We start from the raw sequence: 41,291 nt of genomic DNA, 5'->3' as shown, positions 1-41,291 counted from the left end.
TCCCATCCCGAACTCAGTAGTGAAACGATGCATCGCCGATGGTAGTGTGGGGTTTCCCCATGTGAGAGTAGGTCATCGTCAAGATTCATTTCGCAAAACCCCTATCTGCGCGAGCAGGTAGGGGTTTTGTCTTTTGGGCTGGAAAAGATTTGTCGCCATGCCCGCCATAACCCCGGGCATGCCCCGTGATATGGTTCCGCATCACAACCCACCGCTTCCAGGGAATGCTCAATGGTCAACACCACCGCCCTCCATCCCGGCTTCATGATCGTACATGGCAACCGCCTCGACGATTTGCGCAGCTTGGTGGTGAGCTGGATGCGGCGTTACCCGTTAGCGCCACTGGAAAACGAAATCGCCCTGGTGCAGAGCAACGGCATCGCCCAGTGGCTAAAACTGGCGCTGGCTGAAGACCCTGAAGAAGGGGACCTAGGCGGCTGTGGTATTGCCGCCGCGATCGATGTGCAGCTACCTGGTAGCTTCATGTGGCAGCTTTACCGGCGAGTGCTGGGCCGCGATGAGATCCCCGAAGTTTCCCTGCTCGACAAAGCACCGTTGACCTGGCGCCTCATGCGCTTGCTTCCGGCGTTGATCGAGCGCCCGCATTTCGAGCCCCTGCGCCGTTTTCTCATCGACGATAGCGACCTGCGCAAGCGTTACCAGCTTGCCGAGCGCCTGGCCGACCTGTTCGACCAGTACCAAGTCTACCGAGCCGACTGGCTCAAGGACTGGGCTGCCGGCGAGCACATCCTTAATACCGCCCGTGGCGAGCGTAAACCTTTGCCCCCTGGCAATCGCTGGCAGGCCGAATTGTGGCGGGCGCTGCTGGACGATGTCGGCGAGCAGGGCATGGCGCAAAGCCGTGCAGGTGTGCATCAACGGTTCATCGAGCGTATCAACAGCCTGGAGCAGGCACCTGTCGGCCTGCCATCGCGCGTGATCGTGTTCGGTATCTCCTCCCTGCCAGCGCAAGCATTGGAGGCTTTGGCGGGGCTTGCCCGGTTCAGCCAGGTACTGCTTTGCGTTCACAACCCGTGTCGCCATCACTGGGCCGATATCGTCGCCGACAAAGACCTGCTGCGGCATCAGTACAAACGTCAACAACGCAAGCAAGGCATGCCGCTTCTGCTGGATGACCAATCGCTACACCAGCATGCCCATCCGCTGCTGGCCGCCTGGGGCAAGCAGGGTCGTGATTACATCAACCTGCTCGACAGCTATGACGACCCCGGCAGCTACCGCGGCGTGTTCAGCGAAGGGCGCATCGACCTGTTCAGCGAAGCTTCGCCGACCACGCTGCTCAACCAACTGCAGGATGACATCCTCGAACTGCGCCCACTGGCCGAAACCCGCGAACGCTGGCCGCAAGTCGACCTCGCGCAGGACCGTTCGATGCGCTTCCATGTCGCGCACAGCCCGCAACGCGAGGTGGAGATTCTCCACGACCAGTTACTGGCCCGCTTCAGCGCCGACCCTATGCTGCGCCCGCGCGATGTGATCGTGATGCTGCCGGCAATCGACACTTATGCACCCCATATCCGCGCCGTGTTCGGCCAATTGCAGCGCAACGACCCGCGCTACATCCCATTCACCCTAACCGACCAAGGCCAGCGCGGTCGCGAGCCCTTGCTGATTGCCCTGGAGCACCTGCTCAAGCTGCCAGACAGCCGTTTTGCGGTCAGTGAAGTGCTCGACCTGCTCGACGTGCCAGCAGTACGGGCCCGCTTCGGTATCCGTGAAAGCGATTTGCCCACGCTTCATCGCTGGATTGAAGGTGCCGGTATCCGCTGGGGCCTGAACGCCGAGCAACGGGCCAGCCTCGGCCTGCCTGAAGGCCTGGAACAGAACAGCTGGCGTTTCGGCCTGCGGCGCATGTTGTTGGGTTATGCCGTAGGTGTGGGGGAGGGGTGTGATGGCATTGAACCCTATGACGAAATCGGTGGCCTCGATGCGGCACTGATCGGCCCCTTGGTAGCCCTGCTGGACGCCCTTGAGGTGGCCTGCCAGGCACTGGCACAGCCGGCGACCGTCACCGAGTGGGGCGAGCGCTTGAATGCCTTGCTGCAGGTGTTTTTCCTGGCCGAAGGTGAGCACGACGAGTTTCTGCTGATGCAGTTGCAGGACCTGCGCGACGCCTGGCAGGAAGTGTGCGAAACCGTCGGCCTGCAAGATGCGCTACCGCTGACGGTGGTCCGAGAAGCGTGGTTGTCGGGGCTTGACCAAGGCAAGCTGTCACAGCGTTTTCTGGCGGGTTCGGTGAACTTCTGCACCCTCATGCCCATGCGCGCCATCCCGTTCCGCGTGGTCTGCCTGCTGGGCATGAACGATGGCGACTACCCCCGCGCCCAGCAGCCGCTGGACTTCGACCTGATGGCCAGCGACTACCGCCCCGGTGATCGCTCGCGCCGTGAAGATGACCGTTACCTGTTGCTTGAAGCGCTGCTGTCGGCACGGGATCAGCTTTATGTCAGTTGGGTCGGGCGCAGCATCCGCGACAACAGCGAGCGCCCCGCCTCGGTGCTGATCGGCCAGTTGCGTGATCATGTGGCTGCCGGCTGGCGTTTGGCCGGTGCAGATGACGCGCCAGGCCAAGGGCCGGATGAGCGCTTGCTGCACGCCTTGACCCAGGAGCACCCGCTGCAGCCGTTCAGCCCGCGCTACTTCCAGAAGGGCAGCCCGTTGTTCAGCTTCGCCCATGAATGGCAGCTGCTGCATCGGCAAGGGCAGGACGCCACGCAGGTCGAGCCGGCTTTGCCTCCTTACGTCGACGACGAAGCGTTGAACCTGACGCAGCTGAACGATTTTCTTCGCCACCCGGTGCGGCACTTCTTCAGCCAGCGCCTGAAGGTGTTCTTCGAGGCCCTGGAGGCGCCGACGCCGGATGAAGAGCCGTTCGTCCTCGACACCCTGCAACGCTACAGCGCCAGTGAAACCCTATTGAATGCCGCGCTGGCCGACCCGGCGAATGCCGAGCAGGCCTTGCAGGTGCAGGCGCGCCGCCTGCAAGCGTGTGGCGTGTTGCCGCTTGCCGGTTTTGGCGCACTGCTGCAGGCCGATCTGATTCAGCCGCTGCCAGACCTGCTGCAACGTCATCGTCAGTTGTTGCAGCGTTGGCCACACCTGGTCGAAGGCGCATTGCCTGTGCATTACGAACAGGGCACGCACCGGCTGGAAGGCTGGCTAGGCCGGGTGTACCAGGCTGATGATCAAAGCCTGCTAAGCATCACCACCGTCCCGAACACCATCAGTGCCGGGCGCAACAACTATAAATGGCACCGGTTGATCGCACCCTGGGTCATGCACCTGGCTGCCTGCGCTGCGGGTTATCCGCTGAACAGTGCGCTGGTGGCCAGTGACCTGACCTTGCTCCTCGCACCTTTACCGCAAGACCAGGCGGCGCAATTGCTCGGCGACCTGTTGGTTGCACGCCAGGCCGCCATGAATGCGCCGCTGCCGGTGGCCGCCAAAACGGCCTTCGCCTGGCTGGCCCAGGACGATGCCGACAAAGCGCTGGCCGCGGCTGCTCGCGCCTATGAAGGCGATGAGCGCAACAGTTTTGGCGAGCGCAGCGAGAGCATCGCCCTGGCGCGGCAGTTCCGTGACTTCGCCGCGCTCACCGCCGACGAAACCTTTGAAGGTTGGTGCGAAACCCTGTACCGCCCCTTGTTCAACGCACCCTGGCAGGCCCTGGGCAACCCGGAGAGTGGCGCATGACCCAGGACCGTCCCCTGGCACTGAGTTTCCCCTTGCACGGCAGCCAGCTGATTGAAGCAAGTGCCGGTACCGGCAAAACCTTTACCATCTCGGCGCTGTACCTGCGGCTCATCCTCGGGCATGGGGGCGAACAGGCCTTCGGCCGTGAACTGCTGCCCCCGCAGATTCTGGTGGTGACCTTTACCGACGCCGCCACCAAAGAGCTGCGCGAACGTATCCGCGCCCGCTTGGCCGAGGCGGCGCGGTTCTTCCGTGGCGAGCTTGACGCTGCCGACCCACTGCTGCACCAGTTGCGCGACGATTACCCGCAAGAGGCTTGGCCACGTTGTGCCAGCCGCCTGGAAATCGCCGTGCAATGGATGGACGAAGCCGCAGTGTCGACCATCCACGGTTGGTGCCAGCGCATGCTCCGCGAGCACGCGTTCGACAGCGGCAGCCTGTTCACCCAGACACTCGAGACCGATCACAGCGATTTGCTGGGCCAGGTCATGCGCGATTACTGGCGCCGGTTCTGCTATGGCATGCAAGGTGAGGCCCTGGCCTGGGTGCGTGGGCATTGGGGCAGCCCCGACGCGCTGTTGCCGCGGATTCGCCCGCTGTTCGGCCGGGTACGGGCACAGCAGGACGGGCAAGCGCCCGAAGCGTTGATTCAAAACGCGCTTGGGCAACGTACCGAGCAGTTGGCTGCGCTCAAGGCGCCCTGGGCACAATGGGCCGAGGAACTGCGGCAGATCTGCCGCGATGCCGTGGCCGCCAAGCAGGCCGACGGGCGCAAGATGCAGGCACGCTATTTTGAACCCTGGTTCGACAAGCTGTGCGTCTGGGCCGGCGACGAGCAGGCCGTGGAGCTCGATCTTGGCACCGGCTTCACCCGCCTGACGCCAGCGGGCATGGCCGAGGCCTGGAAGTCTGGCGAGCCACCCGATCACCCCGGGCTGCACGCCATGCAAACGCTGCAGCAACAGTTGCAGGCCCTCGCCAGCCCGGATGCGCAGTTGCTTGAACACGCTGCTGGCTGGGTGTCGGCGCGCTTCGAAGTGGAAAAGCGCCGGCGCGCCGAGATGGGCTTCGACGACATGCTGCTGCGGCTGCAACATGCCTTGGCCAGTGAGGCCGGCGAGCGCCTAGCCGGGTTGATTCGTGAGCAGTTCCCGGTAGCGCTGATCGACGAATTCCAGGACACCGACCCGGTCCAGTACGGGATTTTCGAGCGGATCTACCAGATCAGCGAGAACCGCCCTGAAACCGGGCTGTTCATGATTGGCGACCCCAAGCAGGCGATCTATGCCTTCCGCGGTGCCGACATCTATACCTACCTCGCTGCCCGGCGCGCCACCACCGGGCGTCTGCACAGCCTGGACACCAACTACCGTTCGAGCCAGGCCATGGTCGCGGCGGTCAACCAGGTGTTTCTCCAGGCCGAGGCCAGAGGCGAGGGGCGAGGGGCGTTTCTGTTCCGTGAAGCGCAAGACAACCCGTTGCCCTTCATCGAGGTCCGCGCCAAAGGCCGTAGCGAGCACCTGCTGGTGGACGGCCAGCCAAGCGCAGCCCTGCAATGCTGGCACCTGCAGAGCGAAGAGCCGGTATCGAGTAGCGTTTACCGCCAGCACCTGGCTGCCAGCTGCGCCAGCCATATTGTCGCCTTGCTCAACGGTGGGCAGCAGGGTACGGCGGGTTTCCGCAACGGCGAAGGTGAACTGCGCCCCTGCCTGCCTTCGGATATCGCCATTCTCGTGCGCGACGGCCACGAGGCACAGATGATCCGTGCCGAACTGGCCGCGCGTGATGTGCGCAGCGTGTACCTGTCCGACAAGGACTCGGTGTTCGCCGCCCAAGAGGCGCATGACCTGCTGGCCTGGCTCAAGGCCTGCGCCGAGCCGGATTCGGAGCGCCTGCTCAAGGCCGCGCTGGCCAGCCTTACCCTCGACCTGTCACTGGCGGCGCTGGACAAGCTGAACCAGGACGAACGGGTGTGGGAAGACTGGGTCATGCGTTTTCGGCGCTATCGCGATACCTGGCAGCGCCAAGGCGTGCTGCCGATGCTGCGCCACTTGCTGCACGACTTCCAGCTGCCGCGCACGCTCATCGCCCGCAGTGACGGCGAGCGTGTGCTGACCAACCTGCTACACCTGGCCGAGCTGCTGCAACAGGCGGCGGGCGAGCTCGATGGCGAGCAAGCGTTGATCCGTCATCTGGCCGAACACCTGGCCAGTTCCGGTCAGGCCGGTGAAGAACAGATCCTGCGGCTGGAGAGCGACGAGCAACTGGTCAAAGTGGTGACCATCCACAAGTCCAAGGGCCTCGAATACCCCTTGGTCTACTTGCCGTTCATCTGCACCAGCAAGCCCGTGGACGGTACCCGTCTGCCCTTGGCCTGGCATGACAGCCAAGGCAACGCGCACCTGACGTTAACCCCTGATCAGGAGCAGATCGCACGCGCCGACGACGAGCGCCTGGCCGAGGACCTGCGTCTGCTCTACGTGGCCCTGACCCGCGCCCAGCATGCGTGCTGGCTTGGCGTCGCCGACCTCAAGCGCGGCAACCAGAAGAGCTCGCAACTGCACCGCTCAGCCCTCGGTTACCTGCTTGGCGGTGGCCTTGCGTTGACGGGGTCCGGGCAATTGGCGGACTGGCTGCAGGCGTTGGCATCAAGCTGCCCGTACATTGAGTGCCCACCGCTGCCGCTGGCCGACGATCAGCTGTACCGCACGCCGCACGCCGAACGTGAGCTGCTGCCTGCGCGCAAGCCCCGGCGAGCGGCCGCCGAGCACTGGTGGATTGCGTCCTATAGTGCCTTGCGCGTCGGGGACCAGACCCTCGGTGCCGACAGCTCACAGGCTCAGCAGCTGCTGGATGACGAAGTCCTCGATGCGCAGCTGCTGCGTGAGGTGCCGGCTGAAGGGGGGGATATCCACCGCTTCCCACGCGGGCCAAACCCCGGCACCTTCCTGCATGGCCTGCTGGAATGGGCCGGCCGAGAAGGCTTCGCGGAGGTCAGCGGCAACCCCGAGCTGATCGAGCGCACGGTCGGCCAGCGCTGCAACCGCCGTGACTGGACCGGCTGGATCCCGACGCTGACGCCGTGGCTGCGCCAGTTGCTGAACGAACCGCTGCCTGTACTGGCCCACGACGTAAGCCTCACCCTGGCGGACCTGCGTCACTACCAGATCGAAATGGAGTTCTGGTTCGCCAGCCATCAGGTCGACGCCGAACAGCTCGATCAACTGGTGGCGCGTTATACGCACCCAGGCCAGGCGCGGCCGGCGGCACAGCCGACGCTGCTCAACGGCATGTTCAAGGGCTTCATCGACCTGGCCTTCGAGCTGGACGGGCGCTATTACGTGGCCGATTACAAATCCAACTGGCTGGGCCCGGACATCCAGTCCTACGACAGCCAGGCCATGGAAAAGGCCATCCTCGAGCATCGTTACGACCTGCAGTACGTGCTCTACCTGCTGGCCCTGCACCGCCAACTGCGCGCCCGCCTGCCTGACTACGATTACGACCGCCATGTCGGCGGCGCCCTGTTCATCTTCCTGCGCGGTGCCAACAGCAGCGGTCATGGCGTGTACTTCGTCAAGCCGCCGCGGGCACTGATCGAAGCCCTCGATGCGCTGTTCCGTGGCGAGCATGCACCCGCACAGCAGGACCTGTTTGCCGGAGCCGCACCATGAGCCGAACCCTCACCGACCTGCTGCCCACGCCGCTGCACGCCGAACACCTGCTGGCCCTGGCGCCGCAGCGTGTCAGCGCTGACCTGCTGCAACTGCTGGACCGTTGGGTCGAGCGTGGCTGGCTGCGAGCCCTCGACCGCGCGTTCGTGTCGTTTCTCGAAGAACGCGCCCCGGGCAGCGACCCCTTGCTGTTGCTGGCGGCTGCCCTGGCGAGCCATCAGCTGGGCCACGGCCATGTCTGCCTGGACTTGCAGCAAACCCTGGCCGAACCGGACTTTGCACTGTCGCTGCCGCCTGAAGGCGACGCCTTGATCGGCCCCTTGCTGCTGCCTTCGCAACTGCTTGCAGACCTGGACCTTCAGGCCTGGCGCCAGCGCATCGCTGCCAGCCCACTGGTGGCCGCCGGCGACACCCCAGGCCAGCAGGCACGGCCGCTGGTGCTCAGTGGCGAGCGCCTGTACCTGCGCCGCTATTGGAACTACGAACGGCGCATCGACCAGAACTTGCGCCAGCGCCTGAACCAGGATGAAGCCGCACCGGCTGACTTGCCGGCGCGCCTGGCGCAGCTGTTCGACGCGGGTGCCCTGGCCGGTCAGGTTGATTGGCAAAAGCTGGCGTGCGCCCTGGCGACCCGCGCTGGCTTCAGCATCATCACCGGCGGCCCTGGTACCGGCAAGACCACCACGGTGGTGCGCCTGCTGGCCTTGCTGCAGGCCCCAGCAGTGGAGCAGGGCAGGCCTCTGCGTATTCGCCTGGCCGCGCCGACCGGCAAGGCCGCTGCGCGCTTGACCGAATCCATTGGCCAGCAGGTCGAGCGCCTGCACGTCAGCGCAGCCGTGCGCGGGCACATTCCTACCGAGGTCAGCACCGTGCACCGGCTGCTGGGCAGCCGCCCCGGGTCGCGGCATTTCCGTCATCACGCGGGCAACCCGTTGCCATTGGACGTGCTGGTGGTCGACGAAGCCTCGATGATCGACCTGGAGATGATGGCCAACCTCCTCGACGCCCTGCCACCCCGCGCACGGCTGATCCTGCTGGGTGACAAAGACCAGTTGGCCTCGGTCGAGGCGGGGGCGGTATTGGGCGACCTGTGCCGGGATGCCGAAGAGGGCTGTTACTCACCCGCGACCCAGGCGTGGCTGGAGCAGATTGGTGGCCAGTCGCTGGAAGGCAGTGGTCTCAAACCCGGTGATGCGCAGCGCAATCCGCTGGCCCAGCAGGTAGTGATGCTGCGTTTCTCCCGGCGCTTCGGCGAAGGCAGCGGGATTGGCCAGTTGGCGCGGCTGGTCAACCGTCAGGAATCCCATGCGGCGCGCAATCTGCTCGCGATGCCACCGCCGGATGTCAACGGCCTGGCGCTGAAGAACGAACACGATCGCGCCTTCGACCGTCTACTGCTCGACGGCCTCAACCGCGGCGCAGAAGGGCCTCAAGGCTATCGCAGCTACCTGCGGACCCTGGGCCGCTATCGGCCGGCTCCGGCCACCGCGTTCGATGACCCGCTCTGGGAGCAATGGGCAAGCAAGGTGCTGCACAGTTTCGAGAACTTCCAGCTGCTCTGCGCGGTACGCAGGGGCGCATGGGGTGTCGAAGGCCTTAACGAACGGGTGGCGCGGGTGCTGCACAACGCCGGGCTGATCGACGCTCAGCAGCCTTGGTATGAGGGCCGTCCGGTGCTGGTGACCCGCAATGATTATGGCCTGGGCCTGATGAACGGCGACATCGGCATCGCCTTGCGCCTGCCCGATGAGCGGGGCGAGCCCCTGCTACGGGTTGCCTTCCCGCGTAACGACGGCAACGGTGGGGTACGTTTCGTCTTGCCAAGCCGGCTCAACGAAGTGGAAACCGTGTTCGCCATGACGGTGCACAAGTCCCAGGGCTCGGAGTTCAGCCATACCGCCCTGGTGCTGCCGGACGCCCTTAACCCGGTGCTGACCAAGGAGCTTGTGTACACCGGCATCACCCGCGCCAAGCATTGCTTCAGCCTGATCGAACCACGGCAGGGCATCTTCGAGGAGGCGGTGTCGCGCAAGGTGCGGCGCATTTCCGGCCTGATGCTCGAACAGGTCTGACACTGGCCGCCAGGTACGATTGGCGGCCATGTGCTATCGTTGCGCCAACATCTGAAAGGACTTCGAGAGATTTCCCACATGACCGTGGCCGGAAGGCGAGTGACGCGCTGTACGCTTTCGCTGTTGCTGGCGGTCCTGTTACTACTGGCAGGCCCTGCCTGGGCGGAAACCTCAGCAACCGCTGTGCAGGCACAGCAACGTGCCAAGGCTGTTACCCAGGTGGTGTTGGGGATCTTCAGTTACGCCCGCTGGCCCATCGAGCCTGTGCCCCTGCGCCTGTGCCTGATCGGCCCCACCGAATACGCAGACGACCTGATCAAGGGTCACGTGCAGGAGTCCGGGCGGCCGCTGCAGGTGCGTCGGCTGCTGGCTGACGATGCGCAGGTTGCCCAGGCCTGTGATGCCCTCTACATCGGTAAACTCGATCAGGGCCAGCGCGACCGCTTGTTCCAGCGTGTCAGCGGCCATCCAGTGCTGAGCATCAGCGAGGCCGACGACCCGTGTACGGTCGGCAGCCTGTTCTGCCTGCGGGTCAGCGACCAGCAGGTCGCCTTTGAAGTGAACCTCGATTCCGTGGCCCGTTCCGGCGTACGCATCCACCCCAGCGTGCTGCAATTGTCGCGGCGCCGAGGTGCGCAGCCATGAAAACGACCAACAGGCGTATTCGCCCGACCTTGCGTTCAGTGCTCGGCCGTGGCCACCTCAGTGTCGCCCTGCTCGCCGTGGGCCTGGTCGGTATTTCGCTGACCGTGCTGGGCGTGCTTGCCTTGCAGGTCTATGCCAACCACAACCTGCACCTGATCGCCCGCTCGATCACCTACACCGTCGAAGCCGCCGTGGTATTCGACGACAGCGTTGCGGCCAGTGAGGCGCTGGCACTGATTGCCAGTACCGAAGAGGTGGCCGACGCCAAGGTCTTCAACAATGAAGGCGAGCAACTGGCCCACTGGCAACGCAACGACAGCGGCATGCTTGCGCACCTGGAAACCCAGGTCGCCACCGCGCTGCTGGACGAGCCGGCCAACCTGCCGATCATTCACCAGCAGCAAAAGGTCGGGCATATCGAACTGATTGGCCAAGGCCGCAGCCTGTTGTTGTTCCTGCTCGGTGGCTTAGGCGGGATCCTGTTGTGCATGGTACTCAGCGCCGTCATCGCCCTGTACTTGTCGCGGCGCCTGCTCGGCAACATCGTTCGCCCATTGCGTGCCCTGGCCAGCGTTGCCCATGCTGCCCGCCGTGAACGTCGTTTCGACCGCCGTGTGCCAGAAGCCCCGATTGCCGAGCTTAACGAGCTGAGTAACGACTTCAACGCCTTGCTCGATGAACTGGAGGTGTGGCACAGCCACCTGCAGAGCGAAAACCAGACCCTTGCTCACCAGGCCAGCCACGACAGCCTGACCGGCCTGCCCAACCGCGCCTTTTTCGAAGGCCGCCTCAGCCGCAGCCTGCGCAACGCTGCGCGGCAGCAAGATCATCTGGCGCTGCTGTTCCTCGACAGTGACCACTTCAAGCAGATCAACGACAGCCTCGGCCATGCCGTGGGCGATGAAGTGCTGATCAGCGTGGCCGACCGCATTCGCGCCCAACTGCGTGAGCATGACCTGGTGGCGCGCCTGGGCGGCGACGAGTTCGCGGTGTTGCTGACGCCGCTGCAGTCGCGCTCAGACGCCGAACTCATCGCCGAGAAAATCGTCGCCAGCATGAAACTGCCGGTACAGCTGGACAGTGGCAGCAGCATTGCCACCTCGCTGAGTGTCGGCATCGCCTTTTACCCCCAGGATGGCACTGACCCTGCCAGCCTTCTGGACGCCGCCGATGCGGCAATGTACCAGGCCAAGCGTAAGCACCGTGGCCATTGGCAAGTGGCGCAGACGGAACGGTCCGCCACCGAAATCAAGAACAGGAGTTGAACCCGTGATTCATCGTTTGCGTTTTCCCCTTTGGGCGTTGCTGCTTGCCATGCTGGCGCTTACCGGTTGCCAGACCACACCCAAGGGGCTGACTGCCGAGCAAATCGCCGTGCTCAAGCGTGAAGGCTTTGCCCCGACTGATGAAGGTTGGGCCTTTGACCTGTCCGGCAAGGTACTGTTCGGCAGTGACCTGGACAGCCTCAATGGCCAGAGCCAGGCGATCGTCGAGCGAATTGGCAAAGCGTTGCTGGGCGTAGGTCTCCAACGTGTGCGGGTGGATGGCCACGCGGATGCGTCGGGCAGGGCCACCTATAACCAGCAATTGTCCGAGCGCCGCGCACAGAGTGTGGCCAGAACGCTGATCGGCGTCGGCATGCCCGCGCAGAACATCCAGACCCGCGGCCTGGGCAGCACCCAGCCGGTGGCGGACAACCGCAGCGCCGCCGGGCGCACCGAAAATCGACGCGTATCGATCATCGTGGCGTCCTACTGAACAGCCCCCCCTGTTAGGTTTTGTACGAAAAGTATGGTCATCCGTCGTTGTGGGAGTGGGCTTGCCCCGCGATCTGCCGCAACGCGGCAGCAAAGCCTGAATTCGCGGCGTCTTTGCACTATTTGATATCGGGTATAGGAGCGCTTCGCACTCCATCGCGGGGCAAGCCCGCTCCCACAAAACGTTCGTACAGAGCCTAATACTGGTTAGGATGGGGCACCCTGACGCCTTATCGATCTACCCCTGAGCAAACCGCATCTCGCGCGTCTCGCCCATCAACAACGGCGCATTCGCCTCGGTCACCTCGCGAATGTAATCCCACAACAGGGTTATCCGCTTCAGCTTCCTCAAGTCCTCCCGGCAATACATCCAGAACTGCCGCGTCACCTCGATCTCCGCCGGTAACACCGTCACCAGCCGCGGGTCCTGCGCCGCCAGAAAACACGGCAAGATTGCCAGCCCACGCCCCTGCAATGCCGCGGTGTACTGGGCAATCACACTGGTACTGCGCAAATGCGCGTTGGCATTGGGAATCAGGTTGGCCAGGTACAACAGCTCCGAACTGAACGCCAGGTCATCCACATAACTAATGAACGGGTGCTTCGCCAAGTCCCCGACCTGCCGAATCGGCGCGTGGTTATCCAGGTATGTCTGGGTGGCGTACAGCCGCAGCCGGTAGTCGCACAGCTTGCAGCACACATAGGGGCCGTGTTCAGGGCGTTCCAGGGCGATGACGATATCCGCCTCGCGCTTGGACAGGCTGATGAAGTGCGGCAACGGCAAGATATCCACCGAAATGGCCGGATACGCATCGACGAAGTGGCTGAGTTGCGGCGTGACAAAGAAGCTGCCAAAACCTTCGGTGCAGCCCATGCGCACATGCCCCGACAACGCCACGCCCGACCCCGAAACCTGCTCGCACGCCATGTGCAAAGTGCTTTCGATCGACTCGGCATAACCCAGCAGGCGCTGACCTTCGGCGGTCAGGACGAAGCCGTTGGTCCGGGATTTTTCGAACAACAACGTGCCCAGCGCACCCTCCAGCGAGGTGATGCGCCGTGACACCGTGGTGTAGTCGACGCTCAGGCGCTTGGCGGCGCTACTGGCTTTGCGGGTGCGGGCCACTTCGAGGAAGAACTTCAGGTCGTCCCAGTTGAGCGCGCTCAGGGATGTGAGGTCTTTTTGCATGATGATCCGGTTTTTTTGTGCGTTCTTGTTGGATGTTTGCACATCTATACTCGAAAAAAGCCCCAGGACGCCACCTCGCGTTTGCACGGCGCTGGCGATCTCGACCCGACAATAATTCCAAGGAGAACCCAGATGAACGCACCTCAATCCCCCGACCAGACCAAGGTCGCGCAGGTCAAGCTGCTGATCGATGGCCAATGGGTCGAATCCAAGACCACCGAATGGCGCGACATCGTCAACCCGGCCACCCAAGAGGTGTTGGCGCGGGTGCCGTTCGCCACCGTCGAGGAAGTCGACGCTGCCGTGGCCGCTGCCCATCGCGCCTTCAAGACCTGGCGTGACACCCCAATCGGCGCGCGCATGCGCATCATGCTCAAGCTGCAGGCGCTGATCCGCGAACACACCAAACGCATCGCCCAAACCCTCAGCGCCGAGCAGGGCAAAACCCTCGCCGATGCCGAAGGCGACATCTTCCGCGGCCTGGAAGTGGTCGAGCACGCCGCTTCGATCGGCACCCTGCAGATGGGCGAGTTCGCCGAGAACGTTGCCGGCGGCGTCGACACCTACACCCTGCGCCAGCCGATCGGCGTGTGCGCGGGCATCACCCCGTTCAACTTCCCGGCCATGATCCCGCTGTGGATGTTCCCCATGGCCATCGTCTGCGGCAACACCTTCGTGCTCAAGCCTTCCGAGCAGGACCCACTGTCGACCATGATGCTGGTGGAGCTGGCGCTGGAAGCCGGCGTGCCGGCCGGTGTGCTCAACGTGGTGCATGGCGGCAAGCAGGTAGTGGATGCGATCTGCACCCATCAAGACATCAAGGCGATCTCGTTCGTCGGCTCTACCGAAGTCGGCACCCACGTCTATAACCTGGGCAGCCAGCACGGCAAGCGCGTGCAGTCGATGATGGGCGCGAAGAACCACGCCGTGGTGCTGCCTGACGCTAACCGCACCCAAACCGTCAACGCCCTGGTCGGCGCGGCTTTTGGCGCGGCCGGCCAGCGCTGCATGGCAACCTCCGTGGCGGTGCTGGTGGGCAAGGCCCGCGAGTGGCTGCCGGACATCAAAGAGGCCGCCAGCAAGCTCAAGGTCAATGCCGGCTCTGAGCCTGGCACCGATGTCGGGCCGGTGGTGTCCAAGCGGGCCAAGGAGCGGGTACTGGGCTTGATCGAAAGCGGCATCAAGGAAGGCGCCAAGCTCGAACTCGATGGCCGCGGCGTCACGGTGCCGGGCTATGAGCAAGGCAACTTCGTTGGCCCGACCCTGTTCTCTGGGGTGAAAACCGACATGCAGGTCTACACCCAGGAAATCTTCGGCCCGGTGCTGGTGACCTTGGAAGTCGACACCCTCGATGAAGCCATCGCCCTGGTCAACAGCAACCCGTTCGGCAATGGCACCGGCCTGTTCACCCAGAGCGGCGCGGCTGCACGCAAGTTCCAGAGCGAGATCGACATCGGCCAGGTCGGCATCAACATCCCGATCCCGGTACCGGTACCGTTCTTCAGCTTCACCGGCTCGCGCGGCTCCAAGCTGGGTGATCTCGGCCCTTACGGCAAGCAAGTGGTGCAGTTCTACACTCAGACCAAGACCGTCACCGCCCGCTGGTTCGATGACGACAGCGTCAATGACGGTGTGAACACCACCATCAGCCTGCGCTAAGGAGTTCGCCATGCGTATTGCATTCATCGGCCTGGGCAACATGGGCGCGCCCATGGCCCGCAACCTGATCAAGGCCGGGCATCAGCTGAACCTGTTTGACCTGAACAAGACCGTGCTGGCCGAGCTCGCTGAACTGGGCGGGCAGGTCAGCCCGTCACCCAAGGAAGCGGCGGCCAACAGTGAGCTGGTGATCACCATGCTGCCGGCCGCAGCCCATGTGCGCAGCGTCTACCTGAACGATGATGGCGTGCTGGCGGGCATACGCCCCGGCACGCCGACCGTGGACTGCAGCACCATCGACCCGCAGACCGCCCGCGAGGTGTCCAAGGCCGCAGCGGCCAAGGGCGTCGACATGGGCGATGCGCCGGTGTCCGGTGGTACGGGCGGCGCGGCGGCCGGCACCCTGACTTTCATGGTCGGTGCCAGTGCCGAGCTGTTTGCCACGCTCAAACCGGTGCTGGAGCAGATGGGCCGCAACATCGTGCACTGTGGTGAGGTCGGCACAGGGCAGATTGCCAAGATCTGTAACAACCTGCTGCTGGGCATCTCGATGATCGGCGTGTCAGAGGCCATGGCCCTGGGTAACGCACTGGGCATCGACACCAAGGTGCTGGCCGGCATCATCAACAGCTCGACCGGGCGTTGCTGGAGTTCAGACACGTACAACCCGTGGCCGGGCATCATCGAGACCGCACCGGCTTCACGCGGTTACACCGGCGGCTTTGGCGCCGAATTGATGCTCAAGGACTTGGGGCTGGCTACCGAAGCTGCACGCCAGGCGCACCAGCCGGTGATTCTGGGTGCCGTGGCACAGCAGCTGTATCAGGCAATGAGCCTGCGCGGGGAGGGGGGCAAAGACTTCTCGGCCATCGTCGAGGGGTACCGCAAGCAGGATTGACGAGCGAGGTGTATTTCATCGCGGGCCAGGCGGCCTTCCCTCTGTAACTGCGCACCAGAGGGAAGGGCACCTGCTCCGCGATTTTTTTTGCCCGAACGTGCTGGTGAAGCCTCTTGTAGGAGCAGCCTTGTGCTGCGAAGAGGCCAGCCAAGGCAACACAATTGCTATGCCTGGTTTGGCCCTTTCGCAGCGCAAGGCTGCTCCTACAGGGGGATTTGCAGCCTAACGAATCAGGCGAACACGAAGTACTTACGCACCGTTTCGACCACTTCCCAGGTGCCTTTCATACCAGGTTCGATCACGAATACATCACCGGCTTTCAGGTGCTTCGGCTCTTCGCCTTCAGGGGTGATGATGCAGTAGCCGTCGAGGAAGTGGCAGAATTCCCACTTGTCATAGTTCACCTCGAACTTGCCCGGGGTGCAGATCCAGGTACCCATGATTTTGCTGCCGTCGGCCGACAGGTAGGCGTTCAGGTTGACGGTGTGCGGATCGCCGCCGATGCGCTTCCACTTGGTGGCGTCCACGACCGGCGTCGGGCAGGTTTCGCGCAGGACGGTGATGAAATCGGACATGGCACAACTCCTGGTGACTGGCTGAATGACTCGACACCATAGGGCCATTGGCCGCGCCGCAGTTGTCTGGGCTCGACGTCCAGGTGCCTGACTGCGCTATGTGGATCAGCGGCAGCTCTGACACTGGAGTCGGCCCTGGCGGAGCAGGGCGGGGGCAGCTTGATGTGGGCGGCGCACTACCTGAGTGGTATGGCCAAAGCATTGCTGGATGATGCGGCGCAGGGGTTAGAAGGCTGAGCTATGTGTCGGTTGGGCCGGCCTCTTCGCGGGTAAACCCGCTCCCACAGGGATTGGCGTTGCACCTGTGGGGGCAGGTTTACCTGCTAAGAGGCGCATCTTTCTCAAGCCCACCAATACCGCACAAAGTGGAAAAACACCGGCGCCGCAAAGCACACCGAGTCCATCCGGTCGAGCATGCCGCCGTGGCCTTCGATCATGTGCCCCCAGTCTTTCACCCCACGGTCACGCTTGATCGCCGACATGACCAGCCCGCCGAAGAAGCCCATGGCGTTCACGGTCAGGGCCATCAGTGCCGCCTGCCAGAAGTTGAACGGGGTAATCCAGCACAGCAGGGCGCCGATCAGTGTGGCCAGTGCCACGCCACCGACGAGGCCTTCGAGGGTTTTCGAGGGCGATAGGTTGGGCGCCACCTTGCGTTTGCCGAACAGCTTGCCGCACACGTATTGCAGCACGTCGCTGATTTGCACCACGAGGATCAGCCAGGCGATCAGCAGCAGGTTGCGGCCCTCGAACCCGGGGATGTCGAGGGTCATCAGCGCGGGCACCGAAGACACGCAATACACCGCGATCATCAGCCCCCATTGCACCTTTGATGCGCGCTCGAGAAAGCGCGTGGTGTCGCCGCCGAAACTGGCAAGGATCGGCAGCAGCAAAAACAGATAAACCGGGATGAAAATACTGAACAAGCCATACCAGTCCATGGCGATCAGCACGTACTGCACCGGCAGCGCCACATAGAACGCCGCCACCAACGCCGGGTAGTCGCTGCGCCGGGTGGGGGTGAGGGTCATGAACTCGCGCAGCGCATAGAACGACACGCCGTAGAACAGCACGATCACGCCGTACTTGCCGAACAGGAAGGCGATGCCGATCACCAGCACCATCACCCACCAGGCGTTGATGCGGGCGTTGAGGTTGTCGATCACCGCATGCGGCGCGGGGCCGGCACGCCACTTGAGCAGGCGGCCGATCACGCTGGCGAGCAGCAGCAGGGCGCCGATGCCGGCGAACAGCGAAAGGGTATTGTCGTCCATGTCAGGCATCCTTCGGCGCCAGGTTCAGCAGGGCCTGGCTGGCCCGCTCGAGAAAGGCCTGCTTGTTTTCATCAGCCAGCAGGTGGAGAGGTTCGCCAAAGCTCAGCGTGCACAGCAGCGGCAATGGCAGGGCGCGGCCCTTGGGCATGACCCGGTTGAGGTTGGCGATCCACACCGGCACCAGCTCGACGTCGGGGTTGGCCGCAGCCAAATGGTACAGGCCGCTTCTGAATGGCATGAGCGGCTCGTCGCCCAGGTTGCGGGTGCCTTCCGGGAAGAAGATTAACGAATCGCCCTGGGCCACGGCCTCAAGAATCGGCTGCAGGGGGCTGCCTTGGCCTTCTGCGCGCTGGCGGTCGATCAAGACGCCGTTGAACACCTTGCGGATGAGAAAGTCGCGAATACCGGGCTTCGCCCAGTAGTCGGCCCCGGCCACCGGACGGGTGCGCCTGCGCAAGGGTTCTGGCAGCGAGGCCCAGAGCAGCACGAAGTCGCCGTGGCTGCTGTGGTTGGCGAAGTACAGGCGTTGCACCGGCTGCGGTGTGCAGCCGAGCCATAACGCACGGGCGCCAGTGATCAGCCGGGCGGCCGAAGTGATGACGAAAGCAGTCAAGGTCGCAAGCATGGGGCGGTGGTCATCCGGTAAAGGGCAATGTCAGCAGGGTAGCCAAGGCCAGCAACAGTTGTAGGCCCAGGCACATGGCTTGGCGGCGCAGCAGGGCTAATGCGGCTTGGCTGCGAGCGGGCCAGTCGCGGCTATCCTTGGCGTGCGGTTTCAGGTTGAGGTCGAACAAGGCACGGTCCAGCGCTTGCGTGTCTGCAGGTAGGTCTTGGCTGGCGCCAAGGTGGGCGAACAGTTCGGCGTCCAGGGCCACGCGGATGGCCCAGTACTTGTGCAGCACGCCGAGCGCCAGCAGCAGCGCGCATAGCAGGCTGCCCAGTGGCGGCAGCGCGGCGCCCAGCAAGGGCGCCAGGCCAACGCCCAGGGCGAGCAGCGTGATGCCGTCCGACAGGCGCTCCAGCTGGGGGCCCCGGGCCAGTAGGCTGGCAGTCAGTTGCAGGTTCATCGCTGTGCGCCAAGTTGTTGCAGGGCCTGTCGATGGGCCGCGTGCAAGACCACGCCAGCGCGTGCGCTGCGTATCCGCTGTTCAGCGTGGTCAGCATCGGCGCAGCGCCCCGTGAGTACCAGCCAGGCCGCCACGGCGCTGGCGCTGCGCGAATATCCCAGAGCGCAACAGACCAGCAGAGGGCCTTGCTGGCGCAACTGCTCGATAGCATTTGCAGCTTCGTGCAACAGGTTGCTGTCGGGCACGATCAAGTCCAGGGTGGGAAGCGAGCGGTAGTTCTGAGCGGTGAGAGCGGCCTCAGTGCGGCACGGCAGCTCTGCGCAAAGGTCGACGATGGCAGCGAACTGCGCGCCCTCACCACGGCCAGGAATCCGCCCCAGGAATACCCCGTCACACACCTCATCCGCCTGCGGATGGCGCCGTGTCCAGACCCTGGAATTGATCCACGCCCCGATCAGATAGGGCAGCAGCAGCCAGGTCGCGGCGCTGGACAAGCGCCCATCGGCGCCCTTCTGAAAACCACCCGCGCCGAACAAACCGTAGTTCAGTGCCACCCACAACAGCGCCACGGCTGGCCAAGACAGCCACAACCCGGCACCTCCCACCGCGTAGGCCAGCCCCGCACACAGCAAGGCCCCAACGCCATAACACAGCGCCAGCCGCTGGCATTTGCCATCGTGCGCAAGGCGGGCCTGCTGCCATGGCAGGCGACCTTGCCACGGCCATAGCCATAAGCAGACAAACCCTGCCAATGCCCCGGTGGGCACGTCGATGAAGTGATGCTGCCAGGTGGTCAGCACCGACACGCCGATCAACGCCATCCAGCCATGCATCACCCAGCGCCAGGGCTGGCGGTGCACGTGCCGGGCGAACATCGTCCAGATGATCACCAGCAACGCGATGTGCAGCGAAGGCGCCTGGTTGTAAGGCTTGTCGAAGCCCATCAGCACATCGAACAGCCAGCCGAACAGCCCAGCCATTTCTGGCCGTTCGAAGGTGAACCGCAGCGGCCAGAGCAGGAAGCAACTGACGCTGATCACCTGTGCCGTGAGCAGCGCCAGGGCATGCCGGTCCATCTCTTGGCGCGTGCGTGGCAGCAGGAAGGACAACCCGTACAGCAGGTCGATCGACCAGTACGGGATGATCGTCCAGGGCCACAGCGGCATGCCGTGCTCCCAGCCGAACACCAGGCTGCCGACATCACTGCGGCTGGCAGTGTGAGTATTCACCAGCCCATAGCTGAGGAAGAAGAACGGCCCCAGCAGCAACAGCCAGAACACGCCCCGCCGAATCAGCCCGGGCTCACGCGTTGGGTTCATTCACGCACCCGTTGCGCCAGGCTGACGCTGAAGATGCCCCATTCGTCGATGCGCTGGGCCAGCTTGCGGAAGCCCGCTGCCTCGACCAGTTGGTCCATCTCTGCCTGGCTGCGCCGGCGCATCACCCACGCCTCGCCGCCACGATGGCTGGTCAGGGCACGCGCGATCATCTCCAGTTGAGGGTGCCAAGGTTGCCCTGTGTAGACCAGGTAACCGCCTGCTTCGACGGCATCGGCAAGGCCGGCCAGGGAATTGCTCACCAACGCGTTGCTGGGGAACAGTTCGTACAGGCCAGACACCACGGCCAGCGTAGGCCCTGGCTGCAGCGCCGCGAGGCTGGCGCGGTCGAAGGCATCGCCCTGGACGAAGCGAGCAACCTCGGCCAGGCCTTTTTCGGCGATCAATGCGCTGCCTTGTTGCACGTTCAGTTCGCTGTAGTCGCGCAGCAGGATGGAGTCCGGCCGTTGTTCGAGTTCCTCCAAGGCTTCGAGGATGTAACGGCCGTGGCCGGCGGCGATGTCGACGATATGCACTGGCCGCTGCTCGGCGCGCAGGCGGGCAATGGCCTCGCGCAGCAGTTCTTCGACGTGCAGTTTGCGCTGGCGAATGCCGCGCCAGCCGATGGCGTTGAGGTAGTTCTGGTCGACCATGCGGCCCAGCTTGCCTTTGCCCGTCGGTTGGTTGCGGTAGACGTAGTCGAGGGTGCTGCCAGAGTCGAAGCCGGTGTCGAACCCCAGCTTCACGCCCTCGGCCAGCCCTTTGCCCAGGCGCAGGCTGGCACGGGTGGCGCGCCAGTAGAGGTCGCGGGGCGAGTTGCGTGGCAAGGGCGCGGCCAGGCTTTCGGCTTCGGCGCAGCTGGCGCCGACCTTGTCGGCATCGAGCAGCGAAGGCGCGGTAACAGGGCTGTCGAAGCAATGTGCGACGAAGCGATCGATGCGCTTCAGCGCATGGGCGCGGTCGCGTTCACCGAGGGTGTCATGGAAAAAGCCCGGGAGGATGTGCATTTCTTTACGTGCACTGCCCAGGCGCTCGAAAAAGCGCTCCTGCGGTTTGCGCTCGACCACAAGGTCCGCGCCAGAGACCAGCAACTGCGTCGGTACCTGAATAGCCTGGGCGTCAGCCACCACACGGTCGGCGGCTTCGTACAGGCCCAGCAGCATGGTCACCGAAATCGGCCGGCTGATCAGCGGGTCGGCCACGTACGACATGACCCGCTCGGGGTCATGGGTAAGCAGGCGCGGCTTGACGTAACTGTTGACGAAGAAGTTGCCGCGCACGGCCTTGAGCAGCTTCAGGCCGGGCCGTGCGAAGGGCACGTACAGCTTGACCTTGAACGCCGGCGAGGCCAGCACCAGGCAGCGTACCTTGGGTGCGTAGTCGTGGGCCCAGGTGGCGATCAGCACGGCGCCGACGCTTTGCGCCAGCACCACCATGTCGTGCTCGGCGATGCCGTGCACGGTCTGCAGATGCTCGATGAAGGTCTGCACGTCGCGCACGCTGGTGGCAAACCCTGGGCTGTCGCCGCGGGCGCCCGGCGACTGGCCGTGGCCGCGGGCATCCCAGGCGAAGAAATCGTAGCCCGGCATGTCCAGTTCGTCGGCCAGGTGGGCCATGCGCCCGCCGTGTTCGTGGCCACGGTGGAACATCACCACGGCGCGGCGCGGCTGGTGTTCATTGCGTGTCGCGGGCCAATGACGGTAGTGCAACTCGACACCGTCATGGGTAGAGAAATGCAGCGATTGCGCTTGGCGCATGGCGAGAATCCTTGTCCGGCGGCGATGGGCTCAGCGGGCTTCGACCAGCCCTTGGCGAACCCGGTTGTAGAGGGTATAGAGCGAGAGCGCGAAGATGACCAGCAAGAGGCCGTTGAGCCAGGTGGCGTTGAGCAGGCCGAACGCAACGCCGGTGCCCAGCACGCCAAAGGCGAATGCCCGGTCGCTCTTGCCCATCGGCCCGTCGTAGCGGCGCGAGGCGCCTGCCAGCGGGCCCATGACGCCGGCGTATTCGCTGAAGGTCGCACTCAGCACCACCAGCACCACCAAGCTGGGCCAGACGCCAGCCAGCAGGGCGAAAGGCAGGTACAGCGCGGCGTCAGCGATCACGTCGCACAGTTCGTTGAGGTAGGCACCGAGCCTGGATTGCTGGCCGAATTCCCGCGCAAGCATGCCGTCCACGGCGTTGAGCGCCATGCGCAGCAACATCCACAGCGGGATCAGGATGAACAGCCAGGTGATGTGGCTGAACTCGGCCAGCAGCAGGCCCAGCAGGACCGAGACCAAGGCGGCGGCGACGGTGACCTGGTTGGCGGTGACGCCACGGTCGTAGAGGCGCTTGACGCCGGGCCGGAGCAAGGCCTGGAAGCGGGGTTTGAGCTGGTAGATCGAGGGCACTTGGAACTCCTTTTCGTGGTGCAGCGTGATTGTGGGCAAAGAGCCCCGGTGGCCGCAAGCGCCGGAGCAGATTTACGCCTATTCGTGTAGGAGCGGCCTTGCGTCGCGAACGGGGCGCGCAGCGGCCCCAGAATTCAGGGTCCTTGCAGATATTGCTGGGGCCGCTGCGCAGCCCTTTCGCGACGCAAGGCCGCTCCTACAAAAAACGTGCATTGAGCGAATGTAGCCTCAGCCTGCCAAGCGCTTGACCAAGTTCGCCGCATACCCTGGCAACGCTGCAAAGTCCCGCGCGCACACCATCAACTGGCGGTTGGCCCAGTCCTCGCGAAGCGCCACCCAGTGCAGCGGCAGCAGCCCTTGCCAGCGTTGCACCGAAGCCAAGGGCACAACGCCGACCCCGGCGCCCCCCGCGACCATGCGCAGCACCCCATCGAAGCCATCGGCTCGTACCCGTACGCGCATCCGCAAGCCTTCACGCAGGGCCTGTTCCTCCAGGTACAAGGCCAATGCGCTGTCTGCTCCCAGCCCGACATGACCATGGGCCAGGCTGTCGATGAAGCTCGGCGCAGGGTGTGTCGCCAGCGGATGCGCAAGGGGGGTCACCAACACCAGTGGGTCATCGCGAAAGGGCAGGGTCTGCAAATGCTCGCTGGGCGCCGCAGTCGAAATGATCCCCAGGTCGGCGATGCCTTGGGTAATCGACTGCACGATGCGCAAGCTTGGCAGCTCTTGGACATCGACACTGACGCCGGGGTTCTGTGCCAGATAACTGGCCAGCAATTCGGGCAGGTACTCGGTCAGCGCCGCGGTGTTGCACAACAGCCGCACCTGGCCTTGCAGCCCCTGGGCGTACTGGCTCAGGTCGAATTGCAGGCGCTCCACTTGCTGCGCGATCAGGCGGGCATGCTGCAACAGCGCCTGCCCGGCAGGCGTCGGTTGTACGCCGCGGCGATTGCGCGCTAGCAATTGCGTGCCCAGGGACGCTTCCATCGCGCGGATGCGCGCACTGGCAGCCGGCAGCGACAGATGGCTGCGCCGGGCGCCGGCAGTGATGTTGCCGCATTCCAGGGTGTGCCGGAAAAGCGCGAGGTCGATCAGGTCGAAATGCATGTGCCTCTGTCCTACCAATAGTCAGGCTGAGTATATGGCAGATTTTCAGCCAGCCTGGCGCACGCCATCATGGCCCTATGAATACCTTGATCGCGTTCTATCAACACATTGGCCCGGCACTGACACTGCTGGTGGTCATCACCTTTCTGCTGGCCGGCACCGTCAAAGGCGTCATCGGCCTCGGCTTGCCGACCATCGCCATGGGCCTGCTGGGCCTGGCTATGCCGCCTGCGCAGGCTGCCGCTTTACTCATCGTGCCGTCGACACTCACCAACCTCTGGCAGCTGGCTGCCGGTGGTCATCTGCGGGTGCTGCTGCGTCGCCTGGGGCCGATGCTGGTGATGATCTTTGTCGGCACCCTGCTTGGCAGCGCATGGCTGGGCATCAACAGTGGCGCGTGGGCCGCGCATGCGCTGGGCGCCGCGTTGCTGGTGTATGCGGTGTATGGGCTGATGGGCCCAGGGTTGCGCGTGGCGCAAGCGCGGGAAGGGTGGCTGGGGCCGCTGTGCGGCTTGGTGACGGGCGTAGTCACGGCCGCTACCGGCGTATTCGTGATGCCGGCAGTGCCGTACCTGCAAAGCCTTGGCCTGAACCGCGACGAGATGATCCAGGCTTTGGGCCTGTCGTTCACGGTCTCGACCCTGGCGCTGGCCCTGGGCCTGGCCGGGCAAGATGCCTTGGGCGGCCAGGCGCTAGGTGCTTCATTGCTGATGCTGGCGCCAGCACTGGTGGGCATGCTGGCGGGGCAGTGGTTGCGTCAGCGCATCAGTGCCGCGCTGTTCAAACGCTGCTTCTTCATTGGCTTGGCCGTGCTCGGCGGCCATCTGCTGATCAACGGTTAGCAGACGAGGCGCTGAGCATGTCGATCAACTGGATATCGAACTCGCGCTCCAGGTAGTCCATGCGCTTTTCGAAGAACGCGACCATGTGCGGCAGGGCCGAGTGCACATCCAGTGCAGCTTTGTCCGCCCACACTTCGTAGAACACGAACAGGCTCGGGTCGGCCTTGTCGCGCAGCATGTGGTACTCGATGCAGCCCGGTTCCTGGCGGCTGGGTTCAACATAGGCGCGGAACAGGGTTTCGAAGGCTTCGGCCATTTCCGGGCGGGTCTTGGCTTTGAGGATAAAAGCGTACTGCTCGCTCATGGATCGCTACTCGCTGGTGAATGATGAACCGATTCTAAGGCAATAATTAGCTGGCCATTCGTGATTTGAAAGCAATTGTATTTTGACTCATAGCCGCTGTTTCCCCTGCCGCTGAGTCTCTAATCTGCCGGTCATCCAATTTGACTCGACCGAGGCAGAACGCCCTCGGATCGACATCGCCAAATCGAGGCCAGCATGAAAAACATCCTTCAGCTCAACGGTGGTAAACAGTTCGCTCACTCCGATGGCCGCCTTAACGCGACCCTGCACGAAGCGGCCCTCGCGCACCTGGACCGTGCCGGTTTCGACGTGCGGCAGACCTTCATCGATGGCGGCTACGATGTGCGGGAAGAGGTCGAGAAGTTTCTCTGGGCCGACGTGGTGATCTACCAGATGCCCGGTTGGTGGATGGGCGCACCGTGGACGGTGAAGAAGTACATCGATGACGTCTTCACCGAAGGCCATGGCAGCCTGTACGCCAACGACGGCCGTACCCGTTCGGATGCCTCGCAGAAGTACGGCAGCGGTGGCCTGATTCAAGGCAAGCAGTACATGTTGTCACTGACCTGGAACGCCCCGCAGCAGGCGTTTGACGACCCCAGCGATTTCTTCGAGGGCAAGGGTGTGGACGCCGTGTATTTCCCGTTCCACAAGGCTAACCAGTTCCTTGGCATGACCGGCTTGCCGACCTTCCTGGCGGTGGATGTGATGAAGCGCCCGGATGTGCCAGCGGCGTTGGCAGCGTATGAAGCGCACTTGGACAAGGTGTTTGGCAAGGCTGTGTAAGTGCCTGTGACTGGGGCTGCTGCGCAGCCCAATCGCCGGCAAGCCGGCTCCCACAGTGGGTTCGACGACAACGCGAACCCTGTGGGAGCTGGCTTGCCAGCGATTGGGCCGCGCAGCGGCCCCCTTGCACAGACCCCACCGACCCGCTATGAATCACGGCACACTCCAGCCAAGGCCAAGCGCGTGAAAACCCGATCCGAAGAACTCCAGGTATTCGTCGCTGTGATCGACTGCGGTTCGATCTCTGCTGCTGCCGAGCAGGTGGGCCAGACCCCGTCAGCCGTCAGCCGCACCTTGTCGCGCCTGGAGGCCAAGCTTGGCACCACCCTGGTCAACCGCACCACCCGGCGCATGGACCTGACCGAAGAAGGCCGCTTCTTTCTTGAGCGCTCGCGGCTGATCCTGGAACAGATGGACGCGATGGAAGAGCGCCTGTCGATGAACCACCAGACCGCCACCGGGCGCCTGCGCATCAACGCCGCCGCGCCGTTCATGCTGCACGCCATCCTGCCCTGGATCGGCGAGTTCCGCCGCCAGTACCCCGGCATCGAGCTGGAGCTCAACACCGACGACCTGATCATCGACCTGCTCGAACAGAGCACCGATGTGGCGATCCGTATCGGCGAGCTGGCCGACTCCAGCCTGCACGCCCGCAACCTGGGGTGCAGCCCGGTGCAGGTGCTGGCCAGCCCCGCCTACCTGGAACGCCACGGCACCCCGCAGCGCGTCGAAGACTTGGCCAACCACTGCTTGCTCGGCTTCAGCCAGCCCGAGTCGCTCAACCACTGGCCCTTGCGCCATGCCCAGGGCGACCGCTGGGCGATCCGCCCCGCGCTGATCGCCTCCAGCGGCGAAACCCTGCGCCAGCTGGCGCTGGCCGGGGAGGGCATCGTCAGCCTGTCGCATTTCATGACCCACGAAGACATCCGCAGCGGCCGCCTGCAGGTGCTGTTGGGCGACGCCAACAACGGCTATCGCCAGCCGATCCATGCGGTGTACTACCGCAACACTCAGTTGGCGCTGCGCATCCAGTGCTTCCTCGATTTTATCCAGCGCAAGCTGGCGATGTACGCCTGCTGAGTTGCCTGAACGCGACACATCCTGCCCAAAGGCGGCGAAACTTCCTACGTTGGATTGCACAGTCGACACGCTTCGGCCTTACTGAGTGATCAACAAAAACAACACCAAGGAAGTGTCATGCGTATTGTCCTGTTCCCGACCATGGCCCTCGGAGCCGCGATCCTGACCTGTTCCTCGGCCTATGCAGCCGCCCTGGAAGGTGGCGCGGTGGCTGCGCCCGATCAATATGGTGCACAGGTTGCCGCCGATATCCTGAAAAAAGGCGGCAACGCCGTGGACGCCGCCGTGGCAACGGCATTCACCCTGGCGGTGACCTACCCAGAAGCCGGCAACATCGGCGGCGGTGGCTTCATGACCCTGTTCGTCGACGGCAAGCCCTACTTCCTCGACTACCGCGAAGTGGCGCCAAAGGCAGCCAGCCGCAACATGTACCTGGACGACAAAGGCGAGGTGATCGAGAACCTCAGCCTGGTCGGTGTGCGGGCAGCAGGTGTACCCGGCACGGTGATGGGCCTGTGGGAGGCGCACCAGAAGTTCGGCAAGTTGCCGTGGAGCGAGCTGCTGACGCCGGCCATCGGCTATGCCAAAAACGGTTTCAAGATTGCCGAAAAACAGTACCAGTACCGCAACGATGCCCAAGGCCTGTTCAAGACGGCGACCAACTTCAATGACTACTTCGGCAACATGAAGGTCGGCGAACTGTTCAAGCAGCCAGAAATGGCCCAGACCCTCGAGCGCATTGCCGACAAGGGCGTAAGCGAGTTCTACCAGGGCAAGACCGCCGACCTGCTGGTGGCGCAGATGCAGGCCGACAAAGGTCTGATCACCAAGCAAGACCTCAAGGACTACAAGGCGGTCTGGCGTGAGCCGATGGCCTTGAGCTGGCGCGGTAACGTGGTCTACACCGCGCCACCGCCAAGCTCCGGCGGCGTCGCCCTGGCCCAGTTGCTGGGCATCAAGGAAGACCGCGCGGCAGACTTCAAGGGCGTGGCGCACAACTCGGCGCAGTACATTCACCTGCTTGCCGAGATCGAGAAGCGCGTGTTTGCCGACCGTGCCGACTACCTGGGTGACCCGGCCTTCACCAAGGTGCCGGTCGATCAGTTGATTGCCAAGGAGTACCTGGCCAAGCGCGCCGCGCAGGTCAACCCCAAGGCCATTTCGGTCACCGATGACGTCAAGCCGGGGCTGGAGCCGCACCAGACCACGCACTTCTCCATCGTCGACAAACAGGGCAACGCGGTCAGCAACACCTACACCCTCAACCTCGACTACGGCAGTGGCGTGGTGGTCAAGGGCGCCGGCTTCCTGCTCAACGACGAGATGGACGACTTCAGCGCCAAGCCGGGTGCGGCCAATGCCTTTGGTGTGGTCGGCGGGGATGCCAACGCCATCGAGCCGGGCAAGCGCATGCTGTCATCCATGAGCCCGAGCCTGATGACCCGCGATGGCAAGGTCGAGCTGGTGATCGGCACGCCAGGTGGCTCGCGCATCTTCACCTCGATCTTCCAGGTGATGAACAACCTGTACGACTACGACATGCCGCTGGAAAAGGCGGTAGCGGCACAGCGTATGCACCATCAGTTGCTGCCTAAAGACACTATCTACTTCGACAGCTATGCACCGCTGACCGGGGCGGTGGCGGATGACCTGAAGAAAATGGGGTATGTGCTGGAGGACCAGGGCTGGGAGATGGGCGATATCCAGGCGATCCGGGTGAACGGGGACAAGCTGGAAACGGCGTCCGATCCGCGTGGGCGTGGGGTGGGGATGATCGTCAAGTAATTCGGTTGACTCAGTGCTGGCCTCTTCGCGGGGCAAGCCCGCTCCCACAGGATTGTGCAACGTTCAGTATTTGCACTGTCCCTGTGGGAGCGGGCTTGCCCCGCGAATGCTATCTGAAGGTCAGACGCGGAACTGGCTAACCAGCATCTGCAACTGCCCGCCCAACCGTGCCAGCTCAACGCTGGACGCCGCCGTCTCGTTATTGGCCGCTGCCGTCTGCTCGGACACATCCCGCACATTCAGAATGCTCCGGCTGATTTCTTCGGCCACCGCGCTCTGCTGTTCCGCCGCCGCCGCAATCTGCTGGTTCATCGACTGAATGCTCGACACCGTGCCGGTGATGCTTTCCAGTGAGGCGCCGGCCTTGCGCGCCAGTTCGACACTGCTGTCGGTCAGGGTCCGGCTACCCTGCATGGCCGTCGCCACTTGCTGGGTGCCGTGCTGCAGGCTGGCAATCAGCTCTTCGATCTCTTCGGTGGACTTCTGCGTGCGCTGGGCCAACCCACGTACCTCGTCAGCGACCACGGCAAAGCCACGGCCCGCCTCGCCGGCACGGGCCGCTTCGATCGCGGCGTTGAGTGCCAGCAGGTTGGTCTGGTCGGCTACCGACTTGATCACGTCCATCACGCTGCCGATCTTCTGGCTTTCCTGTTGCAGCAGGTTCATGGCCTCGGTGGAGCGGTGCATTTCTTCGGCCAGGCGTTCGATTTGGCTGATCGCCTCACCGACCACCTGATCACCCGCGCGGGCTTCGTCGTCGGCACCGGTGGCGGCATGCGAGGCCTGCTCGGCGTTGCGCGCGACTTCCTGAACCGTGGCCGCCATTTCGTGCATTGCAGTGGCGACTTGGTCGGTTTCGACTTTCTGGCTGTTGGCCCCTGCGCTGGTTTGCTCGGTGACCGCCGACAGCTCTTCGGCAGCGCTGGCGATCTGGGTGACGCCGTCGCGGATGCCGCTGATCAGCTCGCGCAGGGTGGTGCCCATGCGGGCGATGCCCTGTTGCAATACGCCCAGTTCATCACGGCGGGTGACGCGCAGGTCGTGCGTCAGGTCGCCGCCAGCGATGCGCTCCACCGCTTGCAAGGTTTCTTGCAGCGGGCGGGTGATCTGCCGGGTGATGAGCACCGCGGCCAGTACGCCGACAAGCAACGCCAGCAAGGTCGCGATGGCCTGCAGGCTACGGGCCTGCGTACTCTCGATGTCGCGGCGCTCCAGCTGGATTTTGTACAGCGCGTCGCTGGTCTTGACGATGTCGGCACCCTGCACAGTCATTTCAGCGCGCGCGCTGGTAATGCTGGCCAGCGCATCACGGAACTGGCGCACGGCGTCACGGTAGGCCAGCACTGACTGTTCGAACTGCTGCAGACGCGCGTCGGCGGCCGGCAGCCGGCGCTTGAGGTTGTCGGCCTCGGCCAGCGCCGCTTCGAGCTGGCGCAGGGCGGCCTGTTCATTGGTCGCGCTGTTATCGGCCATGTAGCCGCGCACGTCGATGCGTACCTGCAGCAGTTGCTGGCGGGCCTTGCTGATCAGCTGGTACTGGGCCAGGCGCACGCTGTCGGTTTCGGGGCGTGCCATGACTTCCTGGCTAAGGGCGTCCATGGCCTGGTCGGCCTTGGCGCCCGACGCATTCATGGCATCACGCGCGGCCCGGGTGGCGTTGTAGCCCGTGCGCATGGTGGCCAGCGAGACCTTGTACTGGCTGATGGTCTGCCCCAGTTCGTGCAGCAGCTTGACGTTGTCCGGGCTCTTGAACGTGCTGACCAGGCGTTGTTGCTGGTTACTGAAGGCATCGAGCTTGTTCAGCGTGTTGGCCGCCGCCGCATCATCGCCGTTGGCAATCATGTACTGCAGGCGGGCGATGCGCAGGTCAGTCAGGTCCTTGTTGAGCTGGCTGATATCGCTCATCCAGTTGCTGCGGTCGATCAGGCTGCCCAGGCTGGTCCAGCCGGTCAGGGCCAGCAGGCCGGTGAGGATCAGCACCAGGCCGAAGCCCAGGCCGAGTTTGAGGTTGACGCTGATGTTGGCAAACCAGCTGTTCATGCACGCACTCCAGAAGTTGTTTTCGCTCTCTTGATCGTCGATCGCAAGGCGTTGTTGTTCTGGATGCCTGCTGATTCGTGCAGGGGTTATCGGCAATGATCAGGGAAGCTGAAACGCTTTTTCAGCAGATTTGTAACTTGTCGTTAGGGTGAGGCTGGGGCTGCCAGGCAGCCCCAAGCGTGTCAGAGGTTACGGGCACTGAAGGTATCGCAGCTGTTCACTTCGCCCTCGGCAAACCCCGCCTTGAACCAGCGCACACGCTGCGCCGAGGTGCCGTGGGTGAAGGAGTCGGGCACCACGCGGCCCTGGCCTTTTTGCTGCAGGCGGTCATCACCGATGGCATTGGCCGCGTTCAGCGCTTCCTCGACGTCACCCGGCTCCAGCCAGTTCAAGCGTTTTTGCGCTTGGTAGGCCCACACCCCTGCCAGGCAGTCGGCCTGCAGCTCCTGGCGCACCAGCAAGCCGTTGTCGCCTTCCATGCGCTGGCCATTGCGGCGAGCGGCATCGATCTTGGCCGACACGCCGAGCAGGGTCTGCACGTGGTGGCCGATCTCGTGGGCGATGACATAGGCCTGGGCAAAGTCACCCGCGGCCGCGAAACGGGTTTCCATCTCGCGGAAGAACGACATGTCCAGGTACACCCGCTGGTCGGCCGGGCAATAGAACGGGCCGACGGCCGCCGAAGCGAAGCCGCAGGCCGAGTTGACCTGGCCGCTGAACAGCACCAGTTTGGGGTCGCGGTACTGCTTGCCCGCCTGGGAGAACAGCGCTTTCCAGGTGTCTTCCGTGTCACCCAGCACCGAGGCGACGAAGTCGGCCTGCTGGTCATTGGCCGGCGGCGCCTTGCCGTCTGCGCCACTGGGCGCCTGTTGCTGCTGCTGGGTCATCTGCCCGGTGAGCTGGCCAAGTATCTGCAGCGGGTCTTGCCCGGTCAGCCAGCCAATGCCCACGATCAGCAGGATCGCCCCCAGCCCGAGGCCCTTGCCGCCGCCGAAGCGCATGCCGCCACCACCGCCACCTTCGCCTCGGGCATCGACCACGTTGTCGCTGCGTCGGCCTTTTCGCCATTCCATGAATGCTCTCCGGAGCGTGAAACAAGAAGACAAAGATTAGTTCACCAACGGGGAGGGTGTCAGACAAAGGTGTTAAACCATAACCATATGGTTATGTATGTGAGGGCTGATTTCAGTATTCATCCCGCGCGGCTTATCTGAAACTGTAAGTCCGCCTGCCCTGCAAGGCGTCCAGATAATTCCAAGAGAGGAAAACGGCATGCCCGCCCAGGACACCAGCCGCTTCGTGATCCGTGATCGCAACTGGCACCCCAAAGCCCTGACCCCCGACTACAAGACCTCCATTGCCCGCTCGCCGCGCCAGGCATTGGTCAGCATCCCGCAGTCGATCAGCGAAACCACCGGCCCGGACTTCACCCACTTGGGTTTCGGCGCCCACGACCATGACCTGCTGCTGAACTTCAACAACGGTGGCCTGCCGATTGGTGAGCGCATCATCGTTGCCGGTCGCGTGGTCGACCAGTACGGCAAGCCCGTGCCCAATACCCTGGTAGAAATGTGGCAGGCCAACGCTGGCGGCCGCTACCGCCACAAGAACGACCGCTACCTGGCACCGCTGGACCCTAACTTTGGTGGCGTCGGCCGTTGCCTGACCGACCGCGACGGCTATTACAGCTTCCGCACCATCAAGCCGGGCCCCTACCCATGGCGCAACGGCCCGAACGACTGGCGCCCGGCGCACATCCACTTCGGCATCAGCGGCCCATCGATTGCGACCAAGCTGATCACCCAGCTGTACTTCGAGGGTGACCCGCTGATCCCGATGTGCCCGATCGTCAAGTCGATCGCCAACCCAGAAGCCGTGCAGCAGTTGATCGCCAAGCTCGACATGAGCAACGCCAACCCGATGGACTGCCTGGCGTACCGCTTTGATATCGTGCTGCGCGGCCAGCGCAAGACCCACTTCGAAAACTGCTGAGGACCCCGCCATGCCAATCGAACTGCTGCCGGAAACCCCTTCGCAGACTGCCGGCCCCTACGTGCATATCGGCCTGGCCCTGGAAGCGGCCGGTAACCCGACCCGCGACCAGGAAATCTGGAACCGCCTGGCCAAGCCTGAGGCGCCGGGTGAACACATCCTGTTGATCGGCCAGGTCTATGACGGTAACGGGCACTTGGTGCGCGATTCGTTCCTGGAGCTGTGGCAGGCCGATGCCGCCGGCCAGTACCAGGATGCATACAACCTGGAAAACGCCTTCAACAGCTTCGGCCGCACCGCTACCACTTTCGATGCCGGTGAGTGGACCGTGCAAACGGTGAAGCCGGGTGTGGTGAAGAACGCGGCCGGCGTGCCGATGGCGCCGCACATCAACATCAGCCTGTTTGCCCGTGGCATCAACATCCACCTGCACACGCGCCTGTATTTTGATGATGAAGCCGAAGCCAACGCCAAGTGCCCGGTGCTCAACCTGATCGAGCAGCCGCAGCGCCGTGAGACGCTGATTGCCAAGCGTTGCGAAGTGGATGGGAAGACGGCGTATCGTTTCGATATCCGAATTCAGGGGGAAGGGGAGACGGTGTTCTTCGACTTCTGACTTCTGATAGAAACGGGGGCCGCTTTGCGGCCCTTCGCGGCACAAGGCCGCTCCTACAAGGACCGCGTGATCCCTGTAGGAGCGGCCTTGTGCCGCGAAGGGCTGCAAAGCAGCCCCAATTTCTCACAATCAACGCCGAACCAGCAAAACCCCACTTTCCATGTGATGGGTATACGGGAACTGGTCAAACAACGCACAACGCTCGATGCGGTGTGTGTCCTGCAACTGCTCGATGTTCGCCGCCAGCGTTTCCGGATTGCACGAGATGTACAAAATCCGCTCGAAGCGCCGGGTCAGCTCGCAGGTATCCGGGTCCATCCCCGCACGCGGCGGGTCGACGAACACGGTACCGAACGCGTAACTTTTCAGGTCGATCCCTTCCAGCCGCCGGAACGGGCGCACGTCATTCAGCGCCTGGGTCAGCTCTTCAGCCGACAGCCGCACCAAGCGCACGTTATCCACACCGTTCTCATCAAGGTTGCTCAGCGCAGCGTTGACCGAGGTCTTGCTGATCTCGGTGGCCAGCACTTGGCGCGCACGGGTGGCCAGTGGCAGGGTGAAGTTGCCGTTGCCGCAATACAGCTCCAGCAGGTCATCCTCGCGCTCGCCCATGGCGTCGAACGCCCAGCTCAGCATCTTCTGGTTCACCGCGCCGTTAGGCTGGGTGAACGCGCCTTCCGGCTGGCGATAGCTGAACACACGGCCCGCCACGTCCAGTTTCTCTACCGCGTAATCACGGCCAATCACCAGGCGCTTGCCCTTGGAGCGGCCGATCAGGCTTACCCCCAGTTCGTCGGCCAGCTGCCGCGCGGCCACTTCCCAGGCCTCGTCCAGCGGGCGGTGGTAGCACATCGTGACCATCGCATCGCCGGCCAGGGTGGTGAGGAACTCCACCTGGAACAGGCGATTGCTCAGTGCCTCGCTGGCCTGCCAGGCCGCCTTCAGGCGCGGCATCAAGTCATTGATGCGCTCGCTGGCGATGGGGAAGTCGTCGATCAGGATCGCCTTGTGCTTCTCGCCCGGGGCGAACATCGCGTAGTGGCGCTGGCCGTCCTCGCGCCACAGGCGGAACTCGGCGCGCAGGCGATAGTGCTCGCGCGGCGAATCGAAAACAGCCGGTTCCGGCGCGCCGAACGGCGCCAGCAGCGCGCGCAGCCGGGCAACCTTGGCGTCCAGCTGGGTGGCGTAGGAGGAGGGGTCGAAAGCAGCACTCATGCGTTGAACCAGCCCAGCTTGATGACGAACAGGATGGAAAGGATCACCAGGGCCGGGTTCAGGTCGCGGTGGCGACCCGAGATCAGCTTGACGGCGGTCCAGGAAATGAAGCCGAAGGCGATGCCGTTAGCGATCGAGTAGGTCAGCGGCATGGCCAGGGCGGTCACCACCACAGGTGCGGCTTCGGTGACGTCGTCCCAGTTTATTTCCGCCAGGCCCGAGGCCATCAGCACGGCGACGAACAGCAGCGCTGGCGCCGTGGCGAAGGCCGGTACGCTACCGGCCAGCGGTGCGAAGAACAGCGCCAGCAGGAACAGCACGGCCACCACGATGGCGGTCAGGCCGGTGCGCCCGCCCGCGCTCACGCCGGCAGCCGATTCGATGTAGCTGGTGGTGGTCGAGGTGCCCAGCAGCGAGCCGGCCATGGCGGCGGTGCTGTCGGCAATCAGGGCGCGGCCCATCTTCGGCATGTGGCCGTCCTTGCCCATCAGGCCGGCGCGTTTGGCCACGCCGATCAGGGTGCCGGAGTTGTCGAACAGGTCGACGAACAGGAAGGCGAAGATGACGCTGACCAGGCCCACATCCAAGGCACCGGCGATGTCCAGCTGGAGGAAGGTCGGTGCCAGCGATGGCGGCATGGACACGACGCCGGCGAACGGCGTCACGCCCATCGCGATCGCGGCGATGGTCACGGCCAGAATGCCGATCAGCACCGCGCCGCGAACCTTCAGTGATTCGAGGCCGACGATCAGGAAGAAGCCCAGGGTGGCGAGGATCGGCGCCGGCTGCTTGAGGTCGCCCAGGCCTACCAGGGTGGCCGGGTTATCGACGACGATGCCGGCGTTATGCAGGGCAATCAGTGCCAGGAACAAGCCGATACCGGCAGCAATGGCCGAGCGCAGCGGCAGCGGGATGCTGTTCACGATCCATTCGCGGATGCGGAAGATCGACAGCAGGAAGAACATTACCGCCGACAGGAACACCGCGCCCAGCGCGACCTGCCAGGTGTGGCCCATGTGCAGGACCACGGTGTAGGTAAAGAAGGCGTTCAGGCCCATGCCCGGCGCCAGGGCGATCGGGTAGTTGGCGATCAGGCCCATGGTCGTCGAGCCGATGGCCGCGGCCAGGCAGGTGGCGACGAAGATCGCACCTTTGTCCATGCCGGTCTCGCCGAGGATGCTCGGGTTGACGAACAGGATGTAGGCCATGGCCAGGAAGGTGGTGACGCCCGCAAGAATCTCGGTGCGCACATTGGTGTTGTGTGCTTTTAGTTGAAACAGCCTTTCCAGCATGCCCGCTCCCCAAGGCGCCCCCGGCGCCGTGATTTGTATCGACCCCATCAGCAAAGCACAGACCGTACCGGTTGCCGTGGTTTTATCTGGGGCGGAAAAAAGCCGCGCATCATACCAGCATGCATGGCGGGGGCCTATGGCCATTGGGGAATGGGATTTTGCAAACCCACGCCACCCTCAAAGCCTGTGCTGAAAACCGTGTAGGAGCAGCCTTGTGCTGCGAAGAGGCCGGTCTGACAGAAGAATCTTTAATGACTGTAAGGGCCTCTTCGCAGCACAAGGCTGCTCCTACAAGGCTCCGCGCAGGGCCTGAGGCCGGTGATCAGCCGCTGTGCAACCGATCGCGTTTGGCCAACGTTGGGAACAGTTTTATCCACACCCCGGTCACCACCAGCGTGCCCACGCCACCGAGCACCACCGCCGGCACTGTGCCAAACCAGTGCGCCGTGACCCCCGATTCGAACTCGCCGAGCTGGTTCGAGGCACCGATGAACAAGCCGTTGACGGCGCTCACCCGCCCGCGCATTTCATCTGGCGTTTCCAGCTGCACGAACGAACTGCGTATGACCATGCTGATCATGTCCGCCGCCCCCAGCACCACCAGCACCGCCAGCGAGAACCAGAACGACGTCGACAGGCCAAACGCGATGGTCGCCACGCCAAATACGCCCACCGCTGTGAACATGGTACGCCCGACCTTGCGCTCGAACGGGAAGCGCGCCAGCCACAGCGACATCAGCAACGCGCCCACCGCGGGCGCAGAGCGCAGCAGGCCCAGGCCCCAGGGGCCGGTGAGCAGGATGTCCTTGGCGAACACCGGCAACAGCGCGGTGGCGCCGCCCAGCAGCACGGCGAACAGGTCGAGCGAAATGGCCCCGAGAATGTCTGGCCGGCTGCGGATAAAGCGGATGCCGGCCAACAGCGACTCCAGGCTGGCACGGCCGCGTTGGGCCACTTGCTGGCGCGCGTCCAGGCTCAAGGTCAGCACGCAGGCGATGGCGTACAGCCCTACGGTCGGCCCATACACCCAGATGCTGCCAAAGGCATACAGCAAGCCGCCCACTGCGGGGGCGACGATGGTGGCGGCCTGGGTCGCCGAGGCCGAGGCCGCCACCGCCCGAGGGAACAACCCCGGCGGCACGACGTTGGGCAGCAGGGCCTGGGTCGCCGGCATCTCGAATGAACGCGTCGCGCCCAGCAGGAAGGCCAGGGCGAAAATCAGCTCGCGGCTGACGTTGTCGGTGGCGCTGCCCACCGCCAGCGCCAGGGCAATCAACCCCTGCAGGCTCTGGCACAGGGCGGCGACCTTGCGCCGGTCATAGCGGTCGGCAACATGCCCGGTGTGCAGCATGAACAGCACGCGCGGGGCGAATTCGACCAGGCCGACCAGGCCCAGGTCGAGCACATTGCCGGTGAGCTGGTAGAGGTGCCAACCGATGGCCACGGTGAGCATCTGGAAGCCGCTGGCGGTAAACACACGCGCCAGCCAGAAGGCGATGAAGGGGCGATGATGACGCAACAACTGCGGTGCGGAATCGGACATCTGAAACCTGTGGCCTCGGCGCAGTAGAGGGGGCGGCAGATTATCATCTGTTTGTAACAAGCAGTTACTGTTTGCCGTAATCGGCACTTTTTCACGGTTTATGAAAGAGGGTGGGGCAACGGGTCACGCGGCAATCAACCACACGGCCCGCCTGGCCATTCAGGACTATGCTTCCAGTCAGTCGTTGACCTGGATCAATCGTTGTAAATGCAACGATCAGCCGACGATGTGGCCTTTGGGCCGGAATCCCTGCGATTGCACAGAACAATTCCAACTCGCCGCACTCGATACCGTGGGGGCAGTAGGCGCGAGGGCCACGAGCCCAAACGCCGGATTATCTGAAGAGGAAGCACTATGTTCGGTTTAGAGGCCCTAGATCTCGCCCGAATCCAGTTTGCATTTACCGTGTCCTTTCACATCCTGTTCCCGGCCATCACCATTGGCTTGGCGAGCTATCTGGCGGTCCTCGAAGGCCTTTGGCTGCGGACCCACAACCAGGTCTACCGTGACCTCTACCACTTCTGGTCGAAAATCTTCGCCGTCAACTTCGGCATGGGCGTGGTTTCTGGCCTGGTCATGGCCTATCAGTTCGGCACCAACTGGAGCCGCTTCTCCGATTTCGCCGGCGCCGTCACTGGCCCCTTGCTCACCTATGAGGTGCTGACGGCGTTCTTCCTCGAGGCAGGCTTCCTGGGCGTCATGCTGTTTGGCTGGAACCGTGTCGGCCGCGGCCTGCACTTCTTCGCCACAGTCATGGTGGCGCTCGGCACGCTGGTCTCGACCTTCTGGATCCTGGCCTCCAACAGCTGGATGCAGACCCCGCAAGGCCACGAGATCATCGATGGCCGCGTGGTACCGGTGGACTGGCTGGCGGTGATCTTCAACCCCTCGTTCCCCTACCGGTTGATGCACATGGCCACGGCCGCGTTCGTCGCCACTGCCTTCTTCGTCGGCGCCTCGGCGGCCTGGCACTTGCTGCGCGGGCGTGACAACCCGGCCGTGCGCAAGATGCTGTCGATGGCCATGTGGATGGCGCTGATCGTTGCGCCGATCCAAGCGGTGATCGGTGACTTCCACGGGCTCAACACGCTCAAGCACCAGCCGGTGAAAATCGCCGCCATCGAGGGCCATTGGGAGAACGTGCCGGGCGAACCGACCCCGTTGATCCTGTTCGGCATCCCTGACATGAAAGCCGAGACCACGCGCTTCAAGGTCGAGATCCCGGCCCTCGGCAGCCTGATCCTGACCCACAGTCTGGACAAGCAAGTGCCCGCGATGAAGGAATTCCCGGCAGCGGACCGGCCCAACTCGACCATCGTGTTCTGGTCGTTCCGGGTCATGGTCGGGCTTGGCTTCCTGATGATCTTCGTGGGCCTGTGGAGCCTGTGGCTGCGCAAGCGCGGCACGCTGTACAGCTCCAGGCCGTTCCTGTACCTGACCCTGTGGATGGGGCCTTCCGGCCTGATCGCCATCCTTGCCGGCTGGTTCACCACCGAAATCGGCCGCCAGCCGTGGGTGGTGTATGGCCTGATGCGCACCTCCGAAGGGGTCTCCAACCACAGCTACGTTCAGCTCGGCTTTACCTTGGTGGCGTTCGTGGTGGTGTACTTCGCCCTGTTCGGCACCGGCCTCGGCTACATGATGCGCCTGGTGCGCAAAGGGCCGAAGACGGGCGAGGGTGATGAACCCAACCCAGGTGGCCCAGGCCAGAAACGCACGCCGGCGCGGCCGCTGTCCGCCGCCGATGATGGCCATGAGGCCAACACCGTCAGCCTGAGCAAGGGGAACTGAGCCATGGGTATCGACCTTCCGCTGATCTGGGCCGTGATCATCATCTTCGGCGTCATGATGTACGTGGTGATGGATGGTTTCGACCTGGGCATCGGCATGCTCTTCCCCTTCGTCAAGGGCGAGCGTGACCGTGATGTGATGATGAACACCGTCGCCCCCGTGTGGGACGGCAACGAGACCTGGCTGGTGCTGGGCGGCGCCGGGCTGTTCGGGGCCTTCCCGATGGCCTATTCGGTGGTGCTCGAAGCCTTGTACCTGCCGCTGATTCTCATGCTGATTGGCCTGATCTTCCGCGGCGTGGCCTTCGAGTTCCGTTTCAAGGCCAAGGATGACAAGCGGCACATCTGGGACAAGGCGTTCATTTGGGGTTCGTTGATCGCGACCTTCTTCCAGGGCGTTGCACTGGGCGCGTTCATCGAGGGCTTCAAGGTGGTCGACCGCCACTATGCTGGTGGCACCCTCGACTGGCTGACCCCGTTCAGCGTGTTCAGCGGGTTGGGCCTGATCGTCGCCTACACCCTGCTGGGCTGCACCTGGCTGATCATGAAGACCGAAGGGCCGCTGCAATTGCAGATGCATGACCTGGCCAAGCCGCTGGCGCTGGTGCTGCTGGTGGTGATCGGTATCGTCAGCCTGTGGACGCCGATCGCCTACCCGCAAATCGCCGACCGCTGGTTCAGCATGCCTAACCTGATCTGGTTCATGCCGGTGCCGATCCTGGTGCTGGTGACCTTCTACGGGTTGCTCAAGGCGGTCGCGCGCAATGCCAACTACACGCCGTTCCTGCTGACTTTGGTGCTGATCTTCCTTGGCTACAGCGGCCTGGGCATCAGTGTGTGGCCAAACATCATCCCGCCGTCGATCTCGATCTGGGATGCCGCAGCGCCGCCGCAGAGCCAAGGGTTCATGCTGGTGGGTACGTTGTTCATCCTGCCGTTCATCCTGGGGTACACCTTCTGGAGCTACTACGTGTTCCGCGGCAAGGTGACCCATGAAGACGGCTATCACTAGGAGGCGCGCATGATGACCGGCAAGCATGGCTTGGAAGAGAAGAAGCCACTGTGGCAGCGCCTGGGTTGGCTGGTGCTGATCTGGGCAATGAGTGTGGCGGCCCTGGGTGTGGCGGCCTATGTGATGCGCCTGTTCATGGGGGCAGCTGGCCTCACCACCCATTGATCAAAAGGGTTTAGCCCTTCCTTGGAGCAGCCTTGTGCTGCGAAGAGGCCAGTGGCAGCACGTAGATATTCGCTGCTGTCACCGGCCTCTTCGCAGCACAAGGCTGCTCCTACCTGGGTTGCGCAGGCCTGGATTTAAGCAGCCGCAGCGTGTTACTTGCGGGCTTTGAGAATCACGAACTTCGGCGTCGCTGCCACTTGTTCAACCCCGCGGAACAGCCGCGCCAGCTTGCTGTGGTAACCCAGGTGGCGGTTACCGACGATGTACAGCGCACCCCCCACCACCAATGCCTCGCGGGCCTGCTGGAACATGCGCCAGGCCAGGAAGTCGCCGACCACTTGCTGCTGGTGGAACGGCGGGTTGCACAGCACCACGTCCAGCGATTGTTTTTCCACCCCCGCCAAGCCATCGGCCGCCAGCATCACTGCTGGGCGCTCGCCCAGCGCTGCCTGCCAGTTTTCGCGTGCCGATTGCACCGCCATGTACGATTCGTCGACCAGCGTGTAATGGGCCTCAGGGTTGTCCAGGGCGCTGGCAATCGCCAACACGCCGTTGCCGCAGCCTAGGTCTGCGACACGGGCAGCGCCCAGGTTGCGCGGCAGGTGCGGGAGAAACGCACGGGTGCCGATATCCAGGCCATCGCGGCAGAACACATTGGCGTGGTTGACCAGTTCCAGCGCCGGCGATTCGAGCTGATAGCAGCTAGGGTAGGGCGAGCGCGCAGTCGGGCGCTCGGCAACGGTGGCCGTCAGCAGGCGGGCCTTTTTTTGCGCCAGCGAGGCCTGTACCGGGCCGATGTACTTTTCCATCAGGTCACCCGCCGCGCGTGGCAAGTGCTTGATCATCGCCCCGGCGATCACCTGCGCGCCGGGCACCAGGTGGCCCTGCAGGCGGATGAGTTGTTCTTCGAGCAAGGCCAGGGTCTTGGGCACGCGCACCAGTACCCGGTCGAACGGGCCCTGCCACGGCTCACTGGCCGGCACGAACGGCACGCTGTCGAACGGCTTGCCGTTGCGGGCGAGGTTTTTTTCCAGGGCCAGGTGCGCCAGGTGCGAGTCACCGCTGCTGACCACCGCAAGCTGTCCGGCGAGGCTGGCTGCCAGGGCGCCGAAGCTGTCATTGAGCACCAGTACCCGGCAGTTCGCGTCAGGCGCCTGCTCATGCAGTTGCGCGAGCAGGTACTCGTCGGCGGCATCGAAGGCCTGCAGCGGGTCGTTGGCCTGGTCCGGCTGGCGGATCAGGTCGAGTTCGGCGTAGGGGGTGGTCAACAAAGGCATGGCGTCTGGCTCGGGTACGAATCTGCCCGTTGCGGATCGCCACGGGCTTTGCCGCGCAATTCTACAGGGCTTTGCCGATGGTCGCAGAAATGGCTGTCAGATCCACCCACGCAGGGCGGCAATAGCGATGGCGCCGGCCTTGTTGGCGGCGTTGGTCTTGGTGATCACGCTGCGGATGTGGAAGTTCACCGTGCTTTGCGACAGTGACA

At 63.8% G+C, this 41,291-nt stretch carries 35 protein-coding genes, 1 rRNA gene and 1 pseudogene (1 of these 37 only partly in view); 19 read left to right on the top strand and 18 right to left on the bottom strand.

What is annotated here, in order from left to right:
- From rrf to yfiB, 7 genes are all read left to right on the top strand, one after another.
- Window positions 1-84 (top strand): 5S ribosomal RNA (gene rrf / locus HU750_RS27525); the annotation flags it as partial.
- Between the two features lie 147 nt (window positions 85-231).
- Entirely contained in the window at window positions 232-3,714 is a 3,483-nt protein-coding gene (recC, locus tag HU750_RS07260) for an exodeoxyribonuclease V subunit gamma (RefSeq protein ID WP_186677985.1), read from the top strand.
- Window positions 3,711-7,388 (top strand): exodeoxyribonuclease V subunit beta, encoded by a 3,678-nt coding sequence (gene recB / locus HU750_RS07255; protein ID WP_186677982.1) that lies wholly within the window; start codon window positions 3,711-3,713, stop codon window positions 7,386-7,388. Before recC ends, recB begins: the two co-directional genes overlap by 4 nt.
- Window positions 7,385-9,460, top strand: a complete 2,076-nt coding sequence (recD, locus tag HU750_RS07250; RefSeq protein WP_186677979.1) for an exodeoxyribonuclease V subunit alpha — start codon at window positions 7,385-7,387, stop codon at window positions 9,458-9,460. The genes recB and recD overlap by 4 nt, the downstream gene beginning before the upstream one ends.
- Window positions 9,461-9,538: 78 nt before the next feature.
- Complete coding sequence (gene yfiR / locus HU750_RS07245; RefSeq protein WP_186677976.1) at window positions 9,539-10,105, top strand: regulatory sequestration protein YfiR; 567 nt, start codon at window positions 9,539-9,541, stop codon at window positions 10,103-10,105.
- On the top strand, window positions 10,102-11,370 hold the full coding sequence (dgcN, locus tag HU750_RS07240) for a diguanylate cyclase DgcN/YfiN (RefSeq protein WP_186677973.1): 1,269 nt from the start codon (window positions 10,102-10,104) through the stop codon (window positions 11,368-11,370). The genes yfiR and dgcN overlap by 4 nt, the downstream gene beginning before the upstream one ends.
- 4 nt (window positions 11,371-11,374) lie before the next feature.
- Window positions 11,375-11,863, top strand: a complete 489-nt coding sequence (gene yfiB, locus HU750_RS07235; RefSeq protein WP_186677968.1) for an outer membrane lipoprotein YfiB — start codon at window positions 11,375-11,377, stop codon at window positions 11,861-11,863.
- Window positions 11,864-12,100: 237 nt separating this feature from the next.
- Here the strand turns inward: yfiB and HU750_RS07230 are convergent, their stop codons facing one another.
- Window positions 12,101-13,051, bottom strand: a complete 951-nt coding sequence (locus tag HU750_RS07230; protein WP_027595456.1) for a LysR family transcriptional regulator — start codon at window positions 13,049-13,051, stop codon at window positions 12,101-12,103.
- 132 nt (window positions 13,052-13,183) lie between these two features.
- Between HU750_RS07230 and HU750_RS07225 the strand changes: the two genes are divergently transcribed.
- Together HU750_RS07225 and mmsB are read left to right on the top strand one after the other, a co-directional pair.
- A complete protein-coding gene (locus HU750_RS07225) occupies window positions 13,184-14,710 on the top strand; it encodes a CoA-acylating methylmalonate-semialdehyde dehydrogenase (RefSeq protein ID WP_085273919.1) in 1,527 nt (508 codons plus the stop codon).
- A 10-nt stretch (window positions 14,711-14,720) separates the two neighbouring features.
- The gene (gene mmsB, locus HU750_RS07220; RefSeq protein ID WP_027595454.1) at window positions 14,721-15,608 is read left to right on the top strand and encodes a 3-hydroxyisobutyrate dehydrogenase; all 888 of its coding nucleotides are present in this window, start codon (window positions 14,721-14,723) and stop codon (window positions 15,606-15,608) included.
- Window positions 15,609-15,838: 230 nt separating this feature from the next.
- Here mmsB and HU750_RS07215 read toward each other — a convergent pair whose 3' ends face one another.
- Window positions 15,839-16,183 (bottom strand): cupin domain-containing protein, encoded by a 345-nt coding sequence (locus HU750_RS07215; RefSeq protein ID WP_003251579.1) that lies wholly within the window; start codon window positions 16,181-16,183, stop codon window positions 15,839-15,841.
- A gap of 66 nt (window positions 16,184-16,249) precedes the next feature.
- Here HU750_RS07215 and HU750_RS27520 point away from each other — a divergent pair, with 66 nt between their 5' ends.
- Window positions 16,250-16,420 carry a DUF3077 domain-containing protein gene (locus HU750_RS27520; RefSeq protein WP_081717523.1) on the top strand — a complete coding sequence of 57 codons (171 nt, stop codon included), beginning with the start codon at window positions 16,250-16,252 and terminating at the stop codon, window positions 16,418-16,420.
- A 104-nt stretch (window positions 16,421-16,524) separates the two neighbouring features.
- On the opposite strand, the gene HU750_RS07205 is transcribed toward HU750_RS27520, so the two are convergent.
- From HU750_RS07205 to HU750_RS07175, 7 genes are all read right to left on the bottom strand, one after another.
- Window positions 16,525-17,457: a phosphatidate cytidylyltransferase gene (locus HU750_RS07205; RefSeq protein ID WP_027595453.1), complete on the bottom strand. Its 933-nt coding sequence runs from the start codon at window positions 17,455-17,457 to the stop codon at window positions 16,525-16,527.
- Window position 17,458: 1 nt separating this feature from the next.
- The gene (locus tag HU750_RS07200) at window positions 17,459-18,082 is read right to left on the bottom strand and encodes a lysophospholipid acyltransferase family protein (RefSeq protein WP_027595452.1); all 624 of its coding nucleotides are present in this window, start codon (window positions 18,080-18,082) and stop codon (window positions 17,459-17,461) included.
- 10 nt (window positions 18,083-18,092) lie between these two features.
- Window positions 18,093-18,524, bottom strand: coding sequence for a hypothetical protein (locus tag HU750_RS07195; protein WP_027595451.1), 432 nt, complete (start codon window positions 18,522-18,524; stop codon window positions 18,093-18,095).
- Window positions 18,521-19,843 carry a phosphatase PAP2/dual specificity phosphatase family protein gene (locus HU750_RS07190; protein ID WP_186677966.1) on the bottom strand — a complete coding sequence of 441 codons (1,323 nt, stop codon included), beginning with the start codon at window positions 19,841-19,843 and terminating at the stop codon, window positions 18,521-18,523. Before HU750_RS07190 ends, HU750_RS07195 begins: the two co-directional genes overlap by 4 nt.
- A complete protein-coding gene (locus tag HU750_RS07185; RefSeq protein ID WP_186677964.1) occupies window positions 19,840-21,597 on the bottom strand; it encodes a bifunctional alpha/beta hydrolase/class I SAM-dependent methyltransferase in 1,758 nt (585 codons plus the stop codon). Before HU750_RS07185 ends, HU750_RS07190 begins: the two co-directional genes overlap by 4 nt.
- 30 nt (window positions 21,598-21,627) lie before the next feature.
- On the bottom strand, window positions 21,628-22,233 hold the full coding sequence (locus HU750_RS07180; protein ID WP_186677962.1) for a CDP-alcohol phosphatidyltransferase family protein: 606 nt from the start codon (window positions 22,231-22,233) through the stop codon (window positions 21,628-21,630).
- 228 nt (window positions 22,234-22,461) lie between these two features.
- Entirely contained in the window at window positions 22,462-23,343 is an 882-nt protein-coding gene (locus tag HU750_RS07175) for a LysR substrate-binding domain-containing protein (protein WP_186677960.1), read from the bottom strand.
- Window positions 23,344-23,420: 77 nt separating this feature from the next.
- On the opposite strand from HU750_RS07175, the gene HU750_RS07170 reads away from it, so the two are divergent.
- Window positions 23,421-24,185 (top strand): sulfite exporter TauE/SafE family protein, encoded by a 765-nt coding sequence (locus tag HU750_RS07170; RefSeq protein WP_186677956.1) that lies wholly within the window; start codon window positions 23,421-23,423, stop codon window positions 24,183-24,185.
- Here HU750_RS07170 and HU750_RS07165 read toward each other — a convergent pair.
- On the bottom strand, window positions 24,175-24,489 hold the full coding sequence (locus HU750_RS07165; protein ID WP_085273926.1) for a putative quinol monooxygenase: 315 nt from the start codon (window positions 24,487-24,489) through the stop codon (window positions 24,175-24,177). The genes HU750_RS07170 and HU750_RS07165 overlap by 11 nt on opposite strands.
- A 195-nt stretch (window positions 24,490-24,684) precedes the next feature.
- On the opposite strand from HU750_RS07165, the gene mdaB reads away from it, so the two are divergent.
- The 3 genes from mdaB to ggt all read left to right on the top strand — a co-directional run bounded on the left by mdaB (window position 24,685) and on the right by ggt (window position 28,140).
- On the top strand, window positions 24,685-25,275 hold the full coding sequence (gene mdaB / locus HU750_RS07160) for an NADPH:quinone oxidoreductase MdaB (protein ID WP_186677953.1): 591 nt from the start codon (window positions 24,685-24,687) through the stop codon (window positions 25,273-25,275).
- 183 nt (window positions 25,276-25,458) lie between these two features.
- The gene (locus HU750_RS07155; protein WP_027595444.1) at window positions 25,459-26,355 is read left to right on the top strand and encodes a LysR family transcriptional regulator; all 897 of its coding nucleotides are present in this window, start codon (window positions 25,459-25,461) and stop codon (window positions 26,353-26,355) included.
- A 117-nt stretch (window positions 26,356-26,472) separates the two neighbouring features.
- Window positions 26,473-28,140 (top strand): gamma-glutamyltransferase, encoded by a 1,668-nt coding sequence (gene ggt / locus HU750_RS07150; RefSeq protein ID WP_186677949.1) that lies wholly within the window; start codon window positions 26,473-26,475, stop codon window positions 28,138-28,140.
- Between the two features lie 120 nt (window positions 28,141-28,260).
- Here the strand turns inward: ggt and HU750_RS27515 are convergent, their stop codons facing one another.
- From HU750_RS27515 to ypfJ, 3 genes and pseudogenes are all read right to left on the bottom strand, one after another.
- The gene (locus HU750_RS27515; protein ID WP_502944326.1) at window positions 28,261-29,265 is read right to left on the bottom strand and encodes a methyl-accepting chemotaxis protein; all 1,005 of its coding nucleotides are present in this window, start codon (window positions 29,263-29,265) and stop codon (window positions 28,261-28,263) included.
- Between the two features lie 117 nt (window positions 29,266-29,382).
- Window positions 29,383-30,045: pseudogene (locus tag HU750_RS27510) on the bottom strand (methyl-accepting chemotaxis protein); the annotation flags it as partial.
- 317 nt (window positions 30,046-30,362) lie between these two features.
- Entirely contained in the window at window positions 30,363-31,253 is an 891-nt protein-coding gene (gene ypfJ / locus HU750_RS07140; RefSeq protein WP_186677941.1) for a KPN_02809 family neutral zinc metallopeptidase, read from the bottom strand.
- A 199-nt stretch (window positions 31,254-31,452) separates the two neighbouring features.
- On the opposite strand from ypfJ, the gene pcaH reads away from it, so the two are divergent.
- Together pcaH and pcaG are read left to right on the top strand one after the other, a co-directional pair.
- On the top strand, window positions 31,453-32,172 hold the full coding sequence (gene pcaH, locus HU750_RS07135; RefSeq protein WP_027595440.1) for a protocatechuate 3,4-dioxygenase subunit beta: 720 nt from the start codon (window positions 31,453-31,455) through the stop codon (window positions 32,170-32,172).
- A gap of 10 nt (window positions 32,173-32,182) precedes the next feature.
- Window positions 32,183-32,788 carry a protocatechuate 3,4-dioxygenase subunit alpha gene (gene pcaG, locus HU750_RS07130; RefSeq protein WP_099430440.1) on the top strand — a complete coding sequence of 202 codons (606 nt, stop codon included), beginning with the start codon at window positions 32,183-32,185 and terminating at the stop codon, window positions 32,786-32,788.
- Between the two features lie 129 nt (window positions 32,789-32,917).
- Here the strand turns inward: pcaG and trmA are convergent, their stop codons facing one another.
- From trmA to HU750_RS07115, 3 genes are all read right to left on the bottom strand, one after another.
- Window positions 32,918-34,003: a tRNA (uridine(54)-C5)-methyltransferase TrmA gene (trmA, locus tag HU750_RS07125; protein ID WP_186677938.1), complete on the bottom strand. Its 1,086-nt coding sequence runs from the start codon at window positions 34,001-34,003 to the stop codon at window positions 32,918-32,920.
- The gene (locus HU750_RS07120) at window positions 34,000-35,295 is read right to left on the bottom strand and encodes an NCS2 family permease (RefSeq protein ID WP_085273929.1); all 1,296 of its coding nucleotides are present in this window, start codon (window positions 35,293-35,295) and stop codon (window positions 34,000-34,002) included. Before HU750_RS07120 ends, trmA begins: the two co-directional genes overlap by 4 nt.
- Window positions 35,296-35,617: 322 nt before the next feature.
- Window positions 35,618-36,838 (bottom strand): MFS transporter, encoded by a 1,221-nt coding sequence (locus HU750_RS07115; protein ID WP_027595436.1) that lies wholly within the window; start codon window positions 36,836-36,838, stop codon window positions 35,618-35,620.
- Window positions 36,839-37,192: 354 nt separating this feature from the next.
- Between HU750_RS07115 and HU750_RS07110 the strand changes: the two genes are divergently transcribed.
- From HU750_RS07110 to HU750_RS07100, 3 genes are read left to right on the top strand one after another with little or no spacing between them, the layout of a single operon-like run.
- A complete protein-coding gene (locus HU750_RS07110) occupies window positions 37,193-38,629 on the top strand; it encodes a cytochrome ubiquinol oxidase subunit I (RefSeq protein ID WP_027595435.1) in 1,437 nt (478 codons plus the stop codon).
- 3 nt (window positions 38,630-38,632) lie between these two features.
- A complete protein-coding gene (gene cydB, locus HU750_RS07105) occupies window positions 38,633-39,640 on the top strand; it encodes a cytochrome d ubiquinol oxidase subunit II (RefSeq protein WP_027595434.1) in 1,008 nt (335 codons plus the stop codon).
- 9 nt (window positions 39,641-39,649) lie between these two features.
- Window positions 39,650-39,805: a DUF2474 domain-containing protein gene (locus HU750_RS07100; protein WP_081717522.1), complete on the top strand. Its 156-nt coding sequence runs from the start codon at window positions 39,650-39,652 to the stop codon at window positions 39,803-39,805.
- A 152-nt stretch (window positions 39,806-39,957) separates the two neighbouring features.
- On the opposite strand, the gene HU750_RS07095 is transcribed toward HU750_RS07100, so the two are convergent.
- Window positions 39,958-41,082 (bottom strand): methyltransferase, encoded by a 1,125-nt coding sequence (locus HU750_RS07095; RefSeq protein WP_186677935.1) that lies wholly within the window; start codon window positions 41,080-41,082, stop codon window positions 39,958-39,960.
- A gap of 96 nt (window positions 41,083-41,178) precedes the next feature.
- Window positions 41,179-41,291 carry the end of an autoinducer binding domain-containing protein gene (locus HU750_RS07090; protein WP_027595432.1) on the bottom strand. It continues 595 nt past the right edge of the window, so the window shows 113 of its 708 coding nt (coding positions 596-708); its start codon lies beyond the right edge, outside the window; its stop codon occupies window positions 41,179-41,181.

The sequence above is a fragment of the Pseudomonas sp. SWRI50 genome, assembly GCF_014269095.1.
Taxonomy (GTDB): Bacteria; Pseudomonadota; Gammaproteobacteria; order Pseudomonadales; family Pseudomonadaceae; genus Aquipseudomonas; species Aquipseudomonas kermanshahensis.
Note: the sequence above shows the minus strand (reverse complement) of the source record. Positions and strands in the feature narration are given on the sequence as shown.

Excerpts from the sequence above, each read along its gene's own strand:
- recC (WP_186677985.1), top strand. The coding sequence starts at position 232 with ATGGTCAACACCACCGCCCTCCATCCCGGCTTCATGATCGTACATGGC.
- recB (WP_186677982.1), top strand. The coding sequence starts at position 3,711 with ATGACCCAGGACCGTCCCCTGGCACTGAGTTTCCCCTTGCACGGCAGC.
- recD (WP_186677979.1), top strand. The coding sequence starts at position 7,385 with ATGAGCCGAACCCTCACCGACCTGCTGCCCACGCCGCTGCACGCCGAA.
- yfiR (WP_186677976.1), top strand. The coding sequence starts at position 9,539 with ATGACCGTGGCCGGAAGGCGAGTGACGCGCTGTACGCTTTCGCTGTTG.
- dgcN (WP_186677973.1), top strand. The coding sequence starts at position 10,102 with ATGAAAACGACCAACAGGCGTATTCGCCCGACCTTGCGTTCAGTGCTC.
- HU750_RS07230 (WP_027595456.1), bottom strand. The coding sequence starts at position 13,051 with ATGCAAAAAGACCTCACATCCCTGAGCGCGCTCAACTGGGACGACCTG.
- HU750_RS07225 (WP_085273919.1), top strand. The coding sequence starts at position 13,184 with ATGAACGCACCTCAATCCCCCGACCAGACCAAGGTCGCGCAGGTCAAG.
- mmsB (WP_027595454.1), top strand. The coding sequence starts at position 14,721 with ATGCGTATTGCATTCATCGGCCTGGGCAACATGGGCGCGCCCATGGCC.
- HU750_RS07215 (WP_003251579.1), bottom strand. The coding sequence starts at position 16,183 with ATGTCCGATTTCATCACCGTCCTGCGCGAAACCTGCCCGACGCCGGTC.
- HU750_RS07205 (WP_027595453.1), bottom strand. The coding sequence starts at position 17,457 with ATGGACGACAATACCCTTTCGCTGTTCGCCGGCATCGGCGCCCTGCTG.
- HU750_RS07200 (WP_027595452.1), bottom strand. The coding sequence starts at position 18,082 with ATGCTTGCGACCTTGACTGCTTTCGTCATCACTTCGGCCGCCCGGCTG.
- HU750_RS07195 (WP_027595451.1), bottom strand. The coding sequence starts at position 18,524 with ATGAACCTGCAACTGACTGCCAGCCTACTGGCCCGGGGCCCCCAGCTG.
- HU750_RS07190 (WP_186677966.1), bottom strand. The coding sequence starts at position 19,843 with ATGAACCCAACGCGTGAGCCCGGGCTGATTCGGCGGGGCGTGTTCTGG.
- HU750_RS07185 (WP_186677964.1), bottom strand. The coding sequence starts at position 21,597 with ATGCGCCAAGCGCAATCGCTGCATTTCTCTACCCATGACGGTGTCGAG.
- HU750_RS07175 (WP_186677960.1), bottom strand. The coding sequence starts at position 23,343 with ATGCATTTCGACCTGATCGACCTCGCGCTTTTCCGGCACACCCTGGAA.
- HU750_RS07170 (WP_186677956.1), top strand. The coding sequence starts at position 23,421 with ATGAATACCTTGATCGCGTTCTATCAACACATTGGCCCGGCACTGACA.
- HU750_RS07165 (WP_085273926.1), bottom strand. The coding sequence starts at position 24,489 with ATGAGCGAGCAGTACGCTTTTATCCTCAAAGCCAAGACCCGCCCGGAA.
- mdaB (WP_186677953.1), top strand. The coding sequence starts at position 24,685 with ATGAAAAACATCCTTCAGCTCAACGGTGGTAAACAGTTCGCTCACTCC.
- ggt (WP_186677949.1), top strand. The coding sequence starts at position 26,473 with ATGCGTATTGTCCTGTTCCCGACCATGGCCCTCGGAGCCGCGATCCTG.
- ypfJ (WP_186677941.1), bottom strand. The coding sequence starts at position 31,253 with ATGGAATGGCGAAAAGGCCGACGCAGCGACAACGTGGTCGATGCCCGA.
- pcaH (WP_027595440.1), top strand. The coding sequence starts at position 31,453 with ATGCCCGCCCAGGACACCAGCCGCTTCGTGATCCGTGATCGCAACTGG.
- pcaG (WP_099430440.1), top strand. The coding sequence starts at position 32,183 with ATGCCAATCGAACTGCTGCCGGAAACCCCTTCGCAGACTGCCGGCCCC.
- trmA (WP_186677938.1), bottom strand. The coding sequence starts at position 34,003 with ATGAGTGCTGCTTTCGACCCCTCCTCCTACGCCACCCAGCTGGACGCC.
- HU750_RS07120 (WP_085273929.1), bottom strand. The coding sequence starts at position 35,295 with ATGCTGGAAAGGCTGTTTCAACTAAAAGCACACAACACCAATGTGCGC.
- HU750_RS07115 (WP_027595436.1), bottom strand. The coding sequence starts at position 36,838 with ATGTCCGATTCCGCACCGCAGTTGTTGCGTCATCATCGCCCCTTCATC.
- HU750_RS07110 (WP_027595435.1), top strand. The coding sequence starts at position 37,193 with ATGTTCGGTTTAGAGGCCCTAGATCTCGCCCGAATCCAGTTTGCATTT.
- cydB (WP_027595434.1), top strand. The coding sequence starts at position 38,633 with ATGGGTATCGACCTTCCGCTGATCTGGGCCGTGATCATCATCTTCGGC.
- HU750_RS07100 (WP_081717522.1), top strand. The coding sequence starts at position 39,650 with ATGATGACCGGCAAGCATGGCTTGGAAGAGAAGAAGCCACTGTGGCAG.
- HU750_RS07095 (WP_186677935.1), bottom strand. The coding sequence starts at position 41,082 with ATGCCTTTGTTGACCACCCCCTACGCCGAACTCGACCTGATCCGCCAG.